This is a genomic window from Arthrobacter ginkgonis (assembly GCF_039540195.1).
GTDB classification, from domain to species: domain Bacteria; phylum Actinomycetota; class Actinomycetes; order Actinomycetales; family Micrococcaceae; genus Zafaria; species Zafaria ginkgonis.
On record NZ_BAABEO010000008.1, the window covers coordinates 457,923 to 512,870 of the forward strand.

The 54,948-nt window shown below is 66.6% G+C and carries 63 protein-coding genes and 1 pseudogene (2 of these 64 running past the window's edge); 15 read left to right on the forward strand and 49 right to left on the reverse strand.

The features are described from left to right. The 3 genes in view from flgK to ABD912_RS04630 are tightly spaced (at most 2 nt apart) and all read left to right on the forward strand, a layout consistent with a single transcriptional unit that may run on beyond the window. Positions 1-44 carry the final stretch of a flagellar hook-associated protein FlgK gene (flgK, locus tag ABD912_RS04620; protein ID WP_345148829.1) on the forward strand. The gene continues 1,336 nt to the left of window position 1, outside the view, so only the last 44 of its 1,380 coding nucleotides appear in the window; its start codon lies off the left edge, out of view; it ends in the stop codon at positions 42-44. 2 nt (positions 45-46) lie between these two features. Then, the gene (gene flgL / locus ABD912_RS04625; RefSeq protein ID WP_345148831.1) at positions 47-931 is read left to right on the forward strand and encodes a flagellar hook-associated protein FlgL; all 885 of its coding nucleotides are present in this window, start codon (positions 47-49) and stop codon (positions 929-931) included. Next, positions 928-1,308, forward strand: coding sequence for a flagellar assembly protein FliW (locus ABD912_RS04630; protein WP_345148832.1), 381 nt, complete (start codon positions 928-930; stop codon positions 1,306-1,308). Before flgL ends, ABD912_RS04630 begins: the two co-directional genes overlap by 4 nt. 140 nt (positions 1,309-1,448) lie before the next feature. Here the strand turns inward: ABD912_RS04630 and glmM are convergent, their stop codons facing one another. After that, entirely contained in the window at positions 1,449-2,810 is a 1,362-nt protein-coding gene (gene glmM, locus ABD912_RS04635) for a phosphoglucosamine mutase (RefSeq protein WP_345148834.1), read from the reverse strand. A gap of 382 nt (positions 2,811-3,192) precedes the next feature. Here glmM and ABD912_RS04640 point away from each other — a divergent pair, with 382 nt between their 5' ends. From ABD912_RS04640 to ABD912_RS04650, 3 genes are read left to right on the forward strand one after another with little or no spacing between them, the layout of a single operon-like run. Continuing rightward, on the forward strand, positions 3,193-3,492 hold the full coding sequence (locus tag ABD912_RS04640; RefSeq protein ID WP_345148835.1) for a hypothetical protein: 300 nt from the start codon (positions 3,193-3,195) through the stop codon (positions 3,490-3,492). Positions 3,493-3,508: 16 nt separating this feature from the next. Further along, positions 3,509-4,045, forward strand: coding sequence for a hypothetical protein (locus tag ABD912_RS04645; protein ID WP_345148836.1), 537 nt, complete (start codon positions 3,509-3,511; stop codon positions 4,043-4,045). Positions 4,046-4,051: 6 nt separating this feature from the next. After that, positions 4,052-4,843: a hypothetical protein gene (locus ABD912_RS04650; protein WP_345148837.1), complete on the forward strand. Its 792-nt coding sequence runs from the start codon at positions 4,052-4,054 to the stop codon at positions 4,841-4,843. 19 nt (positions 4,844-4,862) lie between these two features. Here the strand turns inward: ABD912_RS04650 and ABD912_RS04655 are convergent, their stop codons facing one another. The 6 genes from ABD912_RS04655 to rplM all read right to left on the reverse strand — a co-directional run bounded on the left by ABD912_RS04655 (position 4,863) and on the right by rplM (position 10,116). Then, positions 4,863-6,281 (reverse strand): TadE/TadG family type IV pilus assembly protein, encoded by a 1,419-nt coding sequence (locus tag ABD912_RS04655; protein WP_345148838.1) that lies wholly within the window; start codon positions 6,279-6,281, stop codon positions 4,863-4,865. Beyond that, positions 6,278-6,730, reverse strand: coding sequence for a TadE/TadG family type IV pilus assembly protein (locus ABD912_RS04660; RefSeq protein ID WP_345148840.1), 453 nt, complete (start codon positions 6,728-6,730; stop codon positions 6,278-6,280). The genes ABD912_RS04655 and ABD912_RS04660 overlap by 4 nt, the downstream gene beginning before the upstream one ends. Before the next feature lie 283 nt (positions 6,731-7,013). Next, positions 7,014-8,009, reverse strand: coding sequence for a polyphosphate kinase 2 (gene ppk2, locus ABD912_RS04665; protein ID WP_345148842.1), 996 nt, complete (start codon positions 8,007-8,009; stop codon positions 7,014-7,016). 214 nt (positions 8,010-8,223) lie between these two features. Further along, complete coding sequence (gene nagB, locus ABD912_RS04670) at positions 8,224-9,024, reverse strand: glucosamine-6-phosphate deaminase (protein ID WP_345148845.1); 801 nt, start codon at positions 9,022-9,024, stop codon at positions 8,224-8,226. Positions 9,025-9,133: 109 nt separating this feature from the next. Then, a complete protein-coding gene (gene rpsI, locus ABD912_RS04675) occupies positions 9,134-9,634 on the reverse strand; it encodes a 30S ribosomal protein S9 (protein WP_345148848.1) in 501 nt (166 codons plus the stop codon). Between the two features lie 38 nt (positions 9,635-9,672). Continuing rightward, entirely contained in the window at positions 9,673-10,116 is a 444-nt protein-coding gene (gene rplM, locus ABD912_RS04680) for a 50S ribosomal protein L13 (RefSeq protein WP_345148850.1), read from the reverse strand. Positions 10,117-11,335: 1,219 nt separating this feature from the next. On the opposite strand from rplM, the gene ABD912_RS04685 reads away from it, so the two are divergent. From ABD912_RS04685 to ABD912_RS04715, 7 genes are all read left to right on the forward strand, one after another. Beyond that, positions 11,336-11,506, forward strand: coding sequence for a Flp family type IVb pilin (locus tag ABD912_RS04685; RefSeq protein WP_345148851.1), 171 nt, complete (start codon positions 11,336-11,338; stop codon positions 11,504-11,506). Between the two features lie 602 nt (positions 11,507-12,108). Continuing rightward, entirely contained in the window at positions 12,109-12,852 is a 744-nt protein-coding gene (cpaB, locus tag ABD912_RS04690; RefSeq protein WP_345148852.1) for a Flp pilus assembly protein CpaB, read from the forward strand. Continuing rightward, positions 12,849-14,042, forward strand: a complete 1,194-nt coding sequence (locus tag ABD912_RS04695) for an AAA family ATPase (protein ID WP_345148854.1) — start codon at positions 12,849-12,851, stop codon at positions 14,040-14,042. Before cpaB ends, ABD912_RS04695 begins: the two co-directional genes overlap by 4 nt. Further along, entirely contained in the window at positions 14,039-15,622 is a 1,584-nt protein-coding gene (locus ABD912_RS04700; protein ID WP_345148855.1) for a CpaF family protein, read from the forward strand. The genes ABD912_RS04695 and ABD912_RS04700 overlap by 4 nt, the downstream gene beginning before the upstream one ends. 2 nt (positions 15,623-15,624) lie before the next feature. Continuing rightward, positions 15,625-16,590, forward strand: coding sequence for a type II secretion system F family protein (locus ABD912_RS04705; protein ID WP_345148857.1), 966 nt, complete (start codon positions 15,625-15,627; stop codon positions 16,588-16,590). An 8-nt stretch (positions 16,591-16,598) separates the two neighbouring features. Beyond that, positions 16,599-17,489 (forward strand): type II secretion system F family protein, encoded by an 891-nt coding sequence (locus ABD912_RS04710; RefSeq protein ID WP_345148859.1) that lies wholly within the window; start codon positions 16,599-16,601, stop codon positions 17,487-17,489. Between the two features lie 35 nt (positions 17,490-17,524). Continuing rightward, positions 17,525-17,908, forward strand: a complete 384-nt coding sequence (locus tag ABD912_RS04715; RefSeq protein ID WP_345148861.1) for a hypothetical protein — start codon at positions 17,525-17,527, stop codon at positions 17,906-17,908. A gap of 24 nt (positions 17,909-17,932) precedes the next feature. Here ABD912_RS04715 and truA read toward each other — a convergent pair whose 3' ends face one another. From truA to infA, 8 genes are all read right to left on the reverse strand, one after another. Further along, complete coding sequence (gene truA / locus ABD912_RS04720; RefSeq protein ID WP_345149415.1) at positions 17,933-18,772, reverse strand: tRNA pseudouridine(38-40) synthase TruA; 840 nt, start codon at positions 18,770-18,772, stop codon at positions 17,933-17,935. Between the two features lie 158 nt (positions 18,773-18,930). Beyond that, the gene (locus ABD912_RS04725; RefSeq protein ID WP_345148863.1) at positions 18,931-19,434 is read right to left on the reverse strand and encodes a VOC family protein; all 504 of its coding nucleotides are present in this window, start codon (positions 19,432-19,434) and stop codon (positions 18,931-18,933) included. A gap of 172 nt (positions 19,435-19,606) precedes the next feature. Continuing rightward, positions 19,607-20,125: a 50S ribosomal protein L17 gene (rplQ, locus tag ABD912_RS04730; protein ID WP_345148865.1), complete on the reverse strand. Its 519-nt coding sequence runs from the start codon at positions 20,123-20,125 to the stop codon at positions 19,607-19,609. 86 nt (positions 20,126-20,211) lie between these two features. Then, on the reverse strand, positions 20,212-21,222 hold the full coding sequence (locus ABD912_RS04735; protein WP_345148866.1) for a DNA-directed RNA polymerase subunit alpha: 1,011 nt from the start codon (positions 21,220-21,222) through the stop codon (positions 20,212-20,214). Positions 21,223-21,383: 161 nt separating this feature from the next. Further along, entirely contained in the window at positions 21,384-21,785 is a 402-nt protein-coding gene (rpsK, locus tag ABD912_RS04740) for a 30S ribosomal protein S11 (protein ID WP_345148868.1), read from the reverse strand. A 45-nt stretch (positions 21,786-21,830) separates the two neighbouring features. After that, positions 21,831-22,205: a 30S ribosomal protein S13 gene (gene rpsM, locus ABD912_RS04745; RefSeq protein WP_345148869.1), complete on the reverse strand. Its 375-nt coding sequence runs from the start codon at positions 22,203-22,205 to the stop codon at positions 21,831-21,833. Between the two features lie 154 nt (positions 22,206-22,359). Further along, positions 22,360-22,473, reverse strand: coding sequence for a 50S ribosomal protein L36 (rpmJ, locus tag ABD912_RS04750; protein WP_071894985.1), 114 nt, complete (start codon positions 22,471-22,473; stop codon positions 22,360-22,362). Positions 22,474-22,556: 83 nt separating this feature from the next. Then, on the reverse strand, positions 22,557-22,778 hold the full coding sequence (infA, locus tag ABD912_RS04755; protein WP_068731548.1) for a translation initiation factor IF-1: 222 nt from the start codon (positions 22,776-22,778) through the stop codon (positions 22,557-22,559). A gap of 323 nt (positions 22,779-23,101) precedes the next feature. Between infA and ABD912_RS04760 the strand changes: the two genes are divergently transcribed. Then, positions 23,102-24,067, forward strand: coding sequence for an endonuclease domain-containing protein (locus ABD912_RS04760; protein ID WP_345148872.1), 966 nt, complete (start codon positions 23,102-23,104; stop codon positions 24,065-24,067). Positions 24,068-24,133: 66 nt separating this feature from the next. Here ABD912_RS04760 and map read toward each other — a convergent pair whose 3' ends face one another. From map to rpoB, 31 genes and pseudogenes are all read right to left on the reverse strand, one after another. Continuing rightward, the gene (map, locus tag ABD912_RS04765) at positions 24,134-24,964 is read right to left on the reverse strand and encodes a type I methionyl aminopeptidase (protein ID WP_345148874.1); all 831 of its coding nucleotides are present in this window, start codon (positions 24,962-24,964) and stop codon (positions 24,134-24,136) included. Between the two features lie 124 nt (positions 24,965-25,088). Further along, positions 25,089-25,655, reverse strand: coding sequence for an adenylate kinase (locus ABD912_RS04770; protein ID WP_345148875.1), 567 nt, complete (start codon positions 25,653-25,655; stop codon positions 25,089-25,091). Further along, positions 25,652-26,956: a preprotein translocase subunit SecY gene (gene secY / locus ABD912_RS04775; protein WP_345148876.1), complete on the reverse strand. Its 1,305-nt coding sequence runs from the start codon at positions 26,954-26,956 to the stop codon at positions 25,652-25,654. The genes ABD912_RS04770 and secY overlap by 4 nt, the downstream gene beginning before the upstream one ends. A 214-nt stretch (positions 26,957-27,170) precedes the next feature. After that, entirely contained in the window at positions 27,171-27,629 is a 459-nt protein-coding gene (rplO, locus tag ABD912_RS04780) for a 50S ribosomal protein L15 (protein ID WP_345148877.1), read from the reverse strand. Positions 27,630-27,631: 2 nt separating this feature from the next. Further along, the gene (gene rpmD / locus ABD912_RS04785; protein ID WP_345148878.1) at positions 27,632-27,838 is read right to left on the reverse strand and encodes a 50S ribosomal protein L30; all 207 of its coding nucleotides are present in this window, start codon (positions 27,836-27,838) and stop codon (positions 27,632-27,634) included. A gap of 3 nt (positions 27,839-27,841) precedes the next feature. Beyond that, positions 27,842-28,561, reverse strand: a complete 720-nt coding sequence (rpsE, locus tag ABD912_RS04790; protein WP_425548018.1) for a 30S ribosomal protein S5 — start codon at positions 28,559-28,561, stop codon at positions 27,842-27,844. Then, positions 28,558-28,929, reverse strand: a complete 372-nt coding sequence (gene rplR, locus ABD912_RS04795; protein WP_345148880.1) for a 50S ribosomal protein L18 — start codon at positions 28,927-28,929, stop codon at positions 28,558-28,560. Before rplR ends, rpsE begins: the two co-directional genes overlap by 4 nt. Positions 28,930-28,931: 2 nt before the next feature. After that, complete coding sequence (gene rplF / locus ABD912_RS04800; protein ID WP_345148881.1) at positions 28,932-29,468, reverse strand: 50S ribosomal protein L6; 537 nt, start codon at positions 29,466-29,468, stop codon at positions 28,932-28,934. A gap of 20 nt (positions 29,469-29,488) precedes the next feature. Next, on the reverse strand, positions 29,489-29,887 hold the full coding sequence (gene rpsH, locus ABD912_RS04805; RefSeq protein WP_345148883.1) for a 30S ribosomal protein S8: 399 nt from the start codon (positions 29,885-29,887) through the stop codon (positions 29,489-29,491). Between the two features lie 63 nt (positions 29,888-29,950). Next, a complete protein-coding gene (rplE, locus tag ABD912_RS04810) occupies positions 29,951-30,523 on the reverse strand; it encodes a 50S ribosomal protein L5 (protein WP_345148884.1) in 573 nt (190 codons plus the stop codon). Then, positions 30,523-30,885 carry a 50S ribosomal protein L24 gene (gene rplX / locus ABD912_RS04815; RefSeq protein ID WP_345148885.1) on the reverse strand — a complete coding sequence of 121 codons (363 nt, stop codon included), beginning with the start codon at positions 30,883-30,885 and terminating at the stop codon, positions 30,523-30,525. The genes rplE and rplX overlap by 1 nt, the downstream gene beginning before the upstream one ends. A gap of 2 nt (positions 30,886-30,887) precedes the next feature. Continuing rightward, positions 30,888-31,256 (reverse strand): 50S ribosomal protein L14, encoded by a 369-nt coding sequence (rplN, locus tag ABD912_RS04820; protein WP_345148886.1) that lies wholly within the window; start codon positions 31,254-31,256, stop codon positions 30,888-30,890. A gap of 383 nt (positions 31,257-31,639) precedes the next feature. Further along, positions 31,640-31,930 carry a 30S ribosomal protein S17 gene (gene rpsQ / locus ABD912_RS04825; protein ID WP_345148887.1) on the reverse strand — a complete coding sequence of 97 codons (291 nt, stop codon included), beginning with the start codon at positions 31,928-31,930 and terminating at the stop codon, positions 31,640-31,642. Between the two features lie 2 nt (positions 31,931-31,932). Further along, a pseudogene (rpmC, locus tag ABD912_RS04830) lies at positions 31,933-32,181 on the reverse strand (50S ribosomal protein L29); the annotation flags it as partial. Between the two features lie 2 nt (positions 32,182-32,183). Then, on the reverse strand, positions 32,184-32,600 hold the full coding sequence (gene rplP / locus ABD912_RS04835) for a 50S ribosomal protein L16 (protein ID WP_149955139.1): 417 nt from the start codon (positions 32,598-32,600) through the stop codon (positions 32,184-32,186). Next, on the reverse strand, positions 32,601-33,428 hold the full coding sequence (rpsC, locus tag ABD912_RS04840; protein WP_345148892.1) for a 30S ribosomal protein S3: 828 nt from the start codon (positions 33,426-33,428) through the stop codon (positions 32,601-32,603). Then, positions 33,429-33,794, reverse strand: a complete 366-nt coding sequence (gene rplV, locus ABD912_RS04845; RefSeq protein ID WP_345148894.1) for a 50S ribosomal protein L22 — start codon at positions 33,792-33,794, stop codon at positions 33,429-33,431. Between the two features lie 55 nt (positions 33,795-33,849). Continuing rightward, positions 33,850-34,131 (reverse strand): 30S ribosomal protein S19, encoded by a 282-nt coding sequence (gene rpsS / locus ABD912_RS04850; protein WP_149955136.1) that lies wholly within the window; start codon positions 34,129-34,131, stop codon positions 33,850-33,852. 12 nt (positions 34,132-34,143) lie between these two features. Next, on the reverse strand, positions 34,144-34,983 hold the full coding sequence (gene rplB, locus ABD912_RS04855; protein WP_149955135.1) for a 50S ribosomal protein L2: 840 nt from the start codon (positions 34,981-34,983) through the stop codon (positions 34,144-34,146). 30 nt (positions 34,984-35,013) lie between these two features. Further along, a complete protein-coding gene (rplW, locus tag ABD912_RS04860; protein ID WP_345148898.1) occupies positions 35,014-35,319 on the reverse strand; it encodes a 50S ribosomal protein L23 in 306 nt (101 codons plus the stop codon). After that, entirely contained in the window at positions 35,316-35,921 is a 606-nt protein-coding gene (gene rplD / locus ABD912_RS04865; protein ID WP_345148899.1) for a 50S ribosomal protein L4, read from the reverse strand. The genes rplW and rplD overlap by 4 nt, the downstream gene beginning before the upstream one ends. Before the next feature lie 4 nt (positions 35,922-35,925). Then, positions 35,926-36,576, reverse strand: coding sequence for a 50S ribosomal protein L3 (rplC, locus tag ABD912_RS04870; RefSeq protein WP_345148900.1), 651 nt, complete (start codon positions 36,574-36,576; stop codon positions 35,926-35,928). An 18-nt stretch (positions 36,577-36,594) separates the two neighbouring features. Next, complete coding sequence (rpsJ, locus tag ABD912_RS04875) at positions 36,595-36,903, reverse strand: 30S ribosomal protein S10 (protein ID WP_003803825.1); 309 nt, start codon at positions 36,901-36,903, stop codon at positions 36,595-36,597. A gap of 408 nt (positions 36,904-37,311) precedes the next feature. Then, positions 37,312-37,920: a thermonuclease family protein gene (locus tag ABD912_RS04880; RefSeq protein ID WP_345148902.1), complete on the reverse strand. Its 609-nt coding sequence runs from the start codon at positions 37,918-37,920 to the stop codon at positions 37,312-37,314. Beyond that, positions 37,910-38,044: a hypothetical protein gene (locus ABD912_RS04885; RefSeq protein ID WP_345148903.1), complete on the reverse strand. Its 135-nt coding sequence runs from the start codon at positions 38,042-38,044 to the stop codon at positions 37,910-37,912. Before ABD912_RS04885 ends, ABD912_RS04880 begins: the two co-directional genes overlap by 11 nt. Positions 38,045-38,200: 156 nt before the next feature. After that, complete coding sequence (tuf, locus tag ABD912_RS04890) at positions 38,201-39,391, reverse strand: elongation factor Tu (protein ID WP_345148905.1); 1,191 nt, start codon at positions 39,389-39,391, stop codon at positions 38,201-38,203. A 239-nt stretch (positions 39,392-39,630) separates the two neighbouring features. Continuing rightward, positions 39,631-41,745, reverse strand: coding sequence for an elongation factor G (gene fusA / locus ABD912_RS04895; RefSeq protein ID WP_345148906.1), 2,115 nt, complete (start codon positions 41,743-41,745; stop codon positions 39,631-39,633). Between the two features lie 86 nt (positions 41,746-41,831). Continuing rightward, positions 41,832-42,302, reverse strand: coding sequence for a 30S ribosomal protein S7 (rpsG, locus tag ABD912_RS04900; protein ID WP_149955128.1), 471 nt, complete (start codon positions 42,300-42,302; stop codon positions 41,832-41,834). Beyond that, a complete protein-coding gene (rpsL, locus tag ABD912_RS04905) occupies positions 42,302-42,676 on the reverse strand; it encodes a 30S ribosomal protein S12 (protein WP_071894958.1) in 375 nt (124 codons plus the stop codon). The genes rpsG and rpsL overlap by 1 nt, the downstream gene beginning before the upstream one ends. A 571-nt stretch (positions 42,677-43,247) precedes the next feature. Continuing rightward, positions 43,248-47,138, reverse strand: a complete 3,891-nt coding sequence (locus ABD912_RS04910; protein WP_345148908.1) for a DNA-directed RNA polymerase subunit beta' — start codon at positions 47,136-47,138, stop codon at positions 43,248-43,250. Positions 47,139-47,267: 129 nt separating this feature from the next. Continuing rightward, positions 47,268-50,774 (reverse strand): DNA-directed RNA polymerase subunit beta, encoded by a 3,507-nt coding sequence (gene rpoB / locus ABD912_RS04915; protein ID WP_345148910.1) that lies wholly within the window; start codon positions 50,772-50,774, stop codon positions 47,268-47,270. A gap of 714 nt (positions 50,775-51,488) precedes the next feature. On the opposite strand from rpoB, the gene ABD912_RS04920 reads away from it, so the two are divergent. Further along, positions 51,489-52,676 (forward strand): acetyl-CoA C-acyltransferase, encoded by a 1,188-nt coding sequence (locus ABD912_RS04920; RefSeq protein ID WP_345148912.1) that lies wholly within the window; start codon positions 51,489-51,491, stop codon positions 52,674-52,676. Between the two features lie 103 nt (positions 52,677-52,779). Here ABD912_RS04920 and ABD912_RS04925 read toward each other — a convergent pair whose 3' ends face one another. The 3 genes from ABD912_RS04925 to rplJ all read right to left on the reverse strand — a co-directional run. Continuing rightward, entirely contained in the window at positions 52,780-53,979 is a 1,200-nt protein-coding gene (locus ABD912_RS04925; protein WP_345148914.1) for an acyltransferase family protein, read from the reverse strand. Between the two features lie 198 nt (positions 53,980-54,177). Then, entirely contained in the window at positions 54,178-54,555 is a 378-nt protein-coding gene (gene rplL, locus ABD912_RS04930; protein WP_345148915.1) for a 50S ribosomal protein L7/L12, read from the reverse strand. A gap of 63 nt (positions 54,556-54,618) precedes the next feature. Further along, a protein-coding gene (gene rplJ / locus ABD912_RS04935; RefSeq protein ID WP_345148916.1) for a 50S ribosomal protein L10 crosses the window boundary here: on the reverse strand, positions 54,619-54,948 show its 3' portion. Its footprint extends 240 nt past the window's final position; 330 of the gene's 570 nt are visible here — the last part of the coding sequence; its start codon lies off the right edge, out of view; the stop codon is at positions 54,619-54,621.

Sequence of the window (54,948 nt, forward strand, 5' to 3'; positions counted from 1 at the left end):
CCCTCGACGTGCTCATCAACCGCACCGGAACCGTCGGAAGGTAGCCATGTTCCAACGTGTCACCCAGCAGGGAAGCATTGCCGGCGCGCAGCAGCGCCTGCAGACGAGCCAGGCCCGCTACACCGCCGCCCTGGAGCAGGCCACCTCGCAGAAGCGGATCGCCAAGCCCTCCGACGACCCGGTGGCGGCCGGCACCGGCATGGCCGCCCGCTCGGGCCAACGGGCGGCGGAGCAGTACGGGCGCAACGTCAAGGATGCGCAGAACTGGCTCGGCACCATCGACTCCTCGCTCTCCACCGCGACGGACCTGCTGCTGCGGGTCCGCGACCTGACCCTGCAGGCGGCCAGCACCGGCACGCAAAGCCAGGAGTCGCGGGAGGCGATCGCCCAGGAGATCGACGGGCTCAGGCAGGACCTGCTCGGCGTCGCCAACACCACCCTGCTGGGACGCAACGTGTTCGCCGGAACCTCCTCCGCCGCGCAGGCCTTCACCGGGGAACCTCCCGTGGCCGATCCCCGCACCGGCGAGGTGCTGCGCCGGGTCGGCGAAGGGCAGAGCGTGCGCGTGGACGCCGACGGCGCGGCCCTGTTCGGCTCCGGGACCGGCTCGGTGTTCGCCCTGCTGGACAACCTGACCGCGGAGATCCGCAACGGCGACCCGGTGAGCGCCCGCTTGGCGGACATCGACGCCAAGCGGCAGACCCTCGTGCTGGGGCGGACCGAGGCCGGCGCGCGCTACGCCTCCGTCGAGCGCGCCGCCAGCGCCCTGGGCGAATCCGCCGCGATGCTGGAGGCCACGCGCTCGGCCGCCGAGGACATCGAACTCGCCGAGGCGGCACTGAACCTCTCCTCCCGCGAACTCTCCTACCAGGCGGCCCTGTCCGCCACCTCGAAAGTGCTCAACACCAGCCTGATGGACTACCTCTCATGACCCTGCGCGTCGATTTCACCGAACCCCTGGCCGGCCTGGGCCGGCACACCGCCTACGACCTCGACGAGGTGGAGGGGGCCCCGGGCCTGCACGCCCTGCGCGCGGCGGCGGATCCCGAGCTTCGCCTCTTCGCCCTCTCCGCCGACCTGGTGCCCGGCTACGCGCCGAAGCTCTCCGGCCCCCAGCTCTCGACCGTCTCCGCCGAAGACGCCGGGGACCTGCAACTGCTGGTGGTCGTGAATCCGACCGGGGACGGGCCCACGGTGAACCTCATGGCGCCCCTGGTGCTCAACCCCCGCACGGGGCAGGGCACCCAGCCGGTGCTGGCCACCGGCGACTGGCCGTTGCGCCACCGTCTCGACGGCCTTTCGGGCTAGCGGACCGGCGCCACACACAGGCACCACACAATAAAGAGGCGATTTGTCCCTTGGGGGACAAATCGCCTCTTTATTGTGTGCGCGGCCGACCAGCCGCCCTCCCGCCCCGCGCGAAGCGAGGGGCGGGGCGGGGATAGGCGCTAGTTGACGACGTTGGCTTCCAGCGCCAGCTCGGACTGCACGACAGCGGCGAGCCGCTCGGCGACGCCGGTTGCGGTGGCCTGGTCGGAGGCTTCCACCATGACCCGCACCACCGGCTCGGTACCGGAGGGGCGCAGCAGCACGCGGCCGCTCTCCCCCAACTCGGCCTCGGCCTCGCGCACGGCCTGCGCCACGGTCTCGTTCTGTGCCGCGGCGGCCTTGTCCACGCCGCGCACGTTGATGAGGATCTGGGGCAGCACGCTCATCGCCGCGGCCAGGTCGTGGAGGGTGCGTCCGGTGCCGGCCACGCGGGCGGCGATCTGCAGGCCGGTGAGCACTCCGTCGCCGGTGGTGGCGAAGTCGGCGAAGATGACGTGCCCGGACTGCTCCCCGCCGAGGCTCAGGCCGCCCTCCCGCATGCCCTCCAGGACGTAGCGGTCCCCGACGCCGGTTTCCTTGATGGTGATGCCGGCCTCGCGCATGGCCAGCTTCAGGCCCAGGTTGCTCATCACGGTGGCCACTAGGGTGTTGTCCTTGAGCCGCCCCTGCTCCTTGAGCGTGGTGGCCATGATCGCCATGATCTGGTCGCCGTCGACCACGGCGCCGGTGTGGTCCACCGCCAGGCAGCGGTCGGCGTCGCCGTCGTGCGCGATGCCCAGGTCGGCGCCGTGCGCCAGGACCGCCTCCTGGAGGTTTTCCAGATGGGTGGAGCCGTAGCCGTCGTTGATGTTCAGGCCGTCCGGATCGGCGCCGATCACCACGACCTGCGCGCCGGCGTTGGCGAAGACCTGCGGAGAACAGCCGCTGGCCGCGCCGTGGGCGCAGTCAAGGACCACCTTGAGTCCGTCCAAGCGGTTCGGCAGGGTCTGCAGCAGGTGGACGACGTAGCGGTCCTCGGCGTCGGCGAAACGGCGGACGCGGCCCACCTCCGCCCCGACCGGGCGCGGGGGCTCGAAGGCCATCTGGGCGACGATGGCGTCCTCGAGCGCGTCGTCGAGCTTCTGCCCGCCGCGGGCCAGGAACTTGATGCCGTTGTCCGGGGCCGGGTTGTGGGAGGCGGAGATCATCACGCCGAAGTCGGCGCCCAGGTCGGCCACCAGGTACGCGGCCGCCGGCGTCGGCAGCGTGCCGGCGTCGTACACGTCCACCCCCGCGGAGGCCAGGCCCGCCTCGATGGCGGCGGAAATGAAGTCGCCACTGATGCGCGGATCCTTGGCCACGACGGCGACCGGCCGCCGCCCCTCGGAAACCCGGTGCCCGAGCACGACGGCTGCCGCTTGGGCAAGCCGCATCGTCAGCTCGGGAGTGAGCAGTTCGTTCGCTTTTCCACGGACGCCATCCGTGCCAAATAGTCGTGCCATCACGCTCCATCATAGGAGACGCCGACCACAGCCCTTTCACCCTCCACGCTGTGCCCCATGTCAGAGAGGTGCGAAGGGTCGAAGATCACAGAATTATTACGGCCCGTCGCGGCTGCCGCGGGTTCAATCCGGGAAAGGATGGAGGGTTGGGTTCCCGTAAAGGATTCCGCGTGGCAGCGCCCCTGGGACGATCCCGCCAGGCGGCGCCCTGCCCGCCCGGGCCGGGCCCCGTTTGGCGCTGCCTCATTGACCTTTTTCGAGGGCCGAAGCACACTGGCCTTGCTGCAGACGTTTTCACTTGCATGGACACCGGTTTCCAACTGTTTTTGCGGCGGATCCCGCCACCACTGGAATATGCGTGTAGTGGAAGGAAAGACACGAGATGGACCGTGAATCGTCGCTCAACTCCGCCCAGCTGGCCAGCATAGATCTGCTCATTGCGATAGCCCAGCAAAACGGCCTCTCCCTCGAGGACCGCCTGGAGAAGACGCAGGAGCAGGCGGAAGCCCAGGCGGACCGCGTCGAAGCGATGTGGGAAGCCCGCCACGGCGGCCTGGAAATCACGGAGCATGATCTTCAGGTCATCGGCAAGATCCGCGAACTGGCCGCAACGCTGGAATCATCCGTCACGCTGAAGCAGCTGATCGAATTGCGCGACGAAGCGCTCAAGTCACAGGGATGACTTCGCTGAGCCCACGATGACCGCAGACCTGGAAGCCATTTGGGGTTTGGCCGTCGCCGGCTTCCTGTGCTTCTGGTTCGGGGTTTCGGCCTTCCATCAGTTCCGGCCGCATCGCTGGACACGACTCATGGGCCACGACGTCCTGGGGCTGATACCGCGGTGGTCGTTCTTTGCGCCGAATCCTGGGCGGCATGACATCCATCTGGTCTTCCGGGACTGGATCCTGGACGAGCCAACGGAATGGCAGGAGCTCGACCTTGGCAGCCTGAATTCCTGGACCCGCTGGATCTGGCACCCGGAGCGATACGCGTCCAAGGCCGTGGCCGATGCCGCAGGCGGACTGTCCATGGCTTCCGCCGCGGCGCGCGAAACCGGGGCCCGCACGGTCATGCTGAGTACGCCGTATCTGCGCCTGCTGAGTTGGGCCATGTCACAGCCGGTACCTCCGGACTCCACGGCCAGGCAGTTCGCGGTCATTGCCTCCCAGGGGTTCGGGCCGACCCAAACCCTGGAACTGCGGTTCCTTTCCGAGAAGCATCCTTTCGAAAGCTAGGAACACATGGAGCTTCAGTGGGCATTGGACCTGACGGTACGCACCGCTGCGGCGGGATTGTTCATCGCTGGCCTGGAGTTGTGGGCCCTGCGCCGGGAATTCTCGGAAACCGGCATTTTCAGCAGCGGCGCCCTGGCGGCACCGGCCAAGGACCAGCGGATGCTTGCCGGATTCGGTCCCTTCTTACGCCCAGCAATTGCCGTCCAGGTCCTTGCCGCTGCCACCCTGGCCGCCGCCGGCCCGTTCAGCCCGTGGGGAAAAATCTCGCTCGCGTGGCTCCTGGGGGCCTTCCTCCTGCTGCGTTGGCGGCGCCGGATCGCCGGTGACGGAGCGGAACAGATGTCGGCAATCATCCTGCTTTCCGCCTTCCTTGCGGTCATCCCCACGGAAAGTCCCCTGCGCATGGCGGCCGCGGTGCTCTTCATAGCCGCCCAAGCCGTCCTTTCCTATACGACGGCAGGGGTGGCCAAGCTGATTTCCCCCCTATGGCGCCAGGGCCAGGCGTTGCCCCTGATCCTGTCCACGCGCAGCCACGGCCATCCCCTGGCTGCCCGCGTTCTGGGCAGTTCCCGGGGGCTGGCCGCGGCCGCTTGTTGGACGGTCATTGTCTTCGAGATCGGCTTTGGACCCTTGGCGCTGGGGTCGCAAGGCACACTCGTGGCCGTCCTTGGGATCGGCCTCGCATTCCACCTCGGCTGTGCGGTGTTCATGGGCCTGAACACCTTCCTGTGGAGCTTTCCGGCGACCTACCCGTGCGTTGCCGCGGGGTGCCTCATGGCAAGGGACCTTCTCGCGTAGACCGACGGCGCCCCGCCGGTCATTCCGGAATCCGGATCAGGTGGGAGCCGGAGCTGATCGCATTGACCGCGGAGACGAAGATCGGGCCGAGTTCGGTTCCGCTGGCCGCGCAGAAGAAGAAGTCCCCGTCGGTGTTTTCGGCCGTCCTTCGGGCCGAAGTTTGGCAGTCGTTGTCCGCGTCGCTGGCGGCGCCGGTGGCATCCGGTGATGCCGCCGCCGCCAGAACGTCGCGCACCAACTTGCCGCTGCCGCAACTGGCATTGGTGGCGTCACCGAACGCTACGGTCACGATCAGGACCTTCTCGGCCTTCGCATTGCCCGCGACCGTCTTGAAGTTGCTGCAGGCGGTGGCTTCGTCTTTGCTGCCGATGTCGCCCGAAGTGTCCAACGAAGTGAATCCGCTGATGTAGTCCTCGTTGGGCTGACCGTCCGTCTCGAAGATGATCCCTTTGCGCGCCGGGGCCGAACGCGCCGGCAGGCTTCCCAGGTTATTGGTGTCCTTGCCCAGGACGTACCGCGCCGCGGCCTTCAACGGCGAAGCGAGGTAGGTTCCTCCACTGGATTTCTGCAGGCAGTCCAGGCCCTTGAAGAGCGTGCTTCCGGTGTTCAGCGGCGGGGTTGCGCCGGGAACACCCGGATTCTTGATGTAGTCGTTGGAGAACGGGACCGGAATCCACGGGCCGTCCGTTTTTGAGCTGGAGGGTTCGGTGATACAGCTGCCGGAGGAACTGCTGCGGTGGATGGTGCCCAGCGCCACGTACTGCTGCTCCTTGGTCATCGTCTGGAGGGTGCTCTTGATCCCCGCGACCATAAGGTTCCGGTCGGGATCGCTCATGCTGCTGGTGCGGTCCGCGACCATCGCGATGTCCATGGCGTTCGGGACTTGGGCGCCGCAGGATCCCTTGCAGGCATCGGAGGCCAGCGCGCCGGTGTTCCCGACGTCGTACCCGATGACGGGAGCGAACACGAAGGGGACGTCCTTGTCATCGGCCACGGTGATCGTGTTGCACGTGTGCCCGTTTCCCGGAACGCAGGGAATGACGCAGATCTTCTCGTTGCATTTGGCTCCGGCCGTCGTTCCCGGGTCGCAGACGCCGGGGACCTGTCCGCTGGCCACGGTCTTGGAGGCCCCGGTGGACGCGACCACGCACCTGAAGGTGGCAACGGGCACCGCCTCGGGATCATTGGCCTTGGCGAACTGAAGCGCGACGTTCTTGGCTGCGGTCGGATCGGCAGGAAGGGAGTGGGCCCCGGCCAACGCCGCGGCGTCCAAGGCGTTGCTCAGCTCGTGACGCTCGTAGACCAGCTTTCCGAAGTCGAGGGCCAGGGCAAGGCACGCGAAGAGCACGGGAATGAGCAGGGCATACATCACCGTCGACGCTCCGCGTTCCCCGAGCATCCGGCGACGCTTTTCAGGGACGGACGGTACCGGTGTCACGGGGCGCATGATCCGCCTCCCCAGTTCTTGGAGCCCGACGTCACGGTCGCGGTTCCTTCCATCTTCATGACGGACTTGGCCTCGAACGCGCCGTCGAGTATCCAGGAGAAGAAACCAGTCGCGGACGACTGGGGGTAGCGCGCACAGACAACCACGACGCCGGGAGTTCCTCCCGAGGTGTCCACGGAGAACTTCACCTGGAGCTTGGAGTCATCCAGCTGACCCCTCGCCTGGCGGGTGTAGGCGATGACATCGCCCTGCGTCACGCCCTGCCGCGCGCCCTCGCGTGCCGCGGCTTGCAGGCTGATGTTTTGCGAGAACGCCAAGCCAAAGTCGATCACTCCCATGAGCATGGCGATCAGCAGGGGCAGAATGAGGGCAAATTCAACAGCCGTCGCCCCTCTTTGTTTCTCCCGATCCGGTGGATCGACCGCCGAGAACCTCAACATTTGCTGCTCCTTCCAAAGTGCACAGACATGGAACTGTCAGTTCAACAATGGGTTTGGCGCGGCATATGGTTGCCTGATTTTGCCGTCGCGTCCGATCGCGAAGGCGCTTAAAGCTGGCTTCCCCCCAAAGCTGGCTTCCCCCGATGCTCATCGTGCCCGCCCTGCCCGGTGAGGTCAAGCGATTGGGTCACGCGAAAAGCGCACGTCAGCGCCCCGGCGTCGGGCTGGAAGGAGCGCCGGGCAGGCTCAACCGCGTGCGGCACGGCCGCGCCGGCCAGCCAGCTCAGCGCGGGTTGAGGATGGGGAAGTCGGTGTCCCCCTTCTCCCCCTCCTCGAAGACGCGGGACGCGGAGCCCACGATCAGCGGGTCCGGCTCGCGGACCACCCTGTGGTTCTTGTCCGGGTAGTCCAGGAGGCTCAGCACGTGGCGCATGGCCTCCAGCCGGGCGCGCTTCTTGTCGTTGGACTTCACTACCGTCCACGGTGCGTCGGCCGTGTCGGTGTAGAAGAACATGGCCTCCTTGGCCTGCGTGTATTCGTCCCACTTGTCCAGCGAGGCAAGGTCCGTGGGGGACAGCTTCCACTGCCGCACCGGATCCGTCTCGCGGTTGGCGAAGCGGGCCAACTGTTCGCGCCGGCCCACCGAGAACCAGAACTTGACCAGCGTCGTCCCGGAATTGACCAGCATGCGCTCCAGCTCCGGAGCCTCGCGCATGAACTCGAGCAGCTGGCGCGAATCGCAGTAGCCCATCACGCGTTCCACGCCGGCCCTGTTGTACCAGGAGCGGTCGAACATCACGATCTCCCCGCCGCTGGGCAGGTGCTGGATGTAGCGCTGGAAGTACCACTGGGTGCGCTCGATGTCGGTGGGCTTCTCCAGCGCCACGATCCGGGCGCCGCGCGGGTTCAGGTGCTCCATGAACCGCTTGATCGCCCCGCCCTTCCCGGCGGCGTCCCGGCCCTCGAAGATGATGAGGACCTTTTGCCCCGTTTCCTTCACCCACAGCTGGGCCTTGAGCAGTTCGATCTGCAGCGCGCGCTTTTGCTGTTCGTACGCGCGGCGGGTCAGCTTGGTTTCGTAGGGGAAGTCGTGGCGCCAGGCATCGGGATCCGCGACGGGGAGGGCGCGGTTGTCCCGCTGCTCCAGCTCCTGCAGCTCGTCCACCTCGCCGACGTAGTCCACGGACACGGAGTGCCGTTCCCCTTCAGCGGGGGGCTCAAGGTGCTCGGGCGCCTCCACCGTGGCCTTGTCCAGCACCTCGTCGGTCTCGTCAGGCATGTCCAATCCCCTTTCCCGGCGGTATTGGATCCTGCCGGAACTATACGCCCGGCATAGGGGCCCTGCTAGGGTTTCCGGCGCCGGCCCACGCGTCCACGGGAGCGGCGGCTTTCGCCGAAACCTCCTGCTCTCCTCCCCCGTTTCGCCAAAGGACGGTGTCGGGTTTTGGGCCGGGAAGCAGCATCAAGCCTTGGCGAAACAAAGGGGCGGGGAATCAACCGTTGGTGAAACGGGAGGGGCGGGAGAGATCGTTGGCGTGGTCGCGGGCGAAGTCGTAGTACTCGCGCAACGTCAGCTTCGCCGCCGCCGCTTCGTCGACGACGACTGTCGTGTCCGGATGGAGCTGCAGGGCGGTGGCCGGACAGTAGGCCCCCAGCGGCCCCTCCGACAGGGTCGCGACGGCGTCCGCCTTGGCGGCGCCGGTGGCGACCAGCAGCAGGCGCCGGGCGCGCAGGATGGTGCCGATGCCTTGGGTAACGCAGTGGATCGGCACCGCTTCCGGGTCGCCGCCGAAGAAGCGGGCGTTGTCGCGGCGGGTGCCCGGGGCCAAGGTCTTCACCCGCGTGGAACTGCCGAGGGAGGAGCCGGGCTCGTTGAAGCCGATGTGCCCGTTGGCCCCGACGCCGAGCAACTGGATGTCCACTCCCCCGGCCGCGGCGATGGCGTCCTCGTAAGCGGTGCAGGCCGCCTCGAGGTGGTCGGCGGATCCGTCCGGGACATGGACGCGGGCCGGGTCCAGCCTGATGCGCCGGGTGACCTCCCGGTCGATGACCGCGTGGTAGCTCTGCGGGTGCCCGGGCTCAAGGCCCACGTACTCGTCGAGGGCGAACGCGGTGGTGCGCGAGACGTCCAGGCCCCGGGCGGCCAAGGCGGCGAGTTCGCGGTAGGTGGCCAGCGGGCTGGAGCCCGTGGCAACGCCAATCACCGGCTGCGGGCCGGCGGCAATGGTCTCGGCGATAATGCCGGCCGCGTGGCGCCCCACGGCGTCCGCGTCGGGGAGGACGATGATTTCCATGCGGGCAGCATAGGGCAAGTACTCCGTACCGGCGGAAACGGCCGAAGGCCCCGCAACCAAAACGGTTGCGGGGCCTTCGGAATAGAAGCAAAAGCTTCCGGCAAGCGGTTTAGCGCTTGGAGTACTGCGGAGCCTTGCGGGCCTTCTTGAGACCGGCCTTCTTGCGCTCGATGACGCGGGCGTCGCGAGTCAGGAAGCCAGCCTTCTTCAGGGCCGGGCGGTTGTTCTCGCGGTCGATCTCGTTCAGCGAGCGGGCAACGCCCAGGCGCAGCGCGCCGGCCTGGCCGGAGGGGCCACCGCCGTGGATGCGGGCGATGACGTCGTAGGCGCCGTCGAGCTCGAGGAGCTTGAACGGCTCGTTGACTTCCTGCTGGTGCAGCTTGTTCGGGAAGTAGTCTTCCAGCGTGCGGCCGTTGACGGTCCAGTTGCCGGAACCCGGAACAACACGGACGCGGGCGACGGCTTCCTTGCGGCGGCCGACGGCGGAGCCGGCGACGGTCAGGGCCGGGCGCTCCTTGACGACGGTCTCGCCGACCGGTGCGGACTCGGAGGTGTAGGCGGCCGGAGCCGCACCTTCGAATTCGTTCTGCTCTTCAGTGTTCTGAGCCACGATTATCTCCTAAAAGTCTTTTTTCTCGGGGCCCAGCGCTACTGCGCGACCTGGGTGATCTCGAAGGTCTTCGGCTGCTGCGCAGCGTGCGGGTGCTCGGCACCGCGGTAGACCTTGAGCTTGGCCAGCTGCTTGGCAGCGATGGAGTTCTTGGGAAGCATGCCCTTGACGGCCTTCTCGACGGCCAGGACCGGGTTCTTCTCAAGCAGCTCCGCGTAGTTCACGGACTTCAGGCCGCCCGGGTAACCGGAGTGGCGGTAGGCGCGCTTCTGCTGGAGCTTGGCGCCGGTGAGGGCGACCTTCTCGGCGTTGATGATGATGACGAAATCGCCCTGGTCCATGTGGGGGGCGAAAGTCGGCTTGTGCTTGCCGCGCAGCAGGGTTGCGGTCTGGCTGGCGAGGCGGCCCAGAACGACGTCGGTGGCGTCAATGATCAGCCACTGACGGTCGGCGTCCTCAGGCTTAGGAGAGTACGTACGCACGGTAATTGCCTTCGTTTAATGGTTACTGGTCAAGCGCTTCCGCCGGAGGCAGCGGTGAGATCCACTCCCGGAAGGGCGCCGTGTTATCGATGCGCTGTACCAGTTCGTCAGGTGAGGGCTGATCCAACCGGCCGCCCAGAGGCTGCCTGCCATCCCCACAGACCAGAGGTCCTGCAACTGGACCCGCACGCGGAGAAGGTTGTGTCAGGCAAAGGACATGCACAACAACCACCTACTTTAGCGGATCGGGGCACCGGCCTCCAAAAGCAGCTGCGGACGCCCCTCGCCGGCCCTACTCCACCCGGCGGCGCATTCCGCGGGCGCCGTCCACCGAACCGCCCCATTGGAGACCTGGTCCCACCTTCGGACATCCCGGCGCATACCTATCCAACGGGTCCCTTTACGCCCATCCACCGCCAGTCCCCCTCGTCCTCGGAGACGGGAAACAGGTGGTCGATACGCCCTCAGTGGTGGCTCGAAGCCACAAATTTCGACTTTTTCGGCGGTTGGGCCAAAAATAATTCGCCTTCGTCAGGCCAATTTTCCTTCGGATTCCGTCGGTCGGAATTTCCTGAAAAGACAGGGTTTTTTGGGCTTGGATCCCGGCCCGCCGGGAAGTCAACTCTTGATTCCGTCGTCAGGGCTGCGCCAGGCAAACGAATCCATCGAAGGCGACACGCGTCACACCTTGAGGCGGCTGGACTTGCTGACAGCCGAGTGACCCGGGGAGCTCCGCCCGGCCCCCAGGCCGCCCCCGCCCGAAGGCTCAGTTCCCCTAGCACGGGCGTCCCTGAGGCGCCAAATCCAGCGGCCCCGCTATCGGAGCCCGGAGAATCTGCATCCCGGCTACGGAAACGGTTTTACAAAAATTCACTGAAAATCGAAGCCATTAGTTGAGTCTTGAATTGGCGCGGATCTTGCGCCAAAACTCGTTGTCAGACGGCGGATCCCAGCGATGGAGCCGGCGAAAAAATTCTTGAAAAGGGACTAGGCAAGTCAAATTTCCGTGCTTAGAGTTCCAACCAGATGTCAGTGGTCGGGGGGCCACGAAGGGGGCAGCCGGAAACGGCAAGGCATCTACTGGGGGCAAGACAAGCTAGACAATTGAATCCAGAGCACCCTCAAACCTCTCCTCAACACAAGGCTGGTTGTGGCACAAGGCCGCAACCATTTGAGAAAGATTTGGGGTATTTCAATGAACACCATCGCCGCACACATCATGACCACCATCCACGTCCTGGGCGTCAAGCTGAAGCGAGAGGAAAAGGGAGCCACCGCCGTCGAGTACGGCATCATGGTCGCGCTGATCGCCGTAGTGATCATCACCGTCGTCGGCACCATTGGTACGGATCTCTTGGCCAAGTTCACCCAGGTCGCAAACGCAATCTAACCTACACCCGGCTTCAGCCGGCCGGTGGTGGGGCGGCGCGCGGACCGCGCCGCCCCACCACACCCACTCCACCGTCAACGAGTAGCTGGGGGGCTCTCATGCGGTACGGAACACCTAGCCGATGGGCGCGTTTCTTGGGGGAACGCGGGGCATCGGCCCTCGAAGGCGGGCAGCTCTGCCGGGTTAAGGCCCAGGTCCTGTCCAACACCAATTCCACGACCAGCTTCACCCAGCTTCCGCCCGTGTCGGGGGACACGGGCGCCGGCACGGTGACCGCTACCATGCAAGCAGCCGAAACCGGGGCCCGCCTTCGACTGGGTCTCGGTCTTCGTCGTGCCGGTTTTCGGCCCCTCTCGCGCGGCCGGCGTCGCGGACAGCGTCGCCGCCAGGTGGGGGCTCCGGTCGAACCCACCTCGGAGTGTTTGCTGGCCTTCTCAGTCTGCGAGCTGGGCGGCATGTCGACGACTGGGGCCACCATGGTCACGCTGACCCAATGATCCGTTGCGGGGGCGTGTCTTGGGGGCGTGCCCCCGCAACCTCATCCGTTGGGGCAAGCAAGGCAATCACTAGGCAACACCTGCCTGAATATTGGGGGAAAACGAATGAAAACGAGGCTGCTGGGGGGCATGGCAGCGCTGGTCCTGGCCATCGTCGGTGCCATCCTACTTCTCAATTACGTCAAGGCCGCTGACCTGCGCGCCCAGAAGGACCTGAACCCGGTTACAGTGCTGGTCGCGACCACGGACATCCCGGCCGGCACCTCTGTCGGGGACCTGGCCTCCTACTTGGAGACCAAATCGCTGCCGGGAACCGCCGTCGCACCGGGTGCGCTCAGCACTCTGGAGGAGGTCACGGACAGGGTGGTTGCCTCCGACATCGTCGCCGGCGAGCAACTCCTGGATGCCAAGCTCGTCGCCGAGTCGGCCCAGCTGACGCCGGGCACGGTCGCCGTTCCGTCCGGCCTGCAGGAAGTGACAGTCCTGCTGGAACCGGAGCGGGTGGCCGGCGGCAACCTCACGGCCGGGGACAAGGTGGGCATCTTCACCAACTTCACCGTCAAGGAAAAGAACAACCCGGACGCGGAAGAGGATGAGGTCGCCAAGCACCTCTACGACAAGGTCCTGGTTACCGCGATCCAGATCGCCCCCAGTGAGCAGACCGAAACCAAGGAGGGCACCACCGCAATGCCCTCGGGTTCCGCCTACGTCACTTTCGGCGTCGATTCAGTCCAGGCCACCAAGATCATCTACGCCCAACTCAATGGCGCACTCTGGCTGACCAAGCAGAACGATGACACCAATCCCGGCGACCGCACGGTCCTCGACGTGAATGAGGTACTGAAATGAGCCGCTTCCTTCTCCTGACGGACATCCAGGACTTCGAGCGCCGCTTGCGCGCCGCGGTGAAGGGCGTCATGCCCGGCGCCATCCAGCGGATCTCCGCCGAGGCGGCCCACCTCACCCCGCGCGACCTGCTCACCCGCAGCATCGGCGAGCCGACCGACGTCGTGCTGTTCGGTCCGGACGTCGACCGCGAGGCGGCCTTCCGCCTCGCTCGGGAACTGGACCTCCAGCATCCGGACCTCGCGGTGGTCCTTGCCGGCACCCCGGAACCGGAGGAGATCGTGGCGGCGATGCGCGCCGGCATCCGCGACATCGCGGACCCGGCCTCGGATCCGGCCGAGCTGCGCCTGCTTCTGGAACGCGCCTGCCTGGCGACCGATTCCCGCCGCCGCCAGGGCGGCGAGGGAAGCGGCGGGGAACGACGCCGGGGCCGCGTCATAGCGGTCATGTCGCCCAAGGGCGGGGTCGGGAAGACCACCGTCTCCACGAACCTGGCCGTCGGGCTGGCCAAGGCGGCGCCGATGGGGGTGGTGATCGTGGACCTGGACCTGCAGTTCGGTGACGTCGCCAGCGCCCTGAACCTGGACCCGGAGCACACCATCGCGGACGCCGTGTTCGGGGCCGCGGCCCAGGATTCCATGGTGCTCAAGGCCTTCCTGTCCCTCGACGAAACCGGCGTCTACGCGCTGTGCGGGCCGAAAAACCCGGCGGACGCGGACCTCATCACCTCCGAGCAGGTGGCCGTGCTGATCAACCAGCTGGCCGCCGAGTTCCAGTACGTGGTGCTGGATACCGCCCCTGGCCTCGGCGAGCACGTGCTTGCCGCGCTGGAACAAGCGACCGACGCCGTGTGGGTGGTGGGCATGGACGTGCCGAGCATCCGCGGCCTGAATTCAGGGCTCGGGGTGCTCAAGGAGCTGCAGTTGATGCCTCAGGGCCGGCACGTGGTGCTCAACTTCGCGGACCGGCGCACCGGCCTGTCCGTCCAGGATGTCGAGACATCGATCGGGATTCCCGTGGACACCGTGGTCCCGCGCTCGCGCATGGTGCCGCTGAGCACCAACAAGGGCATGCCACTGCTGACCGGGGCGACGCGGGACGGCGCCTGGCGCGGCTTGGACAAGCTGGCCAAGCGGTTTGCCCAGGACTCCAAACAGGAGCCCAAGCTTCCCCGGCAGGAGGTCCTCCAGTGAACCTGAGCGAACGCCTGAACTCGATGCGCGGCGAGCGCCCCGACGCCACCGGCAACGGCTCGGCGGGCGCGGTCGGGCAGGCCCCGCCGGTCCCGCAGCCGGAATCACCGGCTGCGCCGGTGCCGGCCGAACCGGAAGCACCGCGCTCCGAGGTGTTCGACCTGTCCCTCGGCTACGGCGAACCGGACGGCTCCGCCGCGCCCGGCACGGAGGAGCCGTCCGGCCTGGCCGGGAAGCTCGCCTCCCAGGGGGCGGCCTCCCAACCGGCGCCGCCCCGCGGCAAGTCCGACGCCCTCGCCGGGCTCAAGGCCCGCGCCGCCGAGGCACTGTACGGCAGGCTCGGCACGCGCATCACAGACACCTCGCTGAGCGAGGAAGCGGTGCGCCAGCTCGCCCGCGACGAACTCAGCCAAGTGATCGACCAGGAGCAGGTGCCGCTCACCCCCGAGGAACGGCGGCGTTTGATCCGTGACATCGGCGACGAGGTCCTGGGGCTTGGACCGCTCCAGCGCCTGCTCGACGACGAGGACATCACCGAGATCATGGTGAACGGGCCGGACCGGATCTACGTGGAGCGCCGCGGCCAACTGTCCCTGTCCGATTCGACGTTCAGCTCGGAGGAGCAGCTGCGCCGGGTCATCGAGCGGATCGTTTCCCGGGTCGGCCGGCGCATCGACGAATCGTCCCCTCTGGTGGATGCCCGGCTCGAGGACGGCAGCCGCGTCAACGCCATCATCCCGCCGCTGGCGGTCAGCGGCGCCACGCTGACCATCCGCAAGTTCAGCAAGAGCCCCTACACCGTGCGCAACCTGATCGATTTCGGCACGCTGAGCACGGACATGGCGCATCTGCTCGATGCGTGCGTCAAGGCCCGGCTGAACGTCATCGTTTCCGGCGGCACCGGCACCGGCAAGACGACCCTCCTGAACGTGCTTTCCGGGTTCATCCCCAGCGACGAGCGCATCATCACCATCGAGGACGCCGTGGAGCTCCAGCTCCAGCAGGAGCACGTGGTGCGCCTGGAGAGCCGCCCGCCGAACATCGAGGGCAAGGGTGCCATCACCATCCGCGACCTGGTGCGCAACTCGCTGCGCATGCGTCCGGACCGCATTGTGGTCGGCGAGGTCCGCGGCGGCGAGACCCTGGACATGCTGCAGGCCATGAACACCGGCCACGACGGCTCCATTTCCACGGTCCACGCCAACACGCCCCGCGATGCGATCGCCCGCCTTGAGACGCTGGTCCTGATGGCTGGCATGGACCTTCCGCTGCGTGCGATCCGCGAGCAGGTCGCCTCCGCCGTGGACGTGATCGTCCAGCTCACCCGGCTGCGCGACGGCACCCGCCGCGTCACCCACATCACGGAGGTCCAGGGCATGGAAGGGGACATCGTCACCCTCCAGGACGCGTTCCTCTTCGACTACTCCGCAGGGCTGGACTCCAACGGGCGCTTCCTCGGCAAGCCGCAACCGACCGGTATCCGCCCCCGGTTCCTGGACCGCTTCCACGACATGGGCATCGTCCTGCCCCCGAGCATCTTCGGGGACCCGCGGCCTCTCACCACGACGGGCAGGCGGTAACCATGGGAATGCTGCCCATCGCTGCCGGGATCGCGGCCTGGCTCGCCGCGGTGTTGGTCCTGCTGTTTACGGTCTACCGGCCGGCCAGCGCGGAGATCAGCCGGGAGCGGCGCAAGCGGCTGACCGGCAGACCCGCCTTCGCCGGCCTCGCGCGGCCGGCCTCCCTGCTGACCCGCTTCAGCGGGGCCGCCGTGGGGGTGGCCGAACGTACCGTCGGGACCAGCGGACGCGGGCTGTTCAGCCAGGAGGCGATGCAGGGAGCCGGACTCAAGATCTCCCCGGCGGAGTTCCTGGTACTGCTGGCCGCCGGGGCCGTGGTGGCCGCGCTCCTCGGAACCGCGCTCAACGGCCTAGGGCTGGGCCTGGTGCTGGCCCTGCTGGTGCCGCTCGCCGGCTGGCTGGTCCTCACCGTGCTGCGGGAGAAGCGACGGACCAAATTCGGTCTCCAGCTGCCGGACCTGGTCCTGACGCTCGCCGGCAGCCTCCGCGCGGGGCACTCGGTTATGCGTGCCATTGACTCCGCCGCCGAGGAATTCGACGCACCCATGTCCGAGGAGCTGGCGCGGATAGTCAACGAGGTCCGCATGGGACGCAACCCCGAAGAAACCATGGTGGAAACCGCGCGCCGCATGGACTCCGATGACTTCTCCTGGATCGCGGAGGCGATCCAGATCAACCGCGAGGTCGGCGGCGACCTGTCCCAGGTGCTGGACCAGGTTGGCGACACCATTCGCGAACGGGCTCAGATCAAGGGCCAGGTGCGCGCCCTGTCGGCGGAGGGCAAGATGTCCGCTTACATCCTGATCGCCCTGCCCTTCGGCATCAGCGGCGTCCTGTATGTCATGAATCCGGACTATCTCGGCACGCTATTCTCCCACCCGCTGGGGCTCGCGATGCTCGCGGTCGGCGGCATCATGCTCGCCATCGGCTCCTTCTGGATGAGCCGCATGATCAAGATCAAGTTCTAGGGGGAATCATGGGAATCGGAATCGTGGGCTGGCTGGCCATCGCCCTGCTGGTGCTGCCGCTGGCCTTCCTCACTTGGGGACTCGTCGCCGTCGACCGCAACCAGTTTGTGCTGATCCGGCGCAACCTCTCCCGCGTCGGTGCGGCGGCCACCGAGCAGCGGAATCGGGGGGATGCGGACTTCGCCGCCATCGCCCGGCGGATCACCCCGGGGACCTATGCCGCCAAGCTGGACCGCCAGTTGGCCATGGCCGGGCGCCCGGCCGCCTGGCCGCTGGACCGAATCCTCATCCTGAAGCCGGTCCTCGCCCTGGCCGGGGCCGGCTTGGGCCTGCTGTTCATGGGCGGGCGCGCCGAGGCCGTGCCCGTCCTGCTCCTGCTGTTCCTGACGGCTTTCGGGTACTTCCTGCCCGACCTGCTGGTTTACAACATCGGGCTGAAGCGCCAAGAGGCCATGCAGCTTGAACTGCCCAACATGCTCGACCAGCTGCTGATCTCGGTGGAGGCCGGTTTGGGCTTCGAGGCGGCGATGAACCGCGTGGCGGCGGGAAGTTCCGGCCCGATGGCCGAGGAAATGGGGCGCACCCTGCAGGAAATGCAGATGGGCCGCTCCCGCCGCGAGGCGTACCAGGCGATGGCCGACCGCTCCTCGGTGCAGGACCTCAAGGCCTTTATCCGGGCGGTGGTCCAGGCGGACCGCTATGGCATCGGCATCGCGCGGGTGCTGCGGACCCAGGCCGGGCAGATGCGCGTCAAGCGCCGTCAGCGGGCGGAGGAAAAGGCGATGCAGCTGCCCGTGAAGATCCTCTTCCCGCTGCTGTTCTTCATCTTCCCCACGCTGTTCATCGTCATCATGGGCCCTGCGGCCATCAACATCATGACCAGCAGCTTTTTCGGCTGATCGCCGACACACCGCAATCCAGGACGGAGCCTCCCGTGTCCCTGCCCACCCCGACCGCCGTGCGCCGACATCCCCGCGCCGTGGTCCTCGTGACCGCACCGATCGAATCGATCTACCAGATCGACTACGACTTCGAAGTACCCGAATCCGGGCTCACCCTGGACAGGGTGTATGCCGACCTTCTCGGGTGGGCGGAGTACGACTCCTGGTACGGGGACCGGGTGCACTTCGTGGCGGAGATCCTGGACACCTCCTCCGTCCCGATCACGCTCGGCCGCCATGCGGTGGTCGCCGGCGGCGAAGACTGCAACGTCCTGCACTGCGCGTCGGCCTGGGCGCAGGAGTTCATCGTCAACCCCGACCTGCTGCTCTCCCCCGACCATTCCGCGGGAAAGCACCTCGCCGGCATGGGCGCCTGACTCCGGAGGCGACGATCCGCGGCGTCAGCGGGCGTCGACGTCGTGCGCCGCGCGCCGGGCCCGCGTCTGTTCGGCCCGAGTGGCCAGCTCCGCGGTGCCCGGATAGGCCACCTCCTCCAGCACCAGCGGGTGCGGGGCGGCCAGCTTGGTCTTCGCATCGCGGACCTTCTCGCCCAGCCTTTCGGCCAGCCATCCCTGCGGTTCGCGCGCGTCCCCGACCAGCAGGACGGCCCCGACCAGGGCCCGCACCATGTTGTGGCAGAATGCGTCCGCGCGCAGGTGGGCCACGAGGACTCCGTCCTCCCCACGGACGAAGCGGAAGTCCTCCAGGGTGCGGATGGTCGTCGCCCCCTCGCGCGGCTTGCAGAAGGAGTGGAAGTCGTGGCGTCCGGCCACCGTGGCCGCCTCCGCGTTCAACAGGTCCGCATCCAGCGGCTGCCCGTGCCACAGCGTCGTCGCCCGGGTCAGCGGATCCCAACGCTCGGGCCCGTCGGCGATCCGGTAGGAGTAGCGCCGCCACAGGGCGGAGAACCGGGCATCGAACCCCGGGTCCGCCAGCGCCGCGGAATGCACGAACACCGTGCCCCCCAGCCGGGAGAGCACACCCCGGACCCGGCGAACAAGCGCCAGTTCCGGTTCGATGGCCTGGCCGCGCGGCAGCCCCTGCCACTCCCCCGGTGTCAGGTCGAAGTGCACCACCTGTCCGCGCGCGTGGACGCCGGCGTCGGTCCGGCCGGCCACCACGGTCCGCACCGGACGGCGCACCAACATCGCGAGGGCCTCCTCCAGCGCCCCCTGCACGGTGGGGAGCCCGGGCTGCGTGGCCCACCCGTTGAACGCCGCGCCGTCGTAGGCCAGCTCCATCCGAACCCGCACCGTCGCGGGTTCGGAGGCACCGGCGTCGGACACGGCGGCACCCAAAATATTGCCGTCAGGCAGGGAATCAAGCATGGGAAAGATTGTAGCGAGGCGGCGTGTGTGCTGCCGCCCGGTCGCCTAACGCCAGCCCGCCTTCCGCGGGATCACTTCCCGTCGAAGGCCGCCTCCAGGGCCGCGAGGTCCAGTTTCCGCATGGGCATCAGGGCGTCCCAAGCACGTTTCACCGCCGCGGAATCCTCGCTGATGAAGAAACTGTTGATCTTCCGCGGGACCACCTGCCACGAGAGCCCGTACTTGTCCTTGAGCCATCCGCACTGGCTCTCCTGCCCGCCGTCCGCCGTGAGGGCGTCCCAGTAGCGGTCGATTTCCGCCTGGTCCTCGCAGTAGAGCTGGATGGAGACGGCCTCGTTGAACGTGAACTCGGGCCCGCCGTTCAGGGCGGTGTAGCGGCGGCCGTCGAGTTCAAACTCCACCGTCAGCACCGTGCCGGCGGGCAGCGGCTGGTCCTGGATCGGCTGGTCCTGGATGTAGTACGAGGTTTCGACGATCCGCGAGTTCGGGATGAGGCCAACGTAGAACCGCGCCGCCTCCTCGGCCTGCGTCGCGAACCACAAACAGGGGGCGGTCTTGTCCTTGGGCGTTTCCACGGGGCACTCCTCACGGCAGGTGGTTTTGCTCCACCCTAGGCCCGCGCAGAACCGGACGGAACCCCGGCGCCGGACCCGGCGTCGTGCTCCAAAGCCGTTCGTTAAAACAGGCAGGCCCGCCGCTCCTGCGAGCGGCGGGCCTGGCCCGTGGGTTGCCGAAAAGGGCTAAGGCCTAGGCCTCGTCCTTCTTCTCGGTCTCCGCGGTCTCGACCTCGGCGGCCTCGGCAGCCGGGGTCTCCTCGACCGTCGGCTCCTCGACCGGAGCGGCCTTGGCGGCAGCCTTCTCGGCTTCCTTCACAACGGCCTGCTTCGGGGAAACCGGCTCCAGGACCAGCTCGATGACAGCCATCGGAGCGTTGTCGCCCTTGCGGTTGCCGATCTTGGTGATGCGGGTGTAGCCGCCCTCGCGCTCGGTCATCACCGGGGCGATGTTCTCGAACAGCTCGTGGACGATGCCCTTGTTGGTGCGGGAACGCGAAGCGATCACGGACTGCACACGACGGCGGGAAGCCAGGTCACCGCGCTTGGCGAAGGTGATCAGGCGCTCGGCGAACGGGCGCAGGCGCTTGGCCTTGGTCACCGTGGTGGTGATGCGCTTGTGCTCGAACAGCTGGGCCGACAGGTTGGCCAGCATCAGGCGCTCGTGGGCGGGACCGCCTCCGAGGCGCGGACCCTTGGTGGGGGTAGGCATTGGTTTTTCTCCTCAAATGGAGCCCTCCGGACCGAACCTCAAAGGAAGCGGGCCCGTGGGCAAAGTTTTAGTCCTTGAATCGGCCCTTAGGCCTCTTCGTCACCGTAAGCGGCGTCGTCCTCTTCGATGGCGGCAGCGCGAGCGGCGAGGTCAAACCCTGGAGGGGAATCCTTCAGGGACAGACCCAGTTCGATCAGCTTCGCCTTGACCTCATCGATGGACTTGGCACCGAAGTTGCGGATGTCCATGAGGTCGGCCTCGGAGCGGGCAACGAGCTCACCCACGGTGTGGATGCCCTCACGCTTGAGGCAGTTGTAGGAGCGGACGGTCAGTTCCAGGTCCTCGATCGGCAGGGCCATGTCGGCGGCGAGGGCGGCGTCCGTCGGGGACGGGCCGATCTCGATGCCTTCAGCGGCCGTGTTCAGTTCGCGGGCCAGACCAAACAGCTCGACCAGGGTCGTGCCGGCGGACGCAACGGCGTCGCGCGGCGCGATGGAATCCTTGGTCTCGACGTCGACAATCAGCTTGTCGAAGTCGGTGCGCTGCTCGACGCGGGTGGCCTCCACGCGGAAGGTCACCTTCAGAACCGGAGAGTAGATGGAGTCGACCGGGATACGGCCGATTTCCTGGTCTGCGCTCTTGTTCTGCGAAGCCGAAACATAGCCGCGGCCACGCTCGATGGTCAGCTCCATGTCGAACTTGCCCTTCGCGTTCAGCGTCGCGATGTGCAGCTCGGGGTTGTGGAACTCCACACCAGCGGGCGGGGTGATGTCCGCGGCCGTGACGACGCCGGGGCCCTGCTTGCGCAGGTAGGCGACGACGGGCTCGTCGTGCTCGGAAGACACCGCCAGGTTCTTGATGTTCAGGATCAGTTCGGTGACGTCTTCCTTCACACCCGAAACCGTGGTGAATTCATGCAGCACGCCGTCGATCCGCACGCTGGTCACCGCTGCCCCCGGGATGGAGGACAGCAGGGTGCGGCGGAGCGAATTGCCAAGGGTGTAGCCGAAGCCCGGCTCCAGCGGTTCGATGATGAACCGGGAGCGGTTGTCGGCGACGACTTCTTCGGTCAGAGTGGGTCGCTGTGCGATAAGCACTTAAGATTTCCTTTCAGCGAGCGTCCGCTATATGACGCAACACAGGGGGTGGAAACGGCGTCTGCCTGCCGGCGAACGTCAGTTGGTCCAGCGGACCGCGGGCGGCAAGTGCCGCCGTCGTTCCTACAAGGACGACGGCGGCACGCACCTGGCGCGGTCAACTAGACGCGGCGACGCTTCGACGGACGGCAGCCGTTGTGCGCGCTCGGGGACACGTCCTGGATGGACCCGACCTCGAGGCCAGCGGCCTGCAGCGAGCGAATGGCGGTCTCGCGACCGGAGCCCGGACCCTTCACGAACACGTCAACCTTCTTCATGCCGTGCTCCTGCGCACGCTTTGCAGCGGCCTCGGCGGCCATCTGCGCGGCGTACGGGGTGGACTTGCGGGAGCCCTTGAAGCCAACCTCACCGGCGGAAGCCCAGGAGATGACCGCACCGCTCGGGTCCGTGATGGACACGATGGTGTTGTTAAAGGTGCTCTTGATGTGCGCCTGACCAAGCGCGATGTTCTTCTTGTCCTTGCGACGCGGCTTGCGCACCGCTCCACGAGTCTTCGGGGGCATACTTTTACTCCTACGAGAAAATTTGGGCTTAGGGGGCCGCTAGATTTAGCGGGCCTTCTTCTTACCGGCGACGGTGCGCTTCGGGCCCTTGCGGGTACGAGCGTTGGTCTTGGTGCGCTGACCGCGGACCGGCAGGCCCTTGCGGTGGCGGATGCCCTCGTAGGAGCCGATCTCAACCTTGCGGCGGATGTCGGCAGCAACTTCGCGGCGGAGGTCGCCTTCGACCTTGAAGTTGCCCTCGATGAAGTCACGCAGCTGAACCAGCTCAGCGTCGGTGAGGTCCTTGACACGGGTATCGGGGTTGATCCCGGTCTCGGCGATGGTCTGCTCTGCACGGGTCTTGCCCACGCCGTAGATGTAAGTAAGCGCGATGATCACGCGCTTTTCGCGCGGGATGTCTACGCCAGCGAGACGAGCCATATTGGTTGTCTACTTTCGTTTTGCGGAGGTCTGAAGCAGCCCATCCCCGTTTCCGGGTCCCCGGCCTCCGTGCCGGGGGTGTGCGTCCCGCGTAGTGGACGCTGAGCTGCCTTTATTGATAACTACGCGCAGGTCTTATTTCCCGTGCGGGAAATTAGCCCTGGCGCTGCTTGTGGCGTGGGTTTTCGCAGATCACCATGACCCGACCGTTACGGCGGATCACCTTGCACTTATCGCAGATCGGCTTCACGCTAGGGTTAACCTTCACGGTTTTCTCCTTTGCGGTTGCTGTGTTGGATTGAGCTGACGTAACTACCTTCGCTTCCCGCGCAAGCGCGGGGGCGGAAGTCTTTACTTGTAGCGGTAGACGATACGGCCGCGGTTGAGGTCGTACGGGCTGAGTTCCACCACTACGCGGTCCTCTGGGAGGATCCGGATGTAGTGCTGACGCATCTTTCCCGAGATAGTTGCAAGCACAACGTGCCCGTTCGGAAGCTCAACGCGGAACATCGCGTTGGGCAGTGCCTCCGACACGGTGCCTTCTACCTCGATGACACCCTCTTTCTTGGCCATATCCTCCGCTAACGTTTGTGCCAGGACGGGTGTCCCGACGGTTTTTGTTTCCGGCCGCTCCTGCCCGCAGGCCCGCCACACCCTCCGGGGAACCCCGGCGGCGTTTTGGGCATAGGCATAGAGACAACCAACGCATAAGCCTACCCGGGTTCGCCCGATTTCGCTAATCGGCACAGGAGACGACCCCAATTGGAGAACGCTGCTTGGGAAGTGCACCTTAAACGCCGCGTTTAAGGTGCACTTCCCAGACAGCGTTGTGGGGAGGCCAAACCTCTCCTGTGGATAACCGGTGTCAGGCCCCAGCCGGGAGGCAGGATTGGCTCATGAGGCCGCTCCCTCCCCTACTCCACCCTCTGCGGGACAGGGTCTTCACCCACCGGCTCGCCTGCCGGCTTGGCGTTCCGCGGAAACGGCTGCAGGCCAGCGACATCACCAGCCTGCACCGTGGCCTGTACTGCCACGGCCCCACCGCCCCCAGCGAAGCCGCCGTTGTCGCCGGGCTGGAACTGCTGCACCCTGGCCTCCATGCCTCCCACCAAACCGCAGCGCGCGTCCATGGCCTCGGGTTGCCCGCCGCCCTCCAAAAAGCTGCCGAGCTGCATGTCTCGCGCGGCAACGAACAGCCCGTGCTGCGACTGCACGGCACCGTCTGTCATCGACTGGCGGTCCACCCCGGCGAGGTGCAAACCGTCCTGCCGCCGCTGGACGGTCCCTTCGAGGCCACAGGCCTGCGGATTGCCACCCCGGCCCGCACGTGGCTGGACCTCGCTGCCCTGCTGCCCTTCGAGGACCTCGTGGCGGTCGGGGACCAGGTGGTCCGAATCCCGCGGGCAAGGTTCGAAGGCCGCATTGATCCTTGGGCTACGCCCGCCGGCCTCAGCCGGCTGCTTGACGCCCACCCCAATTTCACCGGAATCCGGACTGCTCGCGCAGCCCTCAAGGACGTCAGGGTTGGCTCGGATTCGCCGCCCGAGACGAAGCTGCGGCTGGCCCTGGTCCGAAGCGGCCTGCCCGAGCCCGAACTGCAGGTGCGGCTGGACCCCGAGGACCAATGGTCTCCCGAGGCGGATCTCGGCTACCGGCATTTCAGGGTAGCGATCCAGTACGAGGGCGCTTCTCACCGCACCCCCGAACAGCTGCGCCGCGACAACCGACGCGACGCGCAGTTCGACAAGGCCCGCTGGCGGTACCTCAAGTTCGACTCGGCCGACCTCTTCGACGGCTTCGCCCGGGCCTGCCGCGAGGTCCGCGAAGCCCTATGCCAGGCCCAAAACGAAAACCCTGCTTGAGTTGTGCACCCCAAAATCCCGTCTTGGGGTGCACAACTCAAGCAGGGTTGCCGCGATATCGGGCCGTTACGCCTCAATCGGGGACGGCACGACGCCGAACGGCGCCAGGCCGGCCACGCCGCCGTCGTGTGCGGACAGCACCCAGATGCCGCCCAGGTGCACCGCGACGGTGTGCTCCCACTGGGACGCGCGCGAGCCGTCGGTGGTCACCACGGTCCAGTCGTCCTCCAGCACCCGGGTCTCGATGTTTCCGCGCACCAGCATCGGCTCGATGGCCAGGCACAGGCCCGGCTTCACGCGCGGCCCGCGGTGGCCGGAGCGGTAGTTGAGCACGTCCGGGGCCTGGTGCATCTCGGAGCCGATGCCGTGGCCGACGTAGTCCTCCAGGATGCCCAGCGGCTTGCCGGGGGCGGCGGAGACGAAGTCGTCGATCGCCTCGCCGATCTGCCCGACGAAGCGCGCGTCCGCCAGCGCCGCGATGCCGCGCCACATGGCCTCCTCGGTGATGTCGCTCAGCCGCTGGTCCTCCGGGTCGGCCTGGCCCACGATGACCGTGCGGGCGGAGTCGGAGTGCCAGCCGTCCACGATCGCGCCGCCGTCGATCTTGAGCACGTCCCCGTCCTGCAGCACGTAGTCCGACGGGAAGCCGTGGACGACCTCGTGGTTGACGGACGCGCAGATGGTGGCCGGGAAGCCGTGGTAGCCCTTGAAGTTGCTGGTGGCCCCGTGGCGCTCCAGGACGCCGGCGAACACGGCGTCCACCTCCCCCGTGGTCGTGCCGATCGTCGCAGCGGCGGCCGCCTCGTCCAGCGCCTCGGCCAGGACCAGCCCGGCCGCTCGCATCTTCAGGATCTGGCTGTTGGTCTTGTACTCGATCTTCGGCTGGCCGAACGCCATGGTGTTTTCCTCCCGGTTGGTCTGGTTCCAATTATCCCGCACGACGGCGGAAGCCCCCGCCCGTCGTTGGGCGGAGGCTTCCGGTGCGGTGCCCGGCGGTACGGGGCACCGGGGCGTGGTGGCGCTAGGACTTCAGAGCGCCGAGGACGCGGTCGGTGACCTCGTCGATGGGGCCGATGCCGTCGACCTGGCGGACGATCCCGCGGTCCAGGTAGCGGTCCACCACGATCTGGGTCTGCTCGTGGTAGAGCGCCAGGCGGTGGCGGATGACCTCCTCGGTGTCGTCGGCGCGGCCCTCGATCTCGGCGCGCTTGAGCAGGCGGGCCACGAGCTCGTCATCGTCGGCGGTCAGCTGCAGCACGCCGTCCAGGGTCTGCTCGTTGGCGGCCAGGATGGAGTCGAGCTCGTCGACCTGGGCGGAGGTGCGCGGGTAGCCGTCAAGCAGGAAGCCCTCGGACACGTCGTCCTGGGCGAGGCGGTCGCGGACCATGTTGTTGGTCACCGAGTCCGGGACGAAGTCGCCGTTGTCGATGTACTTCTTCGCCTCGACGCCCAGCGGCGTCAGCTCCTTGACGTTGGCGCGGAAGATGTCGCCGGTGGACACGGCCACGACGCCGAGCCGCTCGGAGATGCGGGCGGCCTGGGTACCTTTCCCGGAACCGGGCGGGCCAATGATCAGGAGACGGGTCATCGCAAGAGTCCTTCGTAGTGTCGCTGCTGCATTTGGGCATTGATTTGCTTGACGGTTTCAAGACCCACGCCAACCATGATGAGGATCGAGGTTCCGCCAAACGGGAAATTCTGGTTCGCGCCGATCTGCACGAAGGCGATCAGCGGGATCAGAGCCACGAAAGCCAGGTAGATGGCTCCCGGGAGAGTGATGCGGGCGAGCACGTACTGGAGGTACTCGGCCGTCGGGCGTCCGGCGCGGATGCCCGGGATGAAGCCGCCGTAGTTCTTCATGTTGTCCGCCACCTCGGTGGGGTTGAAGGTGATGGCGACGTAGAAGTACGTGAAGAAGAGGATCATCAGCGCGTAGATGACCATGTACAGCGGCGAGGTCCCCGACAGGTGCGACTGCACCCACAGCGCCCAGTCCGGCAGCGTCCCGTCGGCGCGGACGTTGAACTGCACCAGCATGGTGGGCAGGGACAGCATCGAGGACGCGAAGATGACCGGGATGACGCCGGCCATGTTGACCTTCAGCGGAATGTAGGTCGAGGTCCCGCCGACCGTGCGGCGGCCCACCATGCGCTTGGCGTACTGGACCGGAATGCGGCGCTGGGACTGCTCGACGAAGACCACCAGGGCCACGACGACGACACCGATCAGCATCACCGCGGCGAACACCCACCAGCCCTGGGTGGAGATGATCTGGCCCATCGAGGCCGGGAAGCCCGAGGCGATCGAGACGAAGATCAGCAGGGACATGCCGTTTCCGACGCCCTTCTCGGTGACCAGTTCGCCCATCCACATGATCAGGCCGGTGCCGGCGGTGAGCGTGATGACCATCAGCAGCACCACGATCAGCGAATCGTCGGGCACGATCGGCAGGGTGCAGCCGGCGAACAGCGCGCCGGAGCGGGCCAGGGACACCAGCGTGGTCGCCTGCAGCAGGCCCAGCGCGATCGTCAGGTACCGCGTGTACTGGGTCAGCGTCGCCTGTCCGGCTTGGCCTTCCTTGTGCAGTTCCTCGAAGCGCGGGATCACCACGCGCAGCAGCTGCACGATGATGGACGCGGTGATGTAGGGCATGATGCCCATGGCGAAGATCGAGACCTGGAGCAGGGCGCCGCCGCTGAAGAGGTTGACGAACTGGTACAACCCACCGCTCGTGGTGCCGGCCGCAAGGCACTGCTGGACATTGGTGTAGTCCACACCCGGGGCGGGAATGAACACGCCCACCCGGTAGATAGCGATGATGGCCAGCGTGAACAGCAGCTTGCGCCGGAGGTCAGGCGTCCGGAAAACCCGGGCAATGGCGCTGAACAAGCGTCCTCCTGAAAGATTGTTGCCGGACCGCGGTCCGGGATTGACGTCCTGAGTCTACCGGTATCGGATGGATGGCCCGTAAACAAACGCACACAAACAGCTTGAAGGCGCGACGCCGGAGGGCGCCGCGCGCGGTTAAAAGCCGAAGGGCCGCCGGGACCGGTTTGCACCGGACCCAGCGGCCCTTCAGAGGATCGACAAGATCAACGCAAGCTTAGAGCTCGGTCACGGTGCCGCCAGCGGCGGCGATCTTCTCGGCGGCGGACGCGGAGAAGGCGTTGACCTTCACGTCCACCTTGACGGTGATGTCGCCGGTGCCCAGGACCTTGACGGGCTGGTTCTTGCGAACGGCGCCCTTCGCGACCAGGGTCTCGACGGTGACCTCGCCACCTTCGGGGAACAGTTCCGAGAGCTTGTCCAGGTTCACGACCTGGAACTCGACGCGGAACGGGTTCTTGAAGCCGCGCAGCTTCGGCAGGCGCATGTGCAGCGGCAGCTGGCCGCCGGCAAAGCCAGCCTTGACCTGGTAGCGGGCCTTGGTGCCCTTGGTGCCGCGACCGGCGGTCTTGCCCTTGGAGCCTTCACCGCGACCCACACGGGTCTTCGCGGTCTTGGCGCCCTGGGCGGGACGCAGGTGGTGGACCTTGAGAGCGGTTTCCTTGTTCTCAGCCATGATTACTTCGCCTCCTCAACCTTCACGAGGTGCGGAACCGTGTTGATCATGCCCACGGTCACGGCGTCGGCGGTACGGACCACGGTGTGGCCGATCCGCTTCAGACCGAGCGAGCGCACGGTGTCGCGCTGGTTCTGCTTGCCACCAATGGTGGACTTGATCTGGGTAATTGCCAGCTTCGCGTCGCTGGGGACCAGGTTCTTGGCCACTTGCTACGCACCTGCCTTCGCGTTGTTGATGGTGCGCAGCATCTGGGCCGGCACAACCTCGTCCATCGGCAGGCCACGGCGGGCCGCAACGGCCGCCGGCTCTTCCAGCATCTTCAGCGCGGCCACGGTGCCGTGGACGATGTTGATCTGGTTGGAGGTGCCCATGGACTTGGACAGGACATCGTGGATACCGGCGCACTCGAGCACGGCGCGGACCGGACCGCCGGCGATAACGCCGGTACCCGGAGCGGCCGGACGCAGCAGCACGACGCCGGCAGCGGCCTCGCCCTGCACCACGTGCGGGATGGTGGAGCCGACGCGCGGAACGCGGAAGAAGGACTTCTTGGCTTCCTCAACGCCCTTGGCAATGGCGGCCGGAACTTCCTTGGCCTTGCCGTAGCCGACGCCAACGAGGCCGTTGCCGTCGCCCACCACAACGAGTGCGGTGAAGCTGAAGCGGCGGCCGCCCTTGACGACCTTGGCCACGCGGTTGATGTTCACAACGCGCTCAAGGAACTTGTCCTTGTCCTCGTTGCGGCTGTCCTTGGAATCGCGGCCACGGCCACGTCCCTCGCCACGACCGCGGCCTTCGCCACGGCCACGACCGTCGCCACGGCCTTCGCCGCGACGTGCGCCGGCGTTGTCGGCGGCGGGAGCAGCGGTCTCCACTGCCTCAGTTGCTTCAGACACCTGAGTTTCCTTCTCGTTAGTAGCTTCGCTCACAGTGCCAGCCCACCTTCACGAGCGCCATCGGCAACCGCGGCCACGCGGCCGTGGTACTTGTTGCCGCCGCGGTCGAAGACGACCGCCTCGATGCCGGCAGCCTTGGCGCGCTCGGCAACGAGCTCGCCAACGCGCTTGGCCTTGGCGGTCTTGTCACCCTCGAAGGCGCGCAGGTCGGCCTCGAGCGTGGACGCGTAGGCCACGGTGATGCCCTTGCTGTCATCGACAACCTGGACAAACATGTGGCGAGCGGAGCGGTTGACGACCAGGCGCGGACGCGCCTCGGTGCCAACGATGCGCTTACGGACACGCAGGTGGCGGCGCCCGCGAGAGGCGCTCTTGCTCTTACCCTTGATTCCGAGAGCCATGGTTACTTACCAGCCTTTCCGACCTTGCGGCGGATGATTTCGCCAGCGTAGCGAACGCCCTTGCCCTTGTACGGGTCAGGCTTGCGGAGCTTGCGGATGTTGGCTGCAACTTCGCCAACCTGCTGCTTGCTGATGCCGGAAACGGTCAGCTTGTTGGCGCCCTCGACCGTGAAGGAGATGCCTTCCGGAGCGGAGACGTTGACCGGGTGCGAGTAGCCCAGGGCGAACTCGAGGTCCGCACCCTTGGCCTGCACGCGGTAGCCGGTGCCGTGGATTTCCAGGCCCTTGCTGTAGCCCTGGGTCACACCGATGATCATGTTGTCGATCAGGGTGCGGGTCAGGCCGTGCAGCGAACGGGCGACGCGGTCGTCCGTCGGGCGGGTCACCGAAACGGTGCCCTCTTCGAGGGACACGGTGATCGGGCTGGCCACAACGTGGTTCAGCTCGCCCTTCGGGCCCTTCACGGAGACGGTGGCACCGTCGATGTTGACCTCAACGCCGGCGGGGACGGTGATGGGGAGACGTCCAATACGAGACATGTTCTTTTACTCCCTTCCCGTTACCAGACGTAGGCGAGGACTTCCCCACCCACGCCCTTCTTTGCGGCCTGGCGGTCAGTAAGCAGACCGGAGGAGGTGGACAGGATGGCAATGCCGAGGCCCCCGAGGACGTGCGGCAGGTTGGTGGACTTCGCGTAAACGCGCAGGCCCGGCTTGGAGATACGGCGGATGCCGGCGATCGAACGCTCGCGGCTGGGGCCGAACTTCAGGTTGATGGTCAGCTTCTTGCCGACCTCAGCAGCTTCCTCGACGAAGTCACCGATGTAACCTTCGCGCTTCAGGATCTCCGCAAGGCGCACCTTCAGCTTGGACGACGGCATCGAAACGGTGTCGTGGTAGGCCGAGTTGGCGTTGCGCAGACGAGTCAGCATATCTGCGACAGGATCTGTCATTGTCATTTGGGCTTCTGCCCTTCCTCGTCACGGTTTCCGTCCTGGGGACGGACCTGCGACGTAGTTGAACTAGTTGTCTTCGGTCTTGAACGGGAAGCCCAGCGCCTTGAGCAGCGCACGGCCTTCCGCGTCGGTCTTGGCGGTGGTCACCACGGTGATGTCCATACCGCGGACGCGGTCGATCGCGTCCTGGTCGATCTCGTGGAACATGGACTGCTCCGTGAGGCCGAAGGTGTAGTTGCCGTTGCCGTCGAACTGCTTGCCGTTCAGGCCGCGGAAGTCGCGGATACGGGGCAGGGCGAGGGTGACCAGGCGATCCACGAATTCCCACATGCGGTCGCCACGCAGCGTTGCGTGCGTGCCGATCGGCATGCCTTCGCGCAGCTTGAACTGGGCGATGGACTTGCGGGCCTTGGTAACCATCGGCTTCTGGCCGGTGATCGCGGTGAGGTCGCGCACGGCGCCCTCGATCAGCTTGGAGTCCTTGGCGGCCTCGCCGACACCCATGTTCACAACGACCTTCACCAGGCCGGGAACCTGCATGACATTGGCGTAGTTGAACTCGGACTGCAGGGTCGCGCGGACCTCGGAGGCGTACTTGGCCTTCAGGCGCGGCTGGGTCTTCACAGCTGCTTCAGTCATTAGAGTGCCTTTCCGGAAGCCTTGGCGTAACGCACGCGCACGGTCTTCTTCACGCCGTCCTTCTCGACGGTTTCCTCGCGGAAACCGACGCGGGTCGGCTTCTTGGTCTCCGGGTCCACGATCGCAACGTTGGAAACGTGCAGCGGAGCCTCGACGACCTCGATGCCACCGGTGGTGGTACCGCGCTCGGTCTGGCCGGCCTTGGTGTGCTTGGTGACGCGGTTGATGCCCTCAACGAGCACGCGGTTGGTCTCCGGGAACACCTTCAGGACCTTGCCCTGCTTGCCGCGGTCGCCGCCGCGCTCAGCCTTGGAGCCCGTGATGACCTGGACGAGATCGCCCTTCTTGATCTTTGCACCCATGCTTACAGCACCTCCGGAGCCAGGGAAACGATCTTCATGAACTTCTTGTCACGAAGCTCACGCCCCACCGGGCCGAAGATACGAGTACCGCGGGGTTCGCCATCAGCCTTGAGGATGACGGCCGCGTTCTCGTCGAACTTGATGTAGGAGCCATCCGCACGGCGGCGCTCCTTCTTGGTGCGAACGATGACGGCCTTGACGACGTCACCCTTCTTGACGTTGCCGCCAGGGATTGCATCCTTGACGGTGGCGACGATGACGTCGCCGATGCCTGCGTAGCGACGTCCGGAACCGCCGAGAACACGGATGGTAAGGATTTCCTTAGCACCGGTGTTGTCGGCCACCTTGAGTCGCGACTCCTGCTGAATCACTATTTGCTCCTGTCGTCTCGCTGGTTCTCCTAGGGAGCCTTGCGGAACGGATTTATGGTCCATCCCCGGCTGTCGCTTACCCCCACCTCCAAACAGGCAGACCCGTAGGGTCGAAACTGCTGGGGAGGCAGGGCCGAGGCGTTCGCCGGAGAGCCGTGCCGTGCACTGTACGAGGGCGGCTCGCCGCCGTCGTGCGCACGCGTGCCCCGAATGCGAAGGTGGATAGTCCCCACACGCAGGGCGCACAGATATTCAATATTACGCCAAAAAGGCCGGGACCCGAAATCGCGCGGATGAACGCACGATTCCGGGTCCCGGCCCTGGTTTTCCGCGGCCGGCCTCAGCCGGCCGCGGTGCACCCTGGGGAGGGCATCGAAAAAGGGCTACTTGGCCTTTTCGATGATCTCCACGAGGCGCCAGTTCTTGTCCTTGGACAAGGGACGGGTCTCGGCGATGAGCACCAGGTCGCCGATGCCGGCGGTGTTCTGCTCGTCGTGGGCCTTGACCTTCTTGTTGCGGCGCAGGACCTTGCCGTAGAGGGAGTGCTTCACGCGATCCTCCACATCGACGACGATGGTCTTCTGCATCTTGTCGGAAACCACGTACCCGCGGAGGGTCTTGCGGTAACCGCGCGCTTCTGCTGCTTCAGCCACTGCGTTTTCCTTCTCGCTCATTACTTGGCGTCCTCTGCCGGGGAGACGACTTCCTGGCGGATGCCCAGCTCGCGTTCGCGCAGCACCGTGTAGATGCGGGCGATGTCGCGCTTGACAGACTTCAGGCGGCCGTGCGATTCCAGCTGGCCGGTGGCGGACTGGAAACGGAGGTTGAAGAGTTCCTCCTTGGCCTTCTTCAGCTCCTCGACCAGACGGCCGTTGTCGAAGCCGTCAAGGGCCTCGGTTGCGAGATCCTTAGATCCGATTGCCATTCCTATTCACCTGCCTCACGACGCACAATGCGTGCCTTCAGCGGCAGCTTGTGGATTGCAAGGCGCAGGGCCTCGCGAGCTACCTCTTCATTGACGCCGGAGAGTTCGAACAGAACCCGTCCCGGCTTGACGTTTGCGACCCACCATTCCGGCGAACCCTTACCGGAACCCATGCGGGTTTCGGCGGGCTTCTTGGTCAGCGGGCGGTCCGGATAAATGTTGATCCAGACCTTGCCGCCACGCTTGATGTGGCGGGTCATCGCGATACGCGCGGCTTCGATCTGACGGTTCGTCACGTAGGCCGGGGTCAGGGCCTGGATGCCGTACTCGCCAAAGGTAACCTCGGTTCCGCCGGTGGCATTGCCCGAACGCTTCGGGTGGTGCTGCTTGCGGAACTTGACTCGGCGTGGGATAAGCATTTAAGCCTGTCCTCCTTCTGCGGCCGCGGCCGGAGCCTCGGCAGCCTGCGCTGCTTCAGCGGCCGGAGCGGCGTTGCGGTCATTGCGACGACGGCGGTCGCCACCCTGGCCACCCTGGCCACCGGGGCGACCCGGGCGCTCGCCGCGACCGCGGGCCGGAGCGGCTGCGGCCTGGGCCGCGAGCTCCTTCGCGGTCACATCGCCCTTGTAGATCCACACCTTCACGCCGATGCGGCCGAAGGTGGTCTTGGCCTCGAACTTGCCGTAGTCGATGTTCGCGCGGAGGGTGTGCAGCGGCACGCGGCCTTCGCGGTAGAACTCCTTGCGGGACATTTCGGCGCCGCCCAGACGGCCGGAGCACTGGACACGGATGCCCTTGGCGCCGGCACGCATCGCGGACTGCATGGCCTTCTTCATCGCGCGGCGGAACGCAACGCGGGAAGAGAGCTGCTCGGCGATGCCCTGGGCAACCAGCTGGGCTTCGATCTCGGGGTTCTTGACCTCGAGGATGTTCAGCTGAACCTGCTTGCTGGTGAGCTTCTCCAGCTCCCCGCGGATGCGGTCGGCCTCGGCGCCGCGGCGGCCGATGACGATGCCCGGACGCGCCGTGTGGATGTCCACGCGGACACGGTCGCGGGTGCGCTCGATCTCGACCTTGGCGATACCGGCACGCTCCATGCCCACGGTCATCAGCTCGCGGATCTTGACGTCCTCACGAACGAAGTCCTTGTAGCGCTGACCCGGCTTGGTGCTGTCGGCAAACCAGTGCGAGACGTGGTCGGTGGTGATGCCGAGACGGAATCCGTGCGGATTAACCTTCTGACCCATTTACTTTTCCCCACCCTTCTCCGGGGTTGCGACGACCACAGTGATGTGGCTGGTGCGCTTGTTGATGCGGAACGCGCGGCCTTGGGCACGCGGCTGGAACCGCTTCATGGTCGGACCCTCGTCAACGAAGGCCTCGCTGATGAACAGCTCGTCCTCCTTGAACGCGACGCCATCGCGGTCCGCGGCGACGCGTGCGTTGGCGACGGCCGACGCAACAACCTTGAACACCGGCTCCGAAGCTGCCTGGGGGGCAAACTTCAGAATCGCCAGAGCCTCATTCGCCTGCTTGCCACGAACAAGGTTGACGACGCGCCGGGCCTTCATAGGCGTTACGCGGATATGGCGCGCAATTGCCTTGGCTTCCATTGCTTTCCTTCTCTCGTCTATCGAAGAAGTGCTAAGCACTCGCTACCCTTGCGGGTTAGCGGCGCTTGCCCTTCTTGTCGTCCTTCACGTGGCTGCGGAAAGTCCGCGTCGGGGCGAATTCGCCGAGCTTGTGCCCGACCATCGACTCGGTGACAAACACCGGAATGTGCTTGCGTCCATCGTGAACGGCGATCGTGTGCCCGAGCATGTCGGGAACGATCATCGAACGGCGGGACCACGTCTTGATGACGTTCTTGGTGCCCTTTTCATTTTCAGCAGCGACCTTCACGAAAAGGTGCTGATCGACGAAGGGGCCTTTCTTCAGGCTGCGTGGCATGTTTCCAGGCTCCTATCGCTTGTTCTTGCCGGTACGACGGCGACGCACAATAAGCTTGTCGCTTTCCTTGTTCGGACGGCGGGTACGGCCTTCCGGCTTACCGTTCGGGTTGACCGGGTGGCGACCACCGGAGGTCTTGCCCTCGCCACCACCGTGCGGGTGGTCGACCGGGTTCATCGCGACACCACGGACGGTCGGGCGAACGCCCTTCCAGCGCATGCGGCCGGCCTTGCCCCAGTTGATGTTCGACTGCTCGGCGTTGCCGACCTCGCCGATCGTGGCGCGGCAGCGCACGTCAACGTTGCGGATTTCACCGGAGGGCAGGCGCAGCTGGGCGAAACGGCCCTCACGGGCAACCAGCTGCACGGAGGCGCCGGCGGAGCGGGCCATCTTGGCGCCGCCACCCGGACGCAGCTCCACGGCGTGGATCACGGTGCCCACGGGGATGTTGCGCAGCGGCAGGTTGTTGCCCGGCTTGATGTCGGCGTCCGGACCGGCTTCGATCTGGTCGCCCTGCTTCAGCTTGTTCGGGGCGATGATGTAGCGCTTGGTGCCGTCCACGTAGTGGAGCAGCGCGATGCGCGCGGTGCGGTTCGGGTCGTACTCGATGTGAGCGACCTTCGCCGGCACGCCGTCCTTGTCGTGGCGACGGAAGTCGATCAGACGGTACTGACGCTTGTGGCCACCACCCTTGTGGCGGGTGGTGATCTTACCGGAGTTGTTGCGGCCGCCGGTCTTGGTGAGCGGACGGAGCAGCGACTTTTCCGGCGTCGACCGGGTGATTTCTGCGAAGTCGGCCACGCTCGAGCCGCGCAGGCCCGGGGTAGTCGGCTTGTACTTACGGATTCCCATAATTCAATTCCTCGTTAAAGTGGTCTCCGCTTAGGAAAGCGGACCGCCGAAGATGTCGATGGTGCCTTCCTTCAGGGTGATGATGGCACGCTTGGTGTTCTTGCGTGCACCCCACCCGAAGCGAGTGCGCTTGCGCTTACCGGCACGGTTGATGGTGTTGACGGAGGCAACCTTGACGGAGAAGATCTTCTCCACCGCCAGCTTGATCTCGGTCTTGTTGGAGCGCGGGTCGACCAGGAAGGTGTACTTGCCTTCGTCGATCAGGCCGTAGCTCTTTTCCGAAACGACCGGCGCGATAACGACGTCGTGCGGAGACTTGGAAAGGGTGGCGCTCACTTGGCGGCCTCCTTGTTGACCAGGGCATCGAAGGCGGCCTTGGTGAACACGACATCATCGGAAACCAGAACATCGTAGGTGTTCAGCTGGTCAACGTAGAGGACGTGAACTTCAGCGAGGTTGCGCACGGACAGCGCGGCAACGTCGTTGGCACGATCGATGACAACGAGCAGGTTCTTGCGCTCGGAGAGGGCGCGCAGGGTGGCCAGCGCCTCCTTGGTGGACGGCTTGGTGCCGGCGACCAGGGACTCGATGACATGGATGCGGCCGTTGCGGGCACGGTCGGAGAGGGCTCCGCGCAGGGCCGCGGCCTTCATCTTCTTGGGGGTCCGCTGGCTGTAGTCGCGCGGCTGCGGGCCGTGGACAACGCCACCACCGGTCATGTGCGGAGCGCGGATCGAGCCCTGGCGGGCGCGGCCCGTACCCTTCTGCTTGAACGGCTTGCGGCCGGCACCGGAAACCTCGGCGCGGGTCTTCGTCTTGTGCGTGCCCTGGCGGGCGGCGGCCAGCTGGGCCACAACAACCTGGTGCAGCAGCGGGACGTTGGTCTGGACGTCGAAGATCGCGGCGGGAAGCTCGACCTTCAGTGCAGAGTTAGCCATTTACTTATGCTCCCTTCACGGCAGAGCGTACGAGGACGACCTGGCCGCGGGCGCCCGGAACGGCACCCTTGATCAACAGGAGGTTCTTCTCGGCGTCCACCGCGTGAACCGTCAGGTTCTGCGTGGTGGTGCGCACGGCGCCCATGCGGCCGGCCATGCGCAGGCCCTTGAAGACGCGGCCCGGGGTGGACGCGCCACCGATGGAACCCGGCTTACGGTGGTTCTTGTGGGCACCGTGGGAGGCGCCGACACCGTGGAAGCCATGGCGCTTCATGACACCGGCGAAGCCCTTACCCTTGGACTTGCCAACGACGTCGATCTTCTGGCCGGCCTCGAAGAGCTCAACGGAGAGCTCCTGGCCCAGCTCGTAGGAACCGGCGTCGGCGGTGCGCAGCTCCACGACGTGGCGGCGCGGGGTGACCCCGGCGGCCTCGAAGTGGCCGGCCAGCGGCTGGGTGACCTTGCGCGGGTCGATCTGGCCGTAGCCGATCTGCACGGCGGTGTAGCCATCGCGGTCCGCATTGCGGAGCTGGGTCACGACGTTGGAGTCGGCCTGCACGACGGTGACCGGGATGAGCTTGTTGTTCTCGTCCCACACCTGGGTCATGCCGAGCTTCGTGCCCAGCAGGCCCTTGATATTACGGGTTGCGGTCATAGTTTCTCAGCACCTCCCCTAGAGCTTGATTTCGATGTTGACGTCCGCCGGCAGGTCGAGACGCATAAGCGAGTCGACGGCCTTCGGGGTCGGATCGATGATGTCGATCAGACGCTTGTGAGTACGCATTTCGAAGTGCTCACGAGAATCCTTGTACTTGTGGGGCGAGCGGATGACGCAGTACACGTTCTTCTCCGTCGGCAGCGGCACGGGGCCGACTACGGTTGCGCCTGCGCGCGTGACCGTCTCAACGATCTTCCGGGCAGAAACGTCAATGACCTCGTGGTCATACGACTTCAGCCGGATGCGGATTTTCTGTCCCGCCATGGCGTGATGCCTCTTTCTGATAGCACTCTCTGTACAGTTGCTGTGCCCTTACGGCTCCTTGCGGAGCGGCACGCCTTCCAACGGACTGAATCCGGACAATTCCGGGTTCCTCACCCCGCCGAGGCTCCGACCCCCGCGGTCGGGCGTGTCGCGCATCTTTCGAAGCGCAACCCACACGGCTTGCTTGGGGGAAGAGGCTGTTTTGGTCATTTCCGCGTCTCAGTCGTATCCGCCCCTGGCCCCGGGCATTATCCCGGGCGGGACGCAATCCCTGTCGAAACAGTCCCCTGCCCCGCTATCGGTTCCCCGATCGGCAGGCACGGTGCATGGAAATGCGCTTGAACAACTTGTCCAGTGTGGCAGAGTTCCGCCCCGATTGCCAATCGGGGCGCGCGGGCGCGGCCCGCCTCACCGGCAAACCGACCATTGTCCGCGGCCGGCGTCCCTGGCCTGCTCCTCCAGCGACGCCAGAAGCTCGGCATGGGCGTCGTTGCCGCCCACCACCAGGGCCTCCACCGCCCCGGCCGAGGCCAGTTCGGCCTGGATGAACCGGCCGTCGTCGGTCCACAGATACAGCAGCACCCGTCCGTAGCGGTCGTGCTCCTCGGCGTCGGAGACCCCCCACACCGTGGACCCCTCCGGGGCCAGGGCCCGCAACGCGGCGGTGGCCTCGGCGCCGTAGCACTCGGCCCGCTCCCCCACCTCGGGGGCGTCGATCCCGATCAGCCGGACGCGCCCGGCGTCCAGGTCCGCGAGCCATCCGGGCTCCCCGGGACCGATCCCGCCGGCCGGACGCAGCCGCAGCGTGTCGCCGTCGTGCACCGAATGGACCCGCAGCGGGACCGCGCCCTCCGGCCGCTCCGCCGGGGCCTCGCTTTCGCCGCCCGCGTTCGCCTCCCGCAACAGGGCCGCGAACCGCCCGCGCGCGCCGTCGTCGAGGGCGAGCCAGGCCGCACCGCCGAGCAGCAGCCCGGCGACCAGCACCGCCGCCGTCGGCCGGCGCCGCCTAGCCGCCACGGTTGGCCCTGCGGATCCGGCGGATCCTCTCGATCTCCCGGCGGAAGTACCGGCGTCCCCACGCCCAGGCCGAAACCGCGGCAACGACGAGGCCGGCAACCACCACCAACGGCACCCATTCCATGCGCCGAGCCTACCGCGCCGGACCGACAGGCGAGCTCCGCAATCCGTCCGGGCACAACAAAAGGGCCCCGCTGCCGAAGCAGCGGGGCCCTTCCGTTCGACCGCCAGGCCTAAACCGTGAGGTCCGGACCGTCAGGTCAAAAGATCCAAGCAGAGACTACTTGTTGATCTTGGTGACGCGGCCCGAGCCAACGGTGCGGCCACCCTCGCGGATGGCGAAGCCGAGGCCCTCTTCCATTGCGATCGGCTGGATCAGCGCAACGGTCATCTCGGTGTTGTCACCGGGCATAACCATTTCGGTGCCTTCCGGCAGGGTGATAACGCCGGTCACGTCCGTGGTACGGAAGTAGAACTGCGGGCGGTAGTTCGAGTAGAACGGGTTGTGGCGGCCGCCTTCGTCCTTGGAGAGGATGTAGACGTTGGCCTCGAAGTCGGTGTGCGGGGTGATGGAACCCGGCTTGACGACAACCTGGCCACGCTCCACGTCTTCGCGCTTGATACCGCGAAGCAGCAGACCACAGTTCTCGCCGGCCCAAGCCTCGTCGAGCTGCTTGTGGAACATCTCGATGCCGGTGACCGTGGTCTTCTGGACCGGGCGGATGCCAACGATCTCGACCTCGGAGTTGATCGGCAGGGTGCCACGCTCGGCGCGGCCGGTGACGACGGTGCCACGACCGGTGATCGTGAAGACGTCCTCGATCGGCATCAGGAACGGCTTGTCGCGGTCACGCACCGGGTCCGGCACGTTCTCGTCGACGGCTTCCATCAGTTCCTCAACGGACTTGACCCACTTCGGGTCGCCTTCCAGGGCCTTCAGGCCCGAAACGCGGATGACCGGAGCGTTGTCGCCGTCGAAGCCCTGGGAGGAGAGCAGCTCGCGAACTTCCATCTCGACGAGGTCGAGGAGTTCCTCGTCGTCAACCATGTCGGACTTGTTCAGCGCGACCAGCAGGTACGGCACGCCGACCTGGCGGGCGAGCAGAACGTGCTCGCGGGTCTGGGCCATCGGGCCATCGGTGGCGGCGACCACGAGGATGGCGCCGTCCATCTGGGCAGCACCGGTGATCATGTTCTTGATGTAGTCGGCGTGACCCGGGGCATCAACGTGCGCGTAGTGGCGCTTCTCCGTCTGGTACTCGATGTGGGAGATGTTGATGGTGATACCGCGCTGGCGCTCCTCCGGAGCGGAGTCGATCTGCGCGAAGTCACGCTGCTCGTTGAGATCGGGGTACTTGTCAGCAAGCACCTTGGAAATGGCAGCGGTCAACGTGGTCTTACCGTGGTCAACGTGACCGATGGTGCCAATGTTGACGTGCGGCTTAGTCCGCTCGAACTTTGCCTTCGCCACAGGTTCCTCCTAGAACGTATTCAGAAAACTTGCCTTCGCCCACGCTCTTCGCGGGCGAAACTCATGCAAGTCTACTGGGGGCTTCTTGATTTCTTGAAATTGCGGTTGCCCGTCCGCTCCCTCAGGGAGCGTCCGGTTCCCGCACCGCGGGGCTGGCCCCGGCTGGCCGAATGCCAGCCCCACGCTGTGGCGTTTCCCCGGTTTCCCGAAGTCACGACCGGTCTTTTGACCCCGGGCGATTACTCGCCGCGGGACTTCTGGATGATCTCGTCGGCAACGGCCTTCGGAACCTCGGCGTAGCTGTCGAAGGTCATCGAGTATACGGCGCGGCCCTGGGTCTTGGAACGCAGGTCGCCAATGTAGCCGAACATCTCCGACAGCGGAACCAGCGCGGAGACAACCTTGACGCCGGCGGCGTCCTCCATGGACTGGATCTGGCCACGGCGGGAGTTCAGGTCGCCGATGACGTCGCCCATGTACTCTTCCGGGGTACGGACCTCGACGGCCATGAGCGGCTCGAGGATGATCGGGTTGGCGCGGCGTGCGCCTTCCTTGAACACCTGGGAGCCGGCGATCTTGAACGCCATTTCCGAGGAGTCGACGTCGTGGTAGGCACCGTCGGTGAGGATCGCCTTGACGCCCACCATCGGGTAGCCGGCCAGGATGCCGAACTGCATGGCGTCCTGGATGCCCGCGTCGACCGAGGGGATGTACTCGCGCGGGATGCGGCCGCCGGTGACGGCGTTCTCGAACTCGTAGAACGTGCCGTCCGTGGTCTCCAGCGGCTCGAAGGACACCTGGACCTTCGCGAACTGGCCGGATCCACCGGTCTGCTTCTTGTGGGTGAAGTCGACCTTCTCGACCTTCTTCTTGATGGTCTCGCGGTAGGCGACCTGCGGCTTGCCCACGTTGGCCTCGACCTTGAACTCGCGGCGCATGCGGTCCACCAGGATGTCCAGGTGGAGCTCGCCCATGCCGCCGATCTCGGTCTGGCCGGTGTCCTCGTTGAGGGAGACGGTGAAGGTCGGGTCCTCGGCGGAGAGCTTCTGGATGGCCGTGGAGAGCTTCTCCTGGTCACCCTTGGTCTTCGGCTCGATGGCCACGAAGATCACCGGGGCGGGGAAGGACATCGACTCGAGGACGATCGGCTTGTCCATGTCGCACAGGGTGTCGCCCGTGGTGGTGTCCTTCAGGCCGATGACGGCGTAGATGTGGCCGGCGACGACCTCATCGACGGGCATCTCCTTGTTGGCGTGCATCTGGAACAGCTTGCCCAGACGCTCCTTCTTGCCCTTGGTGGAGTTGAGCACCTGGGTGCCCGGGGTGGCCTTGCCGGAGTACACGCGGATGAAGTTCAGCTGGCCGAAGAACGGGTGCGCGGCGATCTTGAACGCCAGCGCGGAGAACGGCTCGTCGATGGCCGGCTTGCGGGTCAGCTCGGTCTCTTCGTTCTTCGGGTCGTGGCCGATCATCGGGGGAACGTCGACCGGGGACGGCAGGAAGTCGATGACGGCGTCGAGCATCGGCTGGACGCCGCGGTTCTTGAACGCGGAACCACAGAAGACCGGGTAGATCTGCGAGTTGACGACCATCTGGCGGATGCCGGCCTTCAGCTCGTCGATGGAGATCTCTTCACCCTCAAGGAACTTCTCCATGAGCTCGTCGGAGCCCTCGGCGACGTCCTCGACGAGCTTGGCGCGGTATTCCTCGGCCTTCTCCTGGAGGTCGGCCGGGATTTCCTGGGTCTCGTAGGCAGCACCCATGGTCACGTCGCCCTTGGCGTCGCCCGGCCACACGAAGGCCTTCATGGTGAGCAGGTCGACGACGCCGGTGAATTCGCTCTCGGAACCGATCGGCAGCTGCATGACCAGCGGCTTGGCGCCCAGACGCTTGATGATGGTGTCGACGGTGAAGTAGAAGTCGGCGCCGAGCTTGTCCATCTTGTTGACGAAGCAGATGCGCGGCACGTTGTACTTGTCGGCCTGGCGCCAGACGGTCTCGGACTGCGGCTCAACGCCTTCCTTGCCGTCGAAGACGGCAACGGCGCCATCGAGCACGCGCAGGGAGCGCTCCACCTCGACGGTGAAGTCCACGTGGCCCGGGGTGTCGATGATGTTGATCTGGTTCTTGTTCCAGAAGCAGGTCACGGCGGCAGACGTGATGGTGATGCCGCGCTCCTTCTCCTGCTCCATCCAGTCGGTCGTCGAAGCGCCGTCGTGCGTCTCGCCGATCTTGTGGCTCACACCCGTGTAGAACAGGATGCGCTCCGTAGTGGTGGTCTTGCCGGCATCGATGTGCGCCATGATGCCGATGTTGCGGACCTTGCTGAGGTCGGTAAGCACGTCCTGTGCCACGGTGTCTCCCTAAAATCTGTGGTTGCCGGGACGACGGCGGAGGCGGCACCGAGGTGCCGCAACCGCCGTCGTGCCCTAAGTGCCTTTTACCAGCGGTAGTGGGCGAAGGCCTTGTTGGACTCGGCCATCTTGTGCGTGTCTTCGCGGCGCTTCACAGCGGCACCCAGACCGTTCGAGGCGTCGAGGATCTCGTTCATGAGACGCTCGATCATCGTCTTCTCGCGGCGGGCCTTGGAGTAGCCGACCAGCCAGCGCAGGGCCAGCGCGGTGGCGCGACCCGGCTTGACCTCGACCGGCACCTGGTAGGTGGCGCCGCCGACGCGGCGGGAGCGGACCTCGAGGGCCGGACGGATGTTGTCCATGGCCTTCTTCAGGGTGACGACCGGGTCGGCACCGTTCTTGGCCTGGGCACCCTCAAGCGCGCCGTAAACGATGCGCTCGGCGGTGGACTTCTTGCCATCCAGCAGGACCTTGTTGATCAGCTGGGTGACCATCGGAGACCCGTAGACCGGATCGGAAACGAGGGGGCGCTTCGGCGCAGGACCCTTACGAGGCATTACTTCTTCTCCTTCTTGGCGCCGTAGCGGGAGCGGGCCTGCTGGCGGTTCTTCACACCCTGGGTATCAAGGGCGCCACGGACGATCTTGTAACGGACACCCGGAAGGTCCTTCACGCGGCCGCCGCGGACGAGCACGATGGAGTGCTCCTGCAGGTTGTGGCCAACACCCGGGATGTACGCGGTGACCTCGATGCCGCCGGCGAGGCGGACGCGAGCGACCTTGCGGAGCGCGGAGTTCGGCTTCTTCGGGGTCGTGGTGTACACGCGGGTGCACACGCCGCGACGCATCGGGTTGCCCTTGAGGGCGGGAGCCTTGGTCTTGTTGACCTTCGGCGAGCGGCCCTTACGGACCAGCTGCTGAATAGTAGGCACTTTCGTGTCCTCCGGTTTCTTGGTTCTGCCGCGCCCCCGGCCCACGTGCTGGCGAGCGGCGCTGCGCTTTTGGTCGTTTCATCGCACCCTCCGCGGATTCGACCGTAGGCGTGCAAAAGTGTGGCATCTGTTGCGCAAGTTCCCCGCAACCCGGACCGTGTCCATTTGCCACACATAAAACAATTGCATTTAGTCTATCACGCCGGCACAGCGCTTAATGACGCGGGTCCCCGCCCGCTCTCCCGCCGTGGCCGGCCCACTCCCCGCTCTCCCCCACGAAAAGTGACGCGCAAGTGCGGGTATTGCGAGGAATCCTGACGCGTAAGCGCGAGTACCGGAGCGAATCCTGCTCGCTCCGGCCAGCAGCCGCGCCATTTTGCTCCGAGCACGCGCCAGAATTGTGCGCTGCACCCGCACAAAGACGTCAGGATTCGCTGGCGCACCCGCACTTTCGCGTCACTTTTCGGGGAGGGGTTAAACGCCGCGGGGCGGCCGGCACCAATCGGTGCCGGCCGCCCCGCGGAGGGACGTTCAGCCGGACGGGGTCCGGCCGCGACGTTCGCCTTCCGGTTTAGCGGAAGTCGTTGCCCAGATCGTAGTCATCCATCGGGATGGCGTGGAACTCCGGCGCGGAGCCGGGCTCCAGGCCGTCGTAGTCGAACCCGGTGAAGGCGCTCGGACCCGTGAACAGGTTGGCCTTGGCCTCCTCCGTCGGCTCCACCGAGACCTGGGTGTAGCGGTCCAGGCCGGTGCCGGCCGGGATCAGCTTACCGATGATCACGTTCTCCTTCAGGCCCAGCAGCGGATCGGACTTGCCCTCCATGGCCGCCTGCGTCAGGACGCGGGTGGTCTCCTGGAAGGACGCGGCGGAGAGCCAGGAATCCGTGGCCAGCGAGGCCTTGGTGATGCCCATGAGCTCGTCACGGCCCGACGCCGGCTGCTTGCCTTCGGAGACGGCCTTGCGGTTCTCGTTCTGGAAGCGGCTGCGCTCGGCCAGCTCGCCCGGCAGCAGGTCCGTTTCGCCGGACTCGATGACCGTGATGCGGCGCAGCATCTGGCGGACGATGACCTCCACGTGCTTGTCGTGGATGCCCACACCCTGGGACTGGTACACGTTCTGGACCTCGCGGACCAGGAACTTCTGGGCCTCGCGCGGGCCAAGAACACGCAGCACCTGCTTCGGGTCGATCGCACCGGAGACCAGCTGCTGGCCGACCGTGACATGGTCGCCGTCGACGACCAGCAGGCGCGCACGGCGCAGCACCGGGTAGGCGATCTCTTCGGTGCCGTCATCGGGGATGATGACGATCCGCAGCTGCTTCTCGCTGTCCTCGATGGTGACGCGTCCGGCGACCTCGGAGATCGGGGCCACACCCTTGGGGGTACGGGCCTCGAAGAGCTCCTGGATACGGGGCAGACCCTGGGTGATGTCTTCCGCGGAGGCCACGCCACCGGTGTGGAAGGTACGCATGGTCAGCTGGGTACCCGGCTCGCCGATGGACTGCGCGGCGATGATGCCGACGGCCTCGCCGATGTCCACCGTCTTGCCGGAGGCCAGCGAGCGGCCGTAGCAGAGCGCGCAGGTGCCGACGACCGACTCGCAGGTCAGCACGGAGCGGACCTTGATCTCCTGCACACCGGCCTGGAACAGCTCCTCGATGAGCACGTCGCCCACGTCGGAACCGGCCGGGGCCAGCACGTTCCCGGCCTCGTCGACGACGTCGACGGCCAGGGTGCGGGTGTACGCGGAGTTCTCCACGGTCTCGTGCTTGCGCACGGTGCCCAGCTCGTCGATCGCGACGATCGGCACAGTCAGGCCGCGCTCGGTGCCGCAGTCCTGCTCGCGGACGATGACGTCCTGGGAGACGTCCACCAGGCGACGGGTCAGGTAACCCGAGTTGGCGGTCTTCAGCGCGGTGTCCGCGAGGCCCTTACGGGCGCCGTGGGTTGCGATGAAGTACTCCAGCACCGACAGGCCCTCACGGTAGGAGGACTTGATCGGGCGCGGGATGATCTCGCCCTTCGGGTTGGACACCAGGCCACGGATACCGGCGATCTGGCGCAGTTGCAGCCAGTTACCACGGGCCTTCGAGGTCACCATGCGGTTGATGGTGTTCAGGCGCTCCATGCCGTTCTTCATGGCCTCGGCAACCTCGTCGGTGGCCTTGGTCCAGATGTCGATCAGCTCGGTGCGGCGCTCGTTGTCCGCGATGAGGCCCTTGTCGTACTGCTGCTGGACCTTCAGCGCCTGGGCCTCGTAGGGCTCCAGGATCGCGGCCTTGTCCATGTTCGACGTGATGTCGGAGATGGCCACGGTGACGCCCGAGCGGGTCGCCCAGCGGAAGCCGGCGTCCTTCAGGTTGTCCAGGGTGGCAGCGGTGACGATCTTCGGGTAGCGCTCGGCGAGGTCGTTGACGATCTCCGAGAGCTTGTCCTTGCCGGCAACGTCCTCGACCCACGGGTAGTCCACGGGCAGGGTGTCGTTGAACAGGACCTGCCCGAGGGAGGTCTCGATCAGCGCCGGGGTGCCTTCCTCCCAGCCCTCCGGAGCGGGCTGCTCGGCGGACGGGATGAACTTCTCCACGCGGATCTTCACGACGGCGTTCAGGTGCAGCTCGCCCGCGTCCAGGGCCATGATGGCCTCGGACGGGGAGGAGAACACGCGGCCCTCGCCCTTCTCACCGGGACGCTTGGTGGTGAGGTGGTGCAGGCCGATGATCATGTCCTGCGACGGCAGGGCGACCGGACGGCCGTCGGAGGGCTTCAGGATGTTGTGCGAGGACAGCATCAGGATGCGGGCCTCGGCCTGGGCCTCCGGGCTCAGCGGCAGGTGCACTGCCATCTGGTCGCCGTCGAAGTCGGCGTTGAACGCGGCACACACGAGCGGGTGCAGCTGCAGGGCCTTGCCCTCAACCAGCTGCGGCTCGAACGCCTGGATGCCCAGGCGGTGCAGGGTGGGTGCACGGTTGAGCAGCACCGGGTGTTCGGTGATGATCTCCTCGAGCACGTCCCAGACCTGCGGGCGGTAGCGTTCGACCATGCGCTTGGCGCTCTTGATGTTCTGCGCGTGGTTCAGGTCCACGAGACGCTTCATCACGAACGGCTTGAACAGCTCCAGGGCCATCTGCTTGGGCAGGCCGCACTGGTGCAGCTTCAGCTGCGGGCCGACGACGATGACCGAACGGCCCGAGTAGTCGACGCGCTTGCCGAGCAGGTTCTGGCGGAAGCGGCCCTGCTTGCCCTTGAGCATGTCGGAGAGCGACTTCAGCGGGCGGTTGCCCGGACCGGTGACCGGACGGCCGCGGCGGCCGTTGTCGAACAGCGAGTCGACGGCCTCCTGAAGCATGCGCTTCTCGTTGTTGACGATGATCTCCGGCGCACCCAGGTCAAGCAGGCGCTTGAGGCGGTTGTTGCGGTTGATCACGCGGCGGTACAGGTCGTTCAGGTCGGAGGTCGCGAAGCGGCCACCGTCCAGCTGGACCATCGGGCGCAGCTCCGGCGGGATCACCGGGACGGCGTCCAGCACCATGCCCAGCGGGGAGTTGGTCGTGGTCAGGAACGCGTTGACGACCTTCAGGCGCTTGAGCGCGCGGGTCTTGCGCTGGCCCTTGCCGTTCTTGATGATGTCGCGCAGCAGCTCGGCTTCGGCTTCCATGTCGAAGCCCTCGAGGCGCTTCTTGATGGCTTCGGCGCCCATGTGGCCCTCGAAGAACAGTCCGTACTTCTCGCGCAGCTGGCGGAACAGGCCCTCGTCGCCCTCGAGGTCGGCGACCTTGAGGTTCTTGAAGCGGTCCCAGACCTGCTCGAGGCGCTCGATGGAGGCGTCGGCGCGCTTGCGCACCTGGGCCATCGACTTGTCGGCCAGGTCGCGGATCTTCTTCTTCTCGGCGGCCTTGGCGCCCTCGCCCTCAAGCCTGGCCAGCTCGGACTCGAGTTCGCGGGCGATCGCGGCGATGTCGGAGTCGCGGGTGTCCACGAGGCGCTTGCGCTCGAGGTCGTGCTGGGCCTGCAGGTTCGGCAGCTCCGCGTGGCGGCGCTCGTCGTCGACCGAGGTGATCATGTACGCGGCGAAGTAGATGACCTTCTCGAGGTCCTTCGGGGCAAGGTCAAGCAGGTAGCCCAGGCGGGACGGAACGCCCTTGAAGTACCAGATGTGGGTCACCGGGGCGGCGAGCTCAATGTGGCCCATCCGCTCGCGGCGCACCTTGGCGCGGGTCACCTCGACGCCGCAGCGCTCACAGATGATGCCCTTGAAGCGGACGCGCTTGTACTTGCCGCAGTAGCACTCCCAGTCCCGGGAGGGGCCGAAGATCTTCTCGCAGAAGAGGCCGTCCTTCTCGGGCTTGAGGGTGCGGTAGTTGATGGTTTCCGGCTTCTTGACCTCGCCGAAGCTCCAGCCGCGGATTTCTTCCGCGGTGGCGAGGCCGATACGCATGAGGCCGAAGGAGGATTCGCTGGACATATGGTCCCTGTCTCTCTCTTTGTTCTCTGAAGTCTTGTTCGTCGGCGGTCCTGGACCGCCGGTGGATCGGGAAAAACCGGTACGACGGCGGGTGCCCGGCGGCCATGCCGGGCGCCCGCCTGCCGCTGGCTAGACTTCCTCGACGGAGCTCGGCTCCGCCCGGGACAGGTCGATGCCCAGTTCCTCCGCGGCCCGGAAGACTTCTTCGTCCGAGTCCCGCATTTCGATGGTCGTGCCGTCCGTGGAGAGCACTTCCACGTTCAGGCAGAGCGACTGCATTTCCTTGATGAGGACCTTGAAGGACTCGGGAACACCCGGCTCCGGGATGTTCTCGCCCTTGACGATCGCCTCGTAGACCTTCACGCGGCCGTGGATGTCGTCGGACTTGATGGTCAGCAGTTCCTGCAGGGTGTACGCGGCGCCGTAGGCCTCCAGGGCCCACACTTCCATTTCGCCGAAGCGCTGGCCGCCGAACTGCGCCTTACCGCCCAGCGGCTGCTGGGTGATCATGGAGTACGGTCCGGTGGAGCGGGCGTGGATCTTGTCGTCCACCAGGTGGTGCAGCTTCAGGATGTACATGTAGCCGACCGAGATCGGGTCCGGGAACGGCTCGCCGGAGCGGCCGTCGAACATGCGGGCCTTTCCGGAGTTGCCGATCAGGCGCTGGCCGTCGCGGGTGAGCGCGGTGTGGTCCAGCAGCCCGCGGATCTCGTCCTCGTGGGCGCCGTCGAACACCGGGGTGGCGACCGTCGTCGGGCCGGACTCGCGGGGCAGGTTCGGCAGGTCCTTGACCCACTCCGGCTCGCCCTCGATCTTCCAGCCCTGCTTGGCGGCCCAGCCCAGGTGGATCTCCAGGACCTGGCCGACGTTCATGCGGCCCGGAACACCCAGCGGGTTCAGGACGACGTCCACCGGGGTGCCGTCCTCGAGGAACGGCATGTCCTCGATCGGAAGGATCTTGGAGATGACGCCCTTGTTGCCGTGGCGGCCGGCGAGCTTGTCGCCGTCGGTGATCTTGCGCTTCTGGGCCACGTAGACGCGGACCAGCTGGTTGACGCCCGGGGGCAGCTCGTCGTCGTTGTCGCGGTCGAAGATGCGCACGCCGATGACGGTGCCGGACTCGCCGTGGGGCACCTTCAGGGAGGTGTCGCGGACTTCGCGGGACTTCTCGCCGAAGATGGCGCGCAGCAGGCGCTCCTCCGGGGTCAGCTCGGTCTCGCCCTTCGGGGTGACGCGGCCGACCAGGATGTCGCCGGCCTCGACCTCGGCACCGATGTGGATGATGCCACGCTCGTCCAGCTGGGCCAGGATCTCCTCGGAGACGTTCGGGATGTCCCGGGTGATCTCCTCGGCGCCCAGCTTGGTGTCGCGGGCGTCGACCTCGTGCTCCTCGATGTGGATCGAGGTCAGGACGTCGTCCGAGACCATGCGCTGGCTCAGGATGATGGCGTCCTCGAAGTTGTGGCCTTCCCAGGACATGAACGCGACCAGCAGGTTCTTGCCCAGCGCCAGCTCGCCCTTGTCCGTGGACGGACCGTCGGCGATGATCGCGTTGTGCTCAACGCGGTCGCCTTCGGACACGCGGACGCGCTGGTTGTAGGCGTTGCCCTGGTTGGAGCGCGCGAACTTCATGATCGGGTACGCGTGCTCGGTGCCGTCGTCGTTCATGACGGTGACCAGGTCCGCGGAGACCTCGGTGACGACGCCCGGCTGCTGCGCGGTGACGGAGTCGCCGGCGTCGACGGCCACGTACTTCTCCATGCCGGTGCCGACCAGCGGCGCCTCGGAGGCCAGCAGCGGCACGGCCTGGCGCTGCATGTTCGCACCCATGAGGGCGCGGTTGGCGTCGTCGTGCTCCAGGAACGGGATCAGCGCGGTCGCGGCGGACACCATCTGGCGCGGGGAGACGTCCATGTAGTCGATCACGGACGGCTCGACGAGCACCGGCTCGCCGCCGCCGCCACGCTCGCGGCAGAGGACCAGGTCCTCGACGAAGCTCTGGTCGTCGTTCATGGGCGCGTTCGCCTGGGCGATGACGCACTCGAGTTCCTCGTCCGCGGTGAGGTAGTCGACCTGCGTGGTGACGCGGCCGTCCACGACCTTGCGGTACGGGGTTTCGATGAAGCCGAACGCGTTGATGCGCCCGTAGGTCGCCAGCGAGCCGATGAGGCCGATGTTCGGGCCTTCAGGGGTTTCGATGGGGCACATACGGCCGTAGTGCGACGGGTGGACGTCACGGACTTCCATGCCGGCGCGGTCGCGGGACAGGCCGCCCGGGCCCAGCGCGGACAGGCGGCGCTTGTGCGTCAGGCCGGCCAGCGGGTTGTTCTGGTCCATGAACTGCGACAGCTGGGAGGTTCCGAAGAACTCCTTGATCGCGGCCACGACGGGGCGGATGTTGATCAGGGTCTGCGGCGTGATGGCCTCGACGTCCTGGGTGGTCATGCGCTCGCGCACGACGCGCTCCATGCGGGACAGGCCGGTGCGGACCTGGTTCTCGATCAGCTCGCCGACCGCACGGATGCGGCGGTTGCCGAAGTGGTCGATGTCGTCGATCTCGACACGGATGTCAAGGTCCGCGCCGTCGCGCTTGCCCGGGACGGTCCGCTCGCCGGCGTGCAGCGCGACGAGGAACTTGATCATCGCGACGATGTCGTCGATGTTCAGCACCGAGGCGTCGGTGGAGTCCAGGGACTTGTCGACGCCGAGCTTGCGGTTGATCTTGTAGCGGCCGACCTTGGCGAGGTCGTAGCGCTTGGCGTTGAAGTACAGGTTGTCCAGCAGGGCCTGCGCGGCTTCGACCGTCGGCGGCTCTCCCGGGCGCAGCTTGCGGTAGATGTCCAGCAGCGCCTCTTCCTGGGAGTCGGTGGTGTCCTTCTCCAGGGTGGCGCGGATGGAGTCGTAGTTGCCGAACTCCTCGAGGATGCGTCCCTCGGTCCAGCCCAGGGCCTTCAGCAGCACGGTGACGGACTGCTTGCGCTTGCGGTCGAGGCGCACACCGACCTGGTCGCGCTTGTCGATCTCGAGCTCGAACCAGGCGCCGCGCGAGGGGATGATCTTCGCGGTGAAGATGTCCTTGTCGCTGGTCTTGTCCGGAGTGCGCTCGAAGTAGGCGCCCGGGGAGCGGACGAGCTGGGACACGACGACACGCTCGGTGCCGTTGATGATGAACGTGCCCTTGTCGGTCATCAGCGGGAAGTCGCCCATGAACACGGTCTGCTGCTTGATCTCGCCCGTGTTGTTGTTCATGAACTCGGCCTTGACGTACAGCGGCGCCGCGTAGGTTGCGTCGCGGTCCTTGCACTCGGCCATGGTGTACTTGGGATCGGCAAACTCCGGCTCGGAGAAGCTCAGGGACATGGTGCCCTGGAAGTCCTCGATCGGGGAGATCTCTTCGAAGATCTCGGCCAGACCGGAGACGTTCGCTACGCCCTGGATGCCTTCGGCGCGGGCCTGCTCCACACGCGCCTTCCAGCGCTGGTTGCCGACGAGCCAGTCAAAGCTCTCCGTCTGCAGCGCCAGCAGATTGGGCACATCCAAGGGTTCGTGAATCTTAGCGAATGAGAGTCGGCCGGCGGCTTCCGCGCTACGGGCCGAGCTAGCGGTTTCATTGTTAGAGGTGCTCGAGGCGACCAAGATGGATCCTTCCACAGACCGTCAGGTTTCCGGCGCCCATCCCCCGCCCGGCACAAGCCGGAATCCAACCATTGGAGCAAGCCCACCGCTATATGAAGGCCGAAGGTTAAGAGGGAAGACGCAAAGCTCTATCCTACACCTCGGCTCTTACCATGTCGAATGGCGATCCGGCAAGATAGCATTTTCCCCGCCCCTTTCGGGCCGGCCGGGCGGGGCTGGCCGGCCATGCCCCGCCACTGCCCCCCCGGCAGTCGCGAGCCGCTCCGGCACGCAGCCCCGCACCGCCGTTCCCCCGCGGCCAGCCTCGGCGCGGCGGCGAAAATCCCCCTTCGCCCCGCGCGCCTCCTGGCCGGCCTGCCGCCGTGGCGGCCCCTCCGCGTTCCCTCCGGTTTCGGGGCCCCCCAACGACTCCCCGACGCCCGTGGTGCTGCGGACTGGTGTAGCGGTTTGGTGCTGGCCCCACCCCCCGGCGGGACCGTTGCCGTCACTCTAACCACGGGACATCGCCGTCCGATAGCCATCTCGACAGTGAAATTACAAGAATTTTTGTAAAAATTTGTGAACTTGCCGCGTCCACCCTCCCTCAAACGCTCCCGGCGCCGGCGCGCAACCCGCCCTTTCCCCTGTGATCGGCACCACGTCCTCCACTGGCGGCAACTAGACTGGCAGCAACCGTTCGACCGTCCCGCATTTGACCGTCCCAGGAGTGACCCAGTGCCTTCATCCCGTGATGCCGTGATCGTTGGCGGGGCCCGCACCCCGTTCGCCCGCCTGAACGGGGCCTTGGCCCCGCTTCCCGCCGCCGCGCTGGGCGGGGCCGCGATCGCCGGCGCCCTCGCCCGGGCCGGCGTGCCCGCGGAGGATGTCGACGCCGTCGTGATGGGCCACGTGGTGCAGGCCGGGTGTGGGCAGAACCCCGCGCGGCAGGCGGCCATCGCCGCCGGCATCGGATGGGACGTGCCCACGGTGACCGTGAACAAGGTCTGCCTGTCCGGGCTGGCCGCCGTGACCGACGCCGCCCGGCAGATCCGCCTGGGCGAGGCGGAGGTGGTGGTCGCCGGTGGCCAGGAATCCATGAGCCTGGCCCCGCACCTGCTCCCCGGGTCCCGCCAGGGCTGGACGTACGGCGATGTCCCGGCGGCCGACTCGCTGGCGCGCGACGGGCTGACCGATGCGTTCGACGGCCAGTCCATGGGCGCCTCCACCGAGGCCCGCAACGCGGTCCTCGGCATTGACCGGCAGGCGCAGGACGAGGTCGCCGCCGCGTCGCACCAGCGCGCCGCGGCGGCCCAGCGGGACGGCGTCTTCGACGCGGAGATCGTCCCCGTGGACGTCCCCCAGCGCCGCGGCACCGCCACCGTGGCCGCCGACGAGGGCGTACGGCCGGACACCACTGCGGAAACCCTCGCGGGCCTGCGTCCGGCCTTCGCGGCCGAGGGAACCATCACCGCCGGCAACTCCTCCCCGCTCTCCGACGGGGCCGCGGCCCTGGTGGTCGTCTCCCGCACCTACGCCGAAACCCACGGGCTGCGCATCCTGGCCACCGTGGGTGCGGCCGGCCAGGTGGCCGGCCCCGACACGTCCCTGCACTCGCAGCCCTCGCGCGCCATCGAGGCCGCGCTGGACAAGGCCGGCTGGGCCGTCGGGGAACTGGATTTCATCGAGATCAACGAGGCCTTCGGCGCCGTCGCGGTGCAGTCCCTGAAGGACCTGGGCTATCCGCTGGATCGGACCAACATCCACGGCGGCGCGATCGCGCTGGGGCACCCGATTGGCGCGTCGGGCGCGCGACTGGCCCTGCACGCGGCGCTGGAACTGGACCGGCGCGGCGCCGGCAGGGCAGCCGTCAGCCTGTGCGGCGGCGGCGGACAGGGCGAGGCCCTGCTCCTGTTCCGCGAGTAGGCCGAACAGGCGCAAGCACGCGCCACGCACGACGGCGGCCGGTCCCCCGAGGGGGCCGGCCGCCGTCGTACTGGGATTTCCCGCCACAGGTGCGGTCCGTCCGTCAGGTGCGGTCGGGGGCCACCCGCTCCGGCCGGCGCCCGGCGCTGCGCACCGCGCTGCCGGCCAGCCGGCCCGCCGCCTCCACGCTGCGGCTGGCCCACCGGCCCAGCGCCGGGCCGAAGCGCTGTTCGAGATGCCGGTTCACCAGGTACGCCGCGGCGAAGACCACCGCCAGCGCCAGGACGAGCACCACCGGACGCGGGAGCACCGGGCTCAGCACCGAGATGAGCCACCAGCCCCAGATCTCGTGGAGCAGGTAGACGGGATAGGTCAGCGCCCCGGCCAGGGCCATGCCGGGCAGGCTCACCGAACGCAGCGGGGTCAGGGACAGGGCCGCCACCACGGCGAAGAGGCCGGCCACGATGCCCCAGTAGGCCTGCTCGGGCACCTGGTAGCCGACCAGTTCGAGGGCTTCGCGGCTGCCCGTGGCGCCGGTGTGGTGGGCGGCGAGGACGACGTTGTAGAGCAGCACCGCCCAGCGCAGCGGAGTGTGCCCGAACCGGTAGATCAGGAACAGCGCCATGCCGCCGGCGAAGAGCGGGGAATGCTCGGGGATCAGGACCTGTTCCGCCCAGTTCCCGCCCGCCGCCGCCGTGATCAGCGGCTCGAACAGGCCCAGCGTGGGCCACAGGGCGGCGAAGGCCACCAGGCGCCCGGGGGTGAGCAAGCCGAGCAGCATCAGCGCGAGGATCCAGCCGTAGAAGCGCATCTCGGCCCACAGCGTCCAGTAGACGCCGTCGACGTGCGGGACGCCGAAGCCCTGCTGGAACATGGTCAGGTTCATGGCCCAGTCGGAGATGCTGAGGCGGACGCCCGTCTCCGGCCAGAAGAACAGCACCAGCGCGCCGGTCAGCAGCACGGCCGCCCAGTAGGCCGGGTACAGCCGGCCGATGCGCGATCCGATGAACCGCGCCGGCGTCTTGCCGTAGCTGGAGAGGAGGATGACGAAGCCGCTGATAATGAAGAACAGCTGCACGCCCATGTTGCCGAACACGCTCAGCCGCGACAGCACCGGCCACGCCTCGCGGGCGGTGCCGCTCCCCCAGTGCCCGTGGTGCCAGGCGGTCCAGTGGAACAGGACGACGGCGACGGCGGCCACCAGCCGCAGTCCGTCCAACAGGGCCAGACGCGGCGGCCTGGCCACGGCCGGGATCGCCGCCGGGCTCGCAACTCGCTGCGCCGGCGCGGTGGTCGTGGTCATGCGGCTCCCTTCAGGACGCTCCTGTCCCAAGACACGCGTGGTGTTACGGATTCGTTACCTTCCATTGCACCGCATCTTCCCGCTCCGCCGCAAATCGGCCCAGTCAGGCCGCGACTGTTGTACCCGCAGCAACAGGGGCAACGCAAAGGCCCCGCCCACCGAACGGTGGACGGGGCCTTCGACGAAGAGGCGGAAAACCTACTTGAGGGTGACCGTGGCGCCGGCAGCCTCGAGGACTTCCTTGGCCTTCTCGGCGGTCTCCTTGTTGGCGCCTTCCAGGACAGCCTTCGGAGCGGCGTCGACCAGGTCCTTGGCTTCCTTCAGACCCAGGGAGGTCAGGGCGCGAACTTCCTTGATGACGGCGATCTTCTTGTCGCCGGCAGCCTCAAGGATAACGTCGAAGTCGGTCTTCTCTTCGGCAGCGGCTTCGCCGGCACCGCCAGCCGGGCCTGCAACGGCGACGGCAGCGGCGGTGACCTCGAAGGTCTCCTCGAAGGTCTTGACGAACTCGGAGAGCTCGATGATGGTCATTTCCTTGAAAGCTTCAAGCAGCTCTTCAGTGGTGAGCTTCGCCATGGTGGCGTCCTTTCGGTGAGGCGGCGCCGCGGCGCCGCAAGAAGGGGGTGGGGTGAAGGAGCTCTAGGCTTCTTCGGTGGCGGCTTCGGCAGCCGGAGCTTCCTCGGCCTCTGCGGCCGGGGCCTCGGCGGAAACCGGGGCAGCGCCACCGTTCTCCTCGAGCTTCAGGCGCAGCGCGTCGATGGTGCGGACCGCGGCGGAAGCCGGGGCCTTCAGGACGCCAGCCACGCGGGCCAGCTGGAACTCGCGGGACTCGAGGGCAGCCAGTGCGGCAACCTCGGCTGCGTCAAGGGCCTTGCCCTCGAAGTAGCCCGTCTTGATGATGAGTTCCTTGTTGGCCTTAGCGAAATCCGTGAGGCTCTTGGCAGCTGCAACCGCGTCACCCTTGATGAA

Coding starts and splice junctions, on each gene's coding strand:
- flgL (WP_345148831.1), top strand. CDS start 47: ATGTTCCAACGTGTCACCCAGCAGGGAAGCATTGCCGGCGCGCAGCAG.
- ABD912_RS04630 (WP_345148832.1), top strand. CDS start 928: ATGACCCTGCGCGTCGATTTCACCGAACCCCTGGCCGGCCTGGGCCGG.
- glmM (WP_345148834.1), bottom strand. CDS start 2,810: ATGGCACGACTATTTGGCACGGATGGCGTCCGTGGAAAAGCGAACGAA.
- ABD912_RS04640 (WP_345148835.1), top strand. CDS start 3,193: ATGGACCGTGAATCGTCGCTCAACTCCGCCCAGCTGGCCAGCATAGAT.
- ABD912_RS04645 (WP_345148836.1), top strand. CDS start 3,509: ATGACCGCAGACCTGGAAGCCATTTGGGGTTTGGCCGTCGCCGGCTTC.
- ABD912_RS04650 (WP_345148837.1), top strand. CDS start 4,052: ATGGAGCTTCAGTGGGCATTGGACCTGACGGTACGCACCGCTGCGGCG.
- ABD912_RS04660 (WP_345148840.1), bottom strand. CDS start 6,730: ATGTTGAGGTTCTCGGCGGTCGATCCACCGGATCGGGAGAAACAAAGA.
- ppk2 (WP_345148842.1), bottom strand. CDS start 8,009: ATGCCTGACGAGACCGACGAGGTGCTGGACAAGGCCACGGTGGAGGCG.
- nagB (WP_345148845.1), bottom strand. CDS start 9,024: ATGGAAATCATCGTCCTCCCCGACGCGGACGCCGTGGGGCGCCACGCG.
- ABD912_RS04685 (WP_345148851.1), top strand. CDS start 11,336: ATGACCACCATCCACGTCCTGGGCGTCAAGCTGAAGCGAGAGGAAAAG.
- cpaB (WP_345148852.1), top strand. CDS start 12,109: ATGAAAACGAGGCTGCTGGGGGGCATGGCAGCGCTGGTCCTGGCCATC.
- ABD912_RS04695 (WP_345148854.1), top strand. CDS start 12,849: ATGAGCCGCTTCCTTCTCCTGACGGACATCCAGGACTTCGAGCGCCGC.
- ABD912_RS04705 (WP_345148857.1), top strand. CDS start 15,625: ATGGGAATGCTGCCCATCGCTGCCGGGATCGCGGCCTGGCTCGCCGCG.
- ABD912_RS04710 (WP_345148859.1), top strand. CDS start 16,599: ATGGGAATCGGAATCGTGGGCTGGCTGGCCATCGCCCTGCTGGTGCTG.
- truA (WP_345149415.1), bottom strand. CDS start 18,772: ATGGAGCTGGCCTACGACGGCGCGGCGTTCAACGGGTGGGCCACGCAG.
- rplQ (WP_345148865.1), bottom strand. CDS start 20,125: ATGCCTACCCCCACCAAGGGTCCGCGCCTCGGAGGCGGTCCCGCCCAC.
- rpsK (WP_345148868.1), bottom strand. CDS start 21,785: ATGCCCCCGAAGACTCGTGGAGCGGTGCGCAAGCCGCGTCGCAAGGAC.
- rpsM (WP_345148869.1), bottom strand. CDS start 22,205: ATGGCTCGTCTCGCTGGCGTAGACATCCCGCGCGAAAAGCGCGTGATC.
- infA (WP_068731548.1), bottom strand. CDS start 22,778: ATGGCCAAGAAAGAGGGTGTCATCGAGGTAGAAGGCACCGTGTCGGAG.
- ABD912_RS04760 (WP_345148872.1), top strand. CDS start 23,102: ATGAGGCCGCTCCCTCCCCTACTCCACCCTCTGCGGGACAGGGTCTTC.
- map (WP_345148874.1), bottom strand. CDS start 24,964: ATGGCGTTCGGCCAGCCGAAGATCGAGTACAAGACCAACAGCCAGATC.
- ABD912_RS04770 (WP_345148875.1), bottom strand. CDS start 25,655: ATGACCCGTCTCCTGATCATTGGCCCGCCCGGTTCCGGGAAAGGTACC.
- rplO (WP_345148877.1), bottom strand. CDS start 27,629: ATGGCTGAGAACAAGGAAACCGCTCTCAAGGTCCACCACCTGCGTCCC.
- rplR (WP_345148880.1), bottom strand. CDS start 28,929: ATGGCTCTCGGAATCAAGGGTAAGAGCAAGAGCGCCTCTCGCGGGCGC.
- rplF (WP_345148881.1), bottom strand. CDS start 29,468: ATGTCTCGTATTGGACGTCTCCCCATCACCGTCCCCGCCGGCGTTGAG.
- rpsH (WP_345148883.1), bottom strand. CDS start 29,887: ATGACAATGACAGATCCTGTCGCAGATATGCTGACTCGTCTGCGCAAC.
- rplE (WP_345148884.1), bottom strand. CDS start 30,523: ATGACTGAAGCAGCTGTGAAGACCCAGCCGCGCCTGAAGGCCAAGTAC.
- rplX (WP_345148885.1), bottom strand. CDS start 30,885: ATGGGTGCAAAGATCAAGAAGGGCGATCTCGTCCAGGTCATCACGGGC.
- rpsQ (WP_345148887.1), bottom strand. CDS start 31,930: ATGAGCGAGAAGGAAAACGCAGTGGCTGAAGCAGCAGAAGCGCGCGGT.
- rplP (WP_149955139.1), bottom strand. CDS start 32,600: ATGCTTATCCCACGCCGAGTCAAGTTCCGCAAGCAGCACCACCCGAAG.
- rpsC (WP_345148892.1), bottom strand. CDS start 33,428: ATGGGTCAGAAGGTTAATCCGCACGGATTCCGTCTCGGCATCACCACC.
- rplV (WP_345148894.1), bottom strand. CDS start 33,794: ATGGAAGCCAAGGCAATTGCGCGCCATATCCGCGTAACGCCTATGAAG.
- rpsS (WP_149955136.1), bottom strand. CDS start 34,131: ATGCCACGCAGCCTGAAGAAAGGCCCCTTCGTCGATCAGCACCTTTTC.
- rplB (WP_149955135.1), bottom strand. CDS start 34,983: ATGGGAATCCGTAAGTACAAGCCGACTACCCCGGGCCTGCGCGGCTCG.
- rplD (WP_345148899.1), bottom strand. CDS start 35,921: ATGGCTAACTCTGCACTGAAGGTCGAGCTTCCCGCCGCGATCTTCGAC.
- rplC (WP_345148900.1), bottom strand. CDS start 36,576: ATGACCGCAACCCGTAATATCAAGGGCCTGCTGGGCACGAAGCTCGGC.
- rpsJ (WP_003803825.1), bottom strand. CDS start 36,903: ATGGCGGGACAGAAAATCCGCATCCGGCTGAAGTCGTATGACCACGAG.
- ABD912_RS04885 (WP_345148903.1), bottom strand. CDS start 38,044: ATGGAATGGGTGCCGTTGGTGGTGGTTGCCGGCCTCGTCGTTGCCGCG.
- rpsG (WP_149955128.1), bottom strand. CDS start 42,302: ATGCCTCGTAAGGGTCCTGCGCCGAAGCGCCCCCTCGTTTCCGATCCG.
- ABD912_RS04910 (WP_345148908.1), bottom strand. CDS start 47,138: ATGTCCAGCGAATCCTCCTTCGGCCTCATGCGTATCGGCCTCGCCACC.
- ABD912_RS04925 (WP_345148914.1), bottom strand. CDS start 53,979: ATGACCACGACCACCGCGCCGGCGCAGCGAGTTGCGAGCCCGGCGGCG.
- rplL (WP_345148915.1), bottom strand. CDS start 54,555: ATGGCGAAGCTCACCACTGAAGAGCTGCTTGAAGCTTTCAAGGAAATG.